The sequence below is a fragment of the Ancylobacter sp. G4_0304 genome (assembly GCF_047501495.1).
GTDB lineage: Bacteria > Pseudomonadota > Alphaproteobacteria > Rhizobiales > Xanthobacteraceae > Ancylobacter.
The window spans coordinates 1-55571 of the sequence record NZ_JAZDRM010000008.1 but is presented as its reverse complement, the minus strand read 5'-3'; the positions used below and the strand labels follow the sequence as shown (position 1 = coordinate 55571).

Here is a 55571-nt window from a genome sequence, read left to right as displayed (position 1 = left end):
GCTGAACGACGCCTTCACCCGCTTCAAGGACCTCGCCGACCGCAAGAAGGTGGTCTACGACGAGGACATCGAGGCGCTGGTCGATCAGGGCATCGCGGTGGCGCATGACCGCATGAAGCTGGTCTCGCTCTCGGTGATCGCCGGCAGCCACGGCCCGCAGCGCGCCACCATGAAGATGGAGGTCGACGGCCAGCTCTTCACCGTCGAGGAAGAGGGCAATGGCCCGGTGGATGCGGTGTTCAACTGCATCAAGGAGATCGTGCCCCACACCGCCAAGCTCGCGCTCTATCAGGTCCACGCCGTGACCGAGGGTACGGACGCGCAGGCGGAAGTGTCGGTACGTCTGGAGGATGGCGACAAGGCGGTGACCGGGCGCGGCTCCGATCCCGACACGCTGGTCGCCTCGGCGCAGGCCTACATCATCGCGCTCAACAAGCTGCAGGCCAAGAGCCAGAGCCTCAACGCGCAGTCTCAGCCAGCCGCCGAGTGAGCGGACTTGTCTGACCATCACGCGGCGCGGGGCCTCAGCTTCGCGCCGCCTTTCGATTCGCGTGGTGCCATAATGTTGGCGGGCTGATTGGCGAGGACTTCCGCTTAACGCGGGAGACCGGCAGCTTGAGACGCTTTGCTCCATGACGGCCGCCGCGGCGGCGCCGAACATTGCGCTGGTGGCGACGGATCGGCCGCCGACGCTCGTCGCGGTCGATCCCCGCGCGGCGGAGGCTCTTCGCCTTGCGTCCTCCGTCGCGCTTCATCTCCTGCTGGTGCTGGCCGTGATGCGGCTCGGCCTCGCGCCGGCGCTGCCGCCCGAGCCGGCTGCGGTGACGGTGGAGGTGCTCAGCGGGGAGGCCTTCGACGCGCTGCGCGCGCCCGCCCCGCCCGCCATGCCGCTGAACGGAGCCGGGGAGGGGCTCGGTTCGCCATCCTCCGCGCGGCCGGCGGCCGTGCCGCCGGTCACGACCCGGCCGGACGGCATGATCCATCCCTCGACCATGCTGTCGCAAAAGGCGCTCGCGGAGTCCGCGAACCGCCCGCTGCGCCGCCAGCTTGCCACGCTGGCCGACGAGGAACACATCGCCCAGCTCTGCGACCTTGAGGCGATGGAGCAGATCCATGCGTGGAAGCGCGAGGTCCAGCCCGACCGCCTGGTCGATTACGCGCTCTCCGATCCGCGACTGGAGGAGGCGACCTTTATCGCCCATGGCGCGGCGTTCCGGGCCGGCCATCAATGGTACGAACTGTCCTATCGCTGCGAGCTCGATGCTGCCCGCCGGCTGGTGACCGGCTTCTCCTTCAAGGTCGGCCCACCGATCGCGCGCGAGGAATGGAGCGCGCTCAACCTTCCCGCCGTGCATTGAGCCGCGTCAGGTCCGGCGCGGATCGATCCCGCATTCGGCCTCGACATGCACGAACAGCGCCTGTTCCAGCGCGTCGAGCACCGCGGCGCTGCCGAGCGCCACGCCGTCCAGCGCGACGATGGGGCGGAGGAAACGCAGGCTGTTGGTGGCGAACGCGGCCTGCGCGCCGGCCAGTGCCTCGCGGGTGAGCGGAACTTCCGCCACCTCCAGCCCGAGGGAAGGAGCGATCTGCATAACCAGCGCCCGCATGACGCCGGGCAGGCAGCCTTCCGACAGGGGCGGCGTCACCAGCCGGTCGTCCATGAGCGCGAAGACATTGGCGATGGTGGTGCAGGCGACGCGGCCCTGCGTGTTGAGGATCAGCGCATCGTCCACGCCGGCCCCTGCCGCCTCGCGGGCGGCAAGGATATGATCGAGATAGCCGAGGGTCTTGAGATTGGCCGTGGGCGAGAATTCGTTGCGCCGTCCCGTGGCGGTGACGACCCGCGCCGGCTGGCCCAGCAAGGCCGGGCTCCATGGAGCGGCCGTGACCAGCACCGTCGGCTCTCCTGCGCTCAGCGGCCAGAGCCCGCGCGCGGCGGTGCCCCGCGTCAGCGTGGTGCGCAGGATGGCGGGAGTGGCCGGCAGGGCGGCGTCGATCGCCGCGTCGATGCGCGCATGTTCGATGGCGATGCCGATGGTCTGCGCCGCCGCCAGCAACCGCGCGACGTGGCGCTCGCGGGCGATCATCACTCCGCCCAGCGCCAGCGCCGTGTCGAACACGCCGTCGCCGAGGGTGAAGCCGCGATCCTCGAAGCTGAGCGTGCTCACGCCGGGACGCGCGCGCGTTCGAGGAAGTTTTCGAGAATCGCATAGCCGTGCTCGGTGAGCACCGATTCCGGGTGGAACTGCACCCCGAAGGTCGGGTGTTCGCGATGGGCGAGCCCCATGACCTCCCCATCTTCGCTCCAGGCGGTGGCGTCCAGCGGGCCGTCATCGTCCAGTTCCACCGCCAGCGAATGGTAGCGCCCGGCGGAGAACGGCGAGGGCAGGCCGGCGAACACGTCGCGGCCTTCATGGCGCACCTGCGAGGCGCGCCCATGCATCGGCGTCTTCGCGCGCACCACGCGCCCGCCGAACGCCTGGGCGATGCATTGATGGCCGAGGCAGATCCCGAGAATCGGCAGCCGGCCGGAGAGCGCGCGTATCGCCTCCAGCGACACACCGGCCTCGTCGGGCGAGCACGGGCCGGGCGAGATCACCAGCGCCTCCGGGGCCATGGCCTCGATGGCGGAAACATCCAGCGCGTCGTTGCGCGCCACCTCGACCTGCCGGCCGAGTTCGCGGAAGTAGCGCGCCACGTTGAAGACGAAGCTGTCGTAATTGTCGATCAGCAGGATCATCGTCCGGTCCTCACGCTTTCTGCGGGACGAAGGCGCGGAACAGTCGCTCGGCCTTGGTGAGGCTCTCGGCATATTCCAGCGCGGGATCGGAGAGCACGGTGATGCCGCCGCCGACACCGAAGCGGGCTTCCTCCCGCTCCACCGTCACGGTGCGGATGGCGATGTTGAAATCCATGGCGCCGTCGAAGCCGATATAGCCGATGGAGCCGCAGTAAAGCCCGCGCGGCACGCCTTCCAGCTCGTGGATGATCTCCATGGCGCGAATCTTCGGCGCGCCGGTGATCGAGCCGCCGGGGAAGGAGGCCGCCATCAGGTCGAGCCCGTCGCGGCCCTCGTCAAGTTCGCCGGTCACCACCGAGACGAGGTGATGGACATTGGCATAGGTCTCCAGCCCGCACAGGCGCGGCACCTTCACCGTGCCGGGCGCGCAGACGCGCGAGAGGTCGTTGCGCAGCAGGTCGACGATCATGACGTTCTCGGCGCGGTCCTTCTCGCTGCCGGACAGCTCGCGGCCGCGGAAGGCGTCCAGCGTCGGCTCCACCGAGCGCGGCACCGTGCCCTTGATCGGCCGCGCCTCGACCTGCCGGTCCTCCAGCCGCACGAAGCGCTCCGGCGAAGAGGAGGCGACGATGCGGTCCTTGTTCACGATCAGCGCGGCGAAGGTGGCCGGATTGGCAACCCGTAGCCGTTCATAGAGCGCCAGCGGGTCGACCTTGCCGATCCGGGCGCGGAACTGCTGGGTGAAATTGGCCTGGAAGATGTCGCCGGCGCGGATGTAGTCGATCACCCGCGCGACGGCGGTCTTGTAGGCGGCGGCGTCAAAATTCGAGCTCCATCCGGTGACCGCCGGCGCGGTGCCGAGCGGAGGCGTCGGGGCGGCGAGGCGGGCCGTCGCGTCCTCCAGCCGCTCGCGCGCCCGTTCCAGCCGCTTTGCAGGCTCGCTCTCCGGCCAGCCGGTGGAAACGATGAAGGCGCGCCGGGCCGCATTGTCGAAAGCGACCACCAGATCGTAGAAGCCGAGGTCTATCTCGGCGCCTTCGCCCGGCTCGGGGGCGGGCGTGGGGAAACGATCGAACAGCCGGCCGGCCTCATAGGCCATATAGCCCGCCGCTCCGGCCTGAAACGGGACGCCGCCCGGCAGGCGCGGCTGGGCATAGAGCGCCAGCAGCCCGCGCAACGCCGCCGCCGGTGGCTCCGCCAGTGGCTTCCCGTTCCAGAAAGCTGCCCCGCCCTCGACGCGGAAACGCCCGAACGGTTCGGTCATCGCGAACGACCAGCGGCCGAGGAGCGGATGCACCATGGCGCTGTCGAGGAAGACGAGGCCGGGCACCCGCGCGCCCTCGCGCCGCGCCAGCCGGCGGGCGGCCTGCCACGGGTCCTGGAAAGCGATCTCGACGACGAGCGGCGGCGGTTCCTGAATCATGATCGGAATATGAGGTGAAGTTGCGCCGGTTCCTAGACCGCTTGCCCGTTCCCCGGCACCCGAATATCGCGCCGGGGGACGCTGTCACCATAGAACCAAAGAGACCTTGACGCTTGGGCACGCGGATGATGCCTTAGCAGGCCTCACGATGGCGCCCCGCGAATGGATGGCGCCTGTCCATAAAATATCGCGATCAATGTCTCGGGAGGGACGCATGAACAACTTCAAGGCCGCCGCCGCAGGTCTCGCGGCGCTGGCGTTCGCTGCCATGCCGACCGCGTTCGCGCAGGCTCAGGATTATCCCTCGCGGCCCGTCACCATGGTGGTGCCGTTCTCGGCCGGTGGGCCGACCGATACGGTGGCGCGCCTCGTCGCCGAATCCATGTCGCGCTCGCTGGGCCAGCAGGTCGTGGTGGAGAATGTCGGCGGCGCCGGCGGCACGCGCGGCGCGGGCCAGGTCGCCAAGGCGAGCCCCGACGGCTACACCATCCTGCTGCACCATATCGGCCAGGCGACCGCGGCCACGCTGTATCGCAAGCTGCCCTACAACGTGCTGACCGACTTCGAGGAGGTCGGCCTCGTCACCGACGTGCCGATGACCCTGATCGGCAAGTCCGGTCTGGAGCCAAAGGACGTGACCGAGCTTGTGGCCTTCGTGAAGGACAAGAAGGACGGGGTGATCTACGGCAATGCCGGCGTCGGCTCCGCTTCGCATCTGTGCGGCATGCTGTTCATGTCGGCGCTCGGCACGCAGATGACCACTGTTCCCTATCAGGGCACGGGCCCGGCGATGAACGACCTCGTCGGCGGCCAGATCGACCTGATGTGCGACCAGACCACCAACACCACTGGCCAGATCAAGGCCGGGAAGGTCAAGGCCTATGCCGTCACTACCCCCAATCGCCTCAAGTCGCTGCCCGACCTGCCCACCATGCAGGAAGGCGGCGTGAAGGACTTCGAGATCGCGGTGTGGCACGGCGTCTACGCCCCGAAGGGCACGCCCAAGGAGGTCGTGACCAAGCTCAACGCCGCGCTGGTGGCGGCGCTTCAGGACCCCAAGGTCATCGCCCGCTTCGCCGATCTCGGCACCGAACCGGTGGCCCTCGACCGCGCGACGCCCGAGGTCCACGAGAAGTTCCTCGCTGCTGAAGTCGCGAAATGGAAGCCCGTCATCGAGCAGGCCGGCGTGTTCGCCGACTGAGCGCGGACTGACACAGACCGCCCGTCCGCCGCCCGGCGGACGGGCGGTTCCACATTCGCATTCCCGGGGGGAACGCCGCGCATGACGCGTTACATAAAGAGCCCGAAGGACGTAACTGCCGGCATCGTACTCATCTTGCTGGCCGCTCTTTTCGCCTGGCTGGCCACGGACCTGCCGCTTGGGCGCGCCGTGCGCATGGGGCCGGGCTATTTCCCGATGATCCTGTGCGGCCTGCTGGCCTTTCTCGGGCTGATCGTCGTCATTTCCGGCCTCGGCGTGGCGAGTGAGGGCGGCGAGGAGGCTGGCTTCGGCTCGGTATCGTGGCGCGGCCTGTTCTTCGTCACGCTCGCGGTGGTGGTGTTCGGCCTCGGCATCCGCACGCTGGGCATCGGCCCCTCCATGGGGCTCGCGGTGTTCCTGTCCTCGCTGGCCAGCGCCAAGTTCAACCTGGTGCGAAGCCTGATGATGTCGGCCATCATGGTGGCATTCTCCTGGGCGGTGTTCATCAAGGGCCTCGGCCTGCCGCTTCCCATGCTCGGCCCTTGGCTGGGCGGTTACTGACGGCAGGAGCGCACCCATGGAAATCTTCGACAATCTCGCGCTCGGCTTCTCGGTCGCCCTCTCGTTCCAGAACATCTTCTACTGCTTCCTCGGCGTGCTGCTCGGCACGCTGATCGGCGTCCTGCCGGGTCTCGGCCCGGTGCCGACCATCGCGATGCTGCTGCCGATCACCTTCGGCCTTCCCCCGGTCGCGGCGCTGATCATGCTCGCGGGCATCTATTACGGCGCGCAATATGGCGGCTCGACCACGGCGATCCTGATCAACCTGCCGGGCGAATCCTCCTCGGTGGTGACGGCGATCGACGGCTATCAGATGGCAAAGCAGGGCCGCGCCGGCACGGCGCTCGCCACCGCGGCCATCGGCTCTTTCATCGCCGGCTCGGTCGCGACCTTCCTGCTGGCGGTATTCGCGCCGCCGCTCGCCGATCTCGCGCTGAAATTCGGGCCACCGGAATATTTCGCGCTGATGGTGCTCGGCCTCATCGCCTCGGTGGCGCTGGCCTCCGGCTCGGTGGTGAAGGCGCTGGCCATGGTGGTGCTGGGCATCCTGCTCGGGCTTTCGGGACAGGACGTCTACACCGGCACGCCGCGCTTCACCTTCGACATCGTGGAACTGGCGGACGGCATCGAGTTCGTGGCGCTGGCCATGGGCGTGTTCGGCCTCGGCGAAATCGTGCGCAACCTTGAGGACGAACATACCCGCACCGTGATGGTGCAGAAGGTGAAGGGGCTGCTGCTCTCGAAGGAGGACATCAAGAAGATCGCCGGTCCGATCCTGCGCGGCACCTTCCTCGGCTCGTTCCTCGGCATCCTGCCGGGCGGCGGCGCGATCCTGTCCTCCTTCGCCTCCTACTCGATCGAGAAGAAGATCTCGCGAGAGCCGCAGAAATTCGGCAAGGGCGCGATCGAGGGCGTGGCGGGGCCGGAGAGCGCCAACAATGCCGGCGCGCAGACCTCCTTCATCCCGATGCTCACCCTCGGCATTCCCTCGAATCCGGTGATGGCGCTGATGATCGGCGCGCTGATCATCCAGGGCATCGTGCCCGGCCCGAATGTGGTGAACGAACAGCCCAACCTGTTCTGGGGCATCGTCGCCTCGATGTGGATCGGCAATTTCATGCTGGTGGTGCTCAACCTGCCGATGATCGGCATCTGGGTGCGCCTCCTCACCGTGCCGTATCACATCCTGTTCCCGCTGATCGTCGGCTTCTGCTGCATCGGCGTGTACAGCGTGAACAACAATTCCATCGACGTGTTCACCATGGCCCTGTTCGGGCTGATCGGCTACGCGCTGGTCAAGCTCGACTGCGAGCCGGCGCCGCTGCTGCTCGGATTCATCATCGGGCCGATGCTGGAGGAATATCTGCGCAGGGCCATGCTGATCTCGCGTGGCGACCCCATGGTGTTCTTCACCCGGCCGATCTCCGCCACCATGCTCGCCCTTGCCGCGCTGGCGCTGATCGTCGTGCTGCTGCCCTCGGTGCGCAAGAAGCGCGAGGAAGCGTTCCAGGAATGATGTGAAGAAAATGACAGAGGGAGCGTGCGGGTATGGACACGCCCGAATCCCTCTGCTACACGACCGCCACTTGCCGAGGCGATGTTTCGCCAAGCAACCCGGTCGGGCGCATAGCTCAGTTGGTAGAGCAGCTGACTCTTAATCAGCGGGTCCTAGGTTCGAGCCCTAGTGCGCCCACCATTCCTTGGTGGTACTGACCGATACAGCCCCGCGGCACTTTCTGCTGCGGGTCTTTGTGTTTCCGGCACTGGCACATTCCACTGACGTCGCGTGCCGCAACTCTTGCGCTACCTGCGAAGGATACCTCGTCATCGACAATTCATCGATGCTTTGCGCCCATTGCCTGCGCTGCGGCCGCCGCTCCGTCGTCGGTCGCTCCAGCAGCGCGCTGCTCTCCGAGAGCGAGGGCGAGGGCGGCAAGCCGCGGCTGCGCTGCGACATGTGCGGCGGGCGCAATGTGAAGCTGTTCCAGGCGCAGGGCCCGGTGGAGATGCTTGCCTTTCTGTCCGGGCGGCTCTGATCTCGCAGTGAACGATTTCCCCGGTCGGGCGTTACCGGGTCGGGATCGTGACCTCGAGGAGAGCGGGACATGTCAATGCACGTACCTGGAAACGAACAGTCGGGAGACGCTTCCGCGTCCGGGCCCAAGCGCGCAACCGCGGCGCATAGTCCCGCGGCGGCGGCCGACGCGTTGACCGCCATCCCTGCGCTTCCCGCACCCGAAGAACCCGCGATCGGCGAGCGGCGCTATTCGTTCAACGCTCTGCTCACCATCGGTCTCGCCGGATTTCTGCTCGGACGCCTGTGCTCGCGCTAAACGGCGGCATTTTCCGACGACTTTAACCACGGGCGGGGCCGAACCCCGCCGGAAGGCACCCCATGCAAACCCTCACCGTCCGCCACGTCACCCAGTACAATTACGTCAACCCGGTCGAATTCCAGCCGCACCGGCTAATGCTGCGCCCGCGCGACAGCCATGATCTGCGCCTCGTCGCGGCGGAGATGGCGATCTGGCCGCCGTGCAAGACGCGCTGGCTGCACGACGTGTTTGGCAATTCCGTCGCCATCGTCGATTTCCTCGAACCGTCCAACGAGCTGCGCATCGAGAGCGTGCTGACGCTGGAGCGCTACGGGATGGGCACGCTGTCGTTCGAGCTGGAGGAGACGGCGGCCAGCTACCCATTCGTCTATTCCTCGGACGACCGCACGGACCTCGGACGCATGCTGGAGGGCCACTATCCTGACCCTACCGGCGAGCTTCAGGCCTGGGCCAAGCAGTTCGTCGCCGGCCGGCCGACCGACACGATGGCCCTGCTGACCGACATCAATAACGGCATCCATCAGGGCTTCGCCTATCAGGTGCGCCATGAGCAGGGCACGCAGCCCCCGCTGGAAACGCTGCGCCTCGGCACCGGCTCGTGCCGCGACTTCGCGCTGCTGCTGATCGAAGCGGCGCGTTCGCTCGGCTTCGGGGCGCGGTTCGTCACCGGCTATCTCTACGATCCGGCGCTGGACGGCGACGGGCCGCAGGCCATCGGCGCGGGCGCGACCCATGCCTGGGCCGACATCTACCTGCCGGGCGCCGGCTGGATCGAGTTCGATCCGACCAATGGCACCATCGCCGCCGATAATCTGATTCGCGTCGCGGTTACGCGGGACCCGAGCCAGGCCGTGCCGGTCGCGGGCGGCTTCACCGGGCTGGTCGGCGACTATCTGGGCATGACCGTGGACGTCTCGGTGCGCCAGCAGCCCCCCGAGGCGCTTGCAGCCTGACGTTCGGTTGACGGCACCGTCCGCCCATGGCTCGATGCTTCGCATGCGGAGGATCGAGCCATGACGGTCAGATCATGACGGTGGAGATCTGGGCGTGGCTGGCTCTCGCGGCCTACGCGCTTCACATCCTTGAGGAATTTTCGCTCGACTGGCGCGGCTGGGCACGGGAGGTGCTTGGCCTTCCGGTGGAGTGGGCGGATTTCTACATCACCAATGCCGCCGTCATCGTGCTGGGTCTGGTGCAGGCCCAGCTGAGCTATCTGCTGCCTGTGGTGCCGCTGAGTTTTGCGGCGCTGATGCTGATCAACGCCACCTTCTTCCACCTCGTGCCGATCTTCGCCGCGCAGGGACGGTTCTCGCCCGGCGCGATTACGGCCGTTCTGCTTTTCTATCCGGTTGGGATCGGCATGTACCGCGCGGCGGGCGCGCAGGGGCTGCTGAACGGCTGGACCATCGGCCTGTCGATCGCCGGCGGCGCGGGGCTGATGGCGTTCCCGATCCTGCTACTCAGGCTCAGGACGCTGCCCTATTTCCGGCAGTCGCCCTGAGTCCGGTTCGGTGACGGGCGGTCCTAGGCCGCCGCGCCTTCCAGTGTCGGATAGGTGGTGTAGCCCTGCTCGCCGCCGCCATAGAGCCGGTCGCGATCGAGTTCATTGAACGGGCCGCCGCGCTTCAGGCGCTCCACCAGGTCCGGGTTGGAGATGAACAGCTTGCCGAACGCCACGAGGTCGGCCTTGCCTTCCGCGATCACCTTGTCCGCCATGGCGCGGTCATAGCCGTTATTGACCATCCAGGTGCCGCTATAACGCTTGCGCAGTGCCTCGAAGTCGAAGTCCGGGGCGATGTCGCGCGGGCCGCCGGTGGCGCCCTCGATCATGTGGACATAGACTGGCTTGAGGTCTTCCAGCACGTCGAGCACATGGTTGAACAGCGCCTGCGGGTTGCTGTCCGAGAGGCCGTTGGCCGGCGTGACCGGGGAGAGGCGGATGCCGGTGCGCGCCGCGCCGATCTCGCCGATGATCGCGGCGGTCACTTCCTTGAGGAAGCGGGTGCGGTTCTCGATAGAGCCGCCATAGGCATCCGTGCGCTGGTTGGCGCCGTCGCGCAGGAACTGGTCGATCAGATAGCCATTGGCGCCGTGGATCTCGACGCCGTCGAAGCCGGCTTCCATGGCCTTGGCGGCCGCCTTGCGGAAATCGTCGACCACGCCGGCAATCTCGGAAAGCTCCAGCGCGCGGGGCTCGTCGACATCGTGGAAGCCGTTATTCACATAGGTCTTGGTCTGGGCCCGGATCGCCGACGGGGCGAGGGGGGCGGCGCCGCCCGGCTGGAGCGAGCGGTGCGAGACGCGCCCGACATGCCAGAGCTGGACGAAGATGCGCCCGCCAGCGGCACGAACCGCTTCGGTGACCGGCTTCCAGCCGGCGACCTGCGCGTCGGTATAGACGCCGGGCGTGTCCTGATAGCCCTGCGCGGTGTCGGAGACCTGCGTAGCCTCGGTGACGATCAGGCCGGCGCTGGCGCGCTGGCGGTAATATTTGACGGCGAGGGGATTGGGTACCAGTCCGGCGACGGCGCGGTTGCGCGTCAGCGGCGCCATGACGATGCGGTTCGAGAGAGTGAGGTCGCCGAGGCGATAGCTGTCGAACAGCGAGGGGGTCGTGGACATGTCTGAAATCCTGGAAGTTGCGTTGTGGGCTGACATAGGTGTCCCGCTCCATCCTGCTAGTGCATCGCGCGCGATATTGCTGACGGTTTCGCCCGGCGCATTGCGGGTATGCCCGATATGCATAGCTTACGGTATGGCAAGTGATCATAACGTTGCTTACTATATGTCGCGTTAGAGGATGCTGTTCGATGCCTTTTCCCGATGATGTTCTGACCCTGCTGCACGAAGTGGCGCATCTGATGCGGATCCGCTTCGATCAGCGTGCGCGGGCCTTCGACATGACGCGTGCGCAGTGGGTGCTGCTGATCAAGCTGGAGCGCCAGCCGGGAATGACCCAGAACGAGCTGGCCGCACTGGTGGAGGTGGAGCCCATAACCGTCGCTCGCCTCGTCGACAGGCTGCAGGCGCGCGGCTTTGTGGAGCGGCGCCATGACGCCAATGACCGGCGGGTCTGGCGGCTTCACCTGAAGCCCGAGGCCGATCCGATCCTCAAGGAAATCGCCGTGGTGCGGCGCGAGATGATGGCGGAGCTGCTGGGGGACAATCTTCCCCCCGAGACGGTCGCCGCCATGGAGGCCGCGCTGCGCCTGATGAAATCGAACCTTGTCGAGAGCGGCCGCCGCTGCCCCCTCGACGCGGCATCGTGAAGAGAACGACCATGCTCGACCGCACCAAGAACCCGCCCGACCTGCCGGATGCCTCTGCTGACGAGGGGTCGCGCCTTGCGCCGGAATTGCCCGCCGCCGTCGACAAGCCCGCGCCCCCTGTCTCGCGCCGTCGTCGCCTGCGGCTGCCGCTGATGCTCGGCGGCGTGGCGCTGGTCGCGCTCGGCGCCGGTTATGGCTGGCTGAGCGGCGGGCGCTATGTCTCGACCGACGACGCCTATATCCGCGCCGCCAAGCTGATGGTCTCGACCGACGTCTCTGGCCTCGTTTCCGAGGTCGCGGTCCATGAGGGTCAGACCGTCAAGGCCGGCGATGAGCTGTTCCGGATCGATCCGCGCCAGTACGAGATCGCGCTGCGCAACGCGCAGGCCAATCTCGACGAGGTGAAGCTCGATCTCGAAGGCCGCAAGCTCGACTACCAGCGCATGATGAGCGACATCGCCGCCGCCGAAGCTACGCTGAACAACGATCAGGCCACGATCGACCGCTACAACGTGCTGGTGAAGGACCCGGCCGCCCTATCGCGCGCCAGCTACGATCAGGCCCGGTTCACGCTCGATGCCGACAAGGCCAAGCTGGAATCGCTGAAGCAGCAAGCCGCGGTGCAGCTCGCCAAGCTCGGTGGCGACCCCGGTTTCGACGTCGAGACCCACCCGCTCTATCTCCAGTCCAAGGCCAGCCTCGACGAGGCGCGCCGGCAGCTCGACCACACCACGATCCGCGCGCCGTTCGCCGGCACGGTGACCGAGGTCGACAGCCTCCAGCCCGGTCAATATCTGGTCGCTCAGACGGCGGCGCTGACCAATCAGGGCGCGGTGGGGCTGATCTCCGACGACAAGGTGTGGATCGACGCCAATGTGAAGGAGACCGACCTCACCTATGTGAAGCCGGGCGACGAGGTGAGCGTCACCGTCGATGCCTATCCCAACCATGACTGGAAGGGCACGGTCGGCACCATCGCCCCGGCGAGCGGGGCCGAGTTCTCGATCCTCCCCGCGCAGAACGCCAGCGGCAACTGGGTGAAGGTGGTCCAGCGCGTGCCGGTGCGCGTGCTGGTCGAGCGTCGCGACAGCGATCCCCCGCTGCGCGCGGGCATGAGCGCGGTGGTCGATATCGACACCGGCCATTCGCGCAAGCTGACCGACATTCTCTGATCGCTTCCGGCCGCCCCATCGCCCCCCGCGGGCGGCCGGAGCGCGGCGGACGAGAGGTCTCCGACCCGAAACCGGACCCTCTCGTCCGCCGACCCCACCACGGCATGCGACCGCCGGCTCGGCCGCGGAGTGCTCCATGATGAACGCCACCACAGCTCCCGCCGCCATGGCGGCGCCGGATGCGACAAGTCCCGGCCTGACACGGACCCTCGTCACCGTCTGCGCCATGATGGCGACGCTGATGCAGGCGCTCGACGCCACCATCGCCAATGTCGCGCTGCCCTACATGCAGGGCTCGCTGTCGGCGACCGCCGACCAGATCACCTGGGTCCTGACCTCCTACATCGTTGCCGCCGCCATCATGACCGCGCCGGTGGGCTGGCTGTCGGCCCGCTTCGGGCGCAAGAGTGTGTTCATCGTCAGCCTGGTCGGGTTCACGGTGGCGTCCATGCTGTGCGGCGTCGCGCAGTCGCTGACCCAGATGGTGATCTTCCGCCTTGCGCAGGGCGTGTTCGGCGCGGCGCTGGTGCCGCTGTCGCAGGCTACGATGCTCGACCTCTATCCGGCAGAGCAGCGCGGGCAGGCGATGGCGGTCTGGGGCATGGGCGTGATGCTTGGCCCGATCCTCGGCCCGACGCTCGGCGGCTGGCTGACCGACGCCTATAATTGGCGCTTCGTGTTCTACGTGAACCTGCCCTTCGGCGTGCTGGCCACAGCGGGGCTGGTGCTGTTCCTGAAGGACAGCAAGCGCGACGACAAGCTTCGCTTCGACTGGATCGGCTTCGGCGTGCTGGCGCTTGGAATCGGCGCGCTCCAGATGATGCTGGACCGCGGCGAGCAGAAGGACTGGTTCTCCTCGACCGAGATCATCGCGGAAGGCGTGCTGGCCGGGCTCGGGCTCTATCTGTTCACCGTGCATATGATCACGGCGGAGAAGCCGTTCCTCAGCCCGCGCCTGTTCAAGGACCGCAATTTCGCGGCCGGGCTCGTGATTATGTTCGCCATCGGCATGGTGCTGCTGGCGACCTCGGCGCTGCTGGCGCCCTACCTGCAGAATCTCGGTGGCTACCCGGTGCAGACCGCCGGCCTGCTGATGGCGCCGCGCGGCTTCGGGACCATGATGGCGATGATGGTCGCCGGCCGCATCATCTCGAAGACGGAGCCGCGCCTCATCATGCTGCTCGGCCTCGGGCTGATCGCCTGGAGCCTGTGGGAGATGACTGGATGGACGCCGAATGTGAGCACATACGAACTGGTCTCGAACAGCATTGTGCAGGGCGCGGGACTGGGTTTCGTGTTCACCCCGCTGACCGTGACCGCCTTCGCCACGCTGGCACCGGAGCTGCGCACCGACGGCACTGCCCTGTTCAGTCTGGTGCGCAATGTCGGCAGCGCCATCGGTGTGTCGATCACCTCGTTCCTGCTGTCGCAGAATACCCAGATCATGCACGCCGCGCTCGCCGAGCACGTTACGCCGTTCAACCGCATGCTCCAGGCTGCCGGCGCTTATCAGTACTGGAACATTGCGAACCCGGCCACGTTGGGCGCGCTGAACGCCGAGATCACCCGGCAGTCGACCGTCATCGCCTATGTCGACGACTTCAAGTTCATGATGCTGATCACGCTGCCGACCGCGCTGCTGCTTTTGCTGATGAAGGCGCCGGCGAAGCAGAAGCCGGGCGAGGGGCATGTCGAGGTGCTGGACTGAGCCCGGCACCCGTCGCCGGACTTATTTCAGGCCCAGTCTCCTACTTCAGGCGACAGGTGAAGCTGGTGCCGTTGGCGGTGACGCCGGTGGCGACGTTTCCCTTGCGCGTCACAGCGTAATTGCCGCCACGGCTGAAGCCGTCGAGATGCACATAAGCCTTGGCGCCACCGTCATATTTGGCGGTGCGCAGGCCGGGCGCCTCGCATGTCCAGCTCGGTGCGGCGTGGGCGGCGGGGAGGGCGGAAAACAGGCACAACGCGACGCTCGGGACAATGATCGGTTGGCGCATGGGCTTGATCCTGCATGATCTGTCTCAGCGTAATATGGCACCGCTCGATGATGCAAGCGCCACGCGCGGGGCGGCTGCACATTCGCCGCGACATGCTCTAGAAGGGAGCAACTGCCGCAGGGGCCTTCATGATCGACATCGCCACGCGCGTTTACAACCACACCTGGAAGATCGATCCGATCGTGCGCTCCGTGCTCGACACGGATTTCTACAAGCTGCTGATGGCGCAGACGATCTATCGCCGTCACTTCCAGACGCGGGTCACCTTCGGCATCATCAACCGCTCCTCCCATGTGCGGATCGCCGATTTCGTCGATGAGGGAGAACTGCGCGAGCAGCTCGACCATGTGCGCGGCCTGTCGCTGACGCGCGGCGAGTCGACCTGGTTGCGCGGCAACATGTTCTACGGCAAGCGCCAGATGTTCTCGCCCGACTTCATCGCCTGGCTGGAGGGCTTCCGTTTCCCCGCCTATCACCTCGAAAAGCGTGACGGGCAGTATGAGCTGACCTTCGAGGGACCGTGGATCGAGACCACCATGTGGGAGGTCCCCGCGCTCGCCATCATCAACGAGCTGCGCTCGCGTGCCGTGCTGCGCACCATGGGGCGGTTCGAACTGCAGATCCTCTACGCCCGCGCCATGGCACGGGTCTGGGCCAAGGTGGAGCGACTGCGGGCGCTGGGCGGGGCGAGCGTCGCGGATTTCGGCACGCGCCGCCGCCACGGCTTTCTGTGGCAGGACTGGTGCGTGCAGGCGATGATGGAAGGGCTGGGCGAGCGCTTTCTGGGTACCTCGAACTGCCTGATCGCGCTGCGTCGCGAGGTGGAGGCCACCGGCACCAACGCCCATGAGCTGCCCATGGTCTATGCCGCGCTGGCGAAGAGCGACGAGGAACTCGCGCAATCGCCCTATCGCGTGCTCGCCGACTGGCAGCAGGACTATGAGGGCAATCTCCGCGTCATTTTGCCCGATACCTTCGGCACCACCGGCTTCCTCAGGCACGCCCCCGACTGGGTGGCGCGCTGGACCGGCATCCGAATTGACAGCAAGGAACCGATCGAAGGCGGCGAGGAGGCGATCGCCTGGTGGCGCGCGCGCGGGCAGGACCCGACCACCAAGCTTGCCATCTTCTCCGACGGGCTCGACATCGACGACGTGGAGCGCATCTACCGCCATTTCCATGGCCGCATGCGCATGGGTTTCGGCTGGGGGACATTGCTGACCAACGATTTCCGGGGCTTCGCGCCCGATGGCGCGCTCGACCCGATCTCCATCGTCTGCAAGGTGATTTCCGCCGACGGCCAGCCGACCGTGAAGCTCTCGGACAACCCGACCAAGGCCATGGGGCCGCCCGAGGCGATCCAGCGCTACAAGAAAATTTTCGATGTCGAGGAGCAGGAGCGCCGGGCCGTTCTGGTGTGAGGATTCTCGGCCAGAGGAAGGGTTTAGGTTGGAGGTAATTCAGTAAGCCTGCAATGGATGGCGCGAAAACCGGCGCAGAGTTGCCGCAATCGGTGGGCAAGGTGAAAAATAAGCCGTGTGTCTTTCTTGCATCAAAGCGTTGAGTGCCGGTAAGGTGCCGCAATATGACGTGATGCAGGGGATGCCCGCGCAGGGAAGCGGCCACTGTCGGCCGCCGCAGAGAGTTGGAAGTACCGGATGCGAAGTGCTGATCGCCGCGAGACCGAGGAAACTGGCAGGGGCATCGCAGCATGCCGCAGGTCGTTGGCCCGCTCCGGCACTGGCTCTTTCCCGGCAGTCTGCCGCACGGTGGGGCGCTTCCAGCTCCAGCCGCCGCATCATGTAGGGTGATCGGCGCCATGTCGATCTCATCTCAGGAGCCGCGTGGGTCTGGGCTCTCGACGTCGCTTGTCAGCGATTTCCGCGCCATCATGAACGCGCTGGAGCAGCAGCGCGCCGCCGACGCGGCCGCCGCCCCGGCGCGGATCGATCCGCCGGGCGCGGGCTATTTGCCCGTCGAGGAATCGGGCGAGCCGGAAGTAACGTCTCTTGCGCCTGCCGACCCGGCGCCGCCGCCGGTATCGGCCGAGGCGGGTCCGGCCGCCGCTGCGCCGGAACCCGCGCCCCCGTCGCCCGAATCGGCGCGTCCGATTCGTGTCGCGCCGCAGCGCCCGGTGCTGCCGGAACGCAGCGCTCCGCCCAAACCGCTCTCCGAAGTCCGCGGCATGATCGCCGCGCTCGGTCAGGTCGACGGCATGATCCCTGCGCGCGGGACGCCCGAACCGGCCTCGACCGCCCGGCCGCATCCGGCCGCCACGTCCGACATCGCCACTCCGCCGCGCCGCCGCGCCTTCGGCGCCGCCAATGCCGCTGGCGAGGGCGATTCCGCGCGCCGCCGCCGGGCCGCTTCCAAGGACGTCATCACCTGGCAGCGCCTCGGCGTGCTCGCCGTGTTCATCGGCGTGGTCGGCGGCGGTCTGTCGCTGCTGCAATCCGTCGTCGGCCGCGACGAGGCCACGGTGGCGCCGGAAGCCATCGGCAATGCCGCGATCGCCAGCGTCGCCCCGACTCAGGCCCTGCCGATGGCGATGCCCGCGCCGGAGCCCGTGGCCGTGGTCGCGGCGAAGCCGGCCGCTGAAAACGCGTCGAGCGCGATTGCCAGCGCGGTCGCCGCGCCTGCCGCCGGGGTCACGCCGGCCACGCCGGTTACCCTGCTGAGCGCCGATCCGCCGGGCACGGAACCCAGCGGCGGCTTCGCTCCCGCTCTGCCCGATTCCGTGAGCGCCTTCGCCGCGCCCGAGGCGCCGGCTCCCGAGGCGCATGTGACCCTGCCCAAGCAGGCGCCGCTGCCGCCGCCCGCGCCCACCAAGCAGGTCGCCGCGGTCGACCCGGAGGCTACTCTACCCGCCGATGCCCCGCCGCCCGCTCCCCGTGCGGCTGCAGCTCCGGAGGCCGCCGCCCCCGGTGCGCCGTTCGGCGGCGAGCCTGTGGGCTCGGCCACGATTCGCCGCCCGGTCACCATGCGTGCGGCGCCGAAAAAGGGCTCCGCGCCGATCGGAAATATTCCTGCCGGCCGCACTGTGGAACTCGTCGCCTGCACCAGCTGGTGCGAGGTAATCGCTGACGGCAAGCGCGGCTTCGTCTACAAGAGCTTTGTGGGCGCAGCCGCGGCGACGAGCGGCGCGTCTGACGCCGCGGCTGATGGCGAGCCTGAGGCGGAATCCGATACGCCTTGATCGCCGGCGCGGGCCAGGGCGGCGGTAACATCCTGAATCAATTATTGAAGGCCCGCCGGCTCGCGAATGGGGAGCGCCGCCTCGCCACGTCCGGGGGGCGCGTGTTAGACCCCGGCCGTTGAAAGTCGCGAAGGATCGGACAAATGGCGAAGAGCGCGAGCGAGCAGGCCCCGGCAGCAATCCGCGTCGGCGTGCTCGGCGTCGGCGTGATGGGGTACAACCATGCCCGCGTGCTGACCGACCTGCCGGGTGCGGAACTGGTCGCCATTGCCGATCCCGATGAGGTGCAGCGCAACAAGGCGGCCGGCATGCTCGGCTGTCCGGCGGTCGGCTCGCTGGACGAACTGGTGGCGCTCGGTGTCGAGGCGGTGGTGATCGCCGCACCGACCCATCTGCACCACGATGTCGCCATCGCCGCCATCAATGCCGGCCTGCATGTGCTGGTCGAAAAGCCGATCGCCCCGACGGTGGCGGAAGGCGAGGCTATCGTCGCAGCGGCCCGCGCGCGCGGCGTCGCGCTGATGGTCGGCCATGTCGAGCGCTTCAATCCGGCGGTCGAGGCGATCACCAAGGCGATCAAGGGCGAGGAAATCCTCTCGATCGGCATAACCCGCGTCGGCCCGTTTCCGCCGCGGATGTCGAATGTCGGCGTGGTGATCGATCTCGCCGTGCACGACATCGACCTGATCTGCCATTTCACCGGATCGTACATCACCGAGGTGCAGCCGCAGGTGAAGGCGGCGGTCGCCGAGCGCGAGGACATCGCGCTGCTGCAGTTCCGCACCGCCAATGGTGTGCTCGCGCACATCAACACCAACTGGCTGACGCCGTTCAAGGCGCGCACGGTGCATGTCGCGACCCGCAACAAATACGTCATCGGCGACCTGCTGACCCGGCAGGTGACCGAGTGCTTCGATTACCGTCCGGACGGCAGCTACAGCATGCGCCATTTGCCCGTGGCCTATGCCGAGCCGCTTCGCGTGGAACTGACCCACTTCCTGCAGGCGATCCGGGGCGAGAAGCCGCCGGCCGTCAGCGGCGAGGACGGTGTCATCAGCATCGCCACCGCCATTCGCTGCCTCGAAGGCCCGGAGGCTGCGCCGGCCGTCGCGCCCACCCTCGTCCGCGCCGCCGGCTGAGCCAAGGATAGACCATGAACTCCCATGTGAAGACCGAGAGCGCAGCGAACCTCGCGCCGATCCCGTTCATCGACGTCGCCTCGCAGCGCGCCCGGCTCGGCTCGCGCATCGACGACGCGGTGGCGCGGGTGCTCGACCATTGCCGCTTCGTGAACGGCCCCGAGGTTCAGGAACTTGAGGAGAAGCTCGCCGCCTTTGCCGGCGCCAAGCACGCCATTTCCTGTTCCAGCGGCACCGATGCGCTGGCGATGATCCTGATGGCCTGGGGCGTGAAGGCCGGTGATGCCGTGTTCTGCCCAGCCTTCACCTTCTGCGCCACCGCCGAGGTGGTGCCGTGGGTCGGCGCGACGCCGGTCTTCGTCGACGTGCTGCCCGACACCTTCAACATGGACCCGGCCAGCTTGGAGGCCGCCATCGAAGTGGCCAAGCGCAACGGGCTGACCCCGCGCGTCGTGGTTCCGGTCGACCTCTTCGGCCAGCCGGCGGACATGGACGCCATCGACGCCATCGCGGAGGCGCATGGGCTGAAAGTGCTGTGCGACACCGCGCAGGGCTTCGGCGCGACCTGGAACGGCCGGCGCACCGGCTCGTTCGGCGACGCCAGCGCCACCAGCTTCTTCCCGGCCAAGCCGCTCGGCTGCTTCGGCGACGGCGGCGCGGTGTTCACCAATGACGACGATCTGGTGCCGGTGCTGAAGAGCGTGCGCGAGCACGGGCAGGGCGTCGACAAGTACCAGAACGTGCGCATCGGCATGACCGGCCGGCTCGACACCATCCAGGCCGCCATCCTGCTGGAGAAGCTTTCGATCTTCGACGACGAGATCGCCGCCCGCCAGAAGGTCGCCGAGCGCTATAATGAGGCGCTGAAGGACGTGTGCATCGTCCCGGCGGTCGATCCGCGCGCGACCTCGACATGGGCGCAGTACACGATCCGTCTGCCCGAAGGCGTGCGCGACGGGCTCGGCGCCGCGCTGCAGAAGGACGGCGTGCCGACCGCTGTGTATTATCGCCTGTCGATGCACCAGCAGCCGGCCTACAAGCACTACCCCTCGGCCGGCAACGGCCTGCCGGTGTGTGAGCGCCTGTCCGGCGAAGTGATCAGCCTGCCGATGCACGCCTATATCGACGCGCCGACGCAGGACCGCGTGATCGCCGCGGTTCGCCGCGCGCTGGGGAAGTAGTAGCGCCGGGGGAAGCCTCTCGTCGGTAAGGCGACGAGAGGCGTCTGTTCGCGTATGACGGTATTGGCGCGGCACTCCCGCTGCTGTCGCTCGGAATCGACCTCGCCATGGCCGACTCCGTGAGGACGTCTCCTTATCCCGACCGGCTGGCGGGGAAGGGCGGGCTTGGCTAGGGTCCGGCACCCTGAAGGCTCGGCAGACGTCCCATGATTCGTTCCATCTTCTCGGTCGGCGGCTGGACGCTGCTCTCCCGCCTCACCGGCTTCGTGCGCGACATCGTCATGGCGGCGGTGCTGGGCGCGGGGCCGGTGGCCGATGCGTTCTACATCGCGTTCCGCCTGCCGAACCATTTCCGTGCCATCTTCGCGGAAGGCGCGTTCAACACCGCCTTCATCCCGGCCTATGCCCGGGTGAAGACGCAGGAGGGCGACGCACGCGCCCGGCTGTTCGCCGGCGAAATCCTGACCGGCGTGGTGATCGTCCAAGTTGCGCTGCTCGTCTTCGCGCTGGCGGCGACCGGCTGGGTAGTGGGCACGCTGGCGCCGGGGCTGTCGGAGGACGCCGAGCGCTATGAACTCACCCTCGGCTTCACCCGCATCACCTTTCCCTATCTCGGGCTGATCGCGCTGGTGACGCTGGTTGGCGGCGTGCTGAACGCCAATGAGCGGTTCTGGGCCGCCGCCTCGGCCTCGATCCTGCTCAACGTCGCCATGGTCGGCACGCTGAGCGTCGCCGGGCTGTTTCCCACCGCCGGCGACGCGGCGGCCTGGGGCGTGCTGATTTCCGGCTTTCTCCAGCTCGGCCTGCTGGTGTTCGATGCCGAGACCCATGGGCTGGGGCTGCGCTTCGCCCGCCCGCGCCTCGATCCCGAAATGCGCAGGTTCCTGGTCGCCCTCGGGCCGGCCATCATCGGTTCGGCCGGCGTGCAGCTCGCTTTGTTCGCCGACACCATCATCGCCTCCTTCCTGCCGCAAGGGGCGATCGCCGCGCTGTTCTATGCCGACCGTATCAACCAGTTGCCGATCGGCGTCATCGGCATCGCCGCCGGCATCGTGCTGCTGCCGGAAATGTCGCGGCGCATCGCGGCGGAGGACGAGGAGGGTGCACGCCACGCGCAGGCGCGGGCGATCGAACTGACCGTCCTGCTGGTGCTGCCCTTCCTCGCGGCGGTGCTGACGATCCCCGAGATCATCATGCGGGGGCTGTTCCTGCGCGGCGCCTTCACCGGGGAGGCGGCGGCCGCCGCGGGGGCGACGCTCGCGGCCTATGGCGTCGGCCTGCTGCCTTTCGTGGTGATGCGCGCGCTGATGGCGCCGTTCTATGCGCGCGGGGACACTCGCACGCCGGTGATGGCGACGCTGGCGGCCGCCGCGATCAACATCGCGCTCAAGCTCTGGCTGATGCACGATTTCGCGCAGGTCGGGCTGGCCTTCGCCACTTCGGTTGGCGGCTGGATCAGCGTCGGGCTGCTCATCGTGCTCGCCTATCGTCGCGGCTATGGGTGCGGCGATGCGGCGCTGCTCGGCATGCTGCCGCGCTTCCTGGTCATCGTCCTCATCCTCGCCGCCACGCTCTCTGGTGCCGCCTGGGCAGGAGAGGTAATGTTCGCCGGGCTTCCGGCCCTGAAAAATGAAGCGTTGCTGGCATTGTGCATTGCAGCAGGAGGCGTCGTGTATGTCGGGCTGTGTCTCGGCCTTATCGGCGCTAAGCGTATGAAGGCGCTGGTGCGCGGCCGCGCCTGAGGCCCAGCTGCGCCGATTATTGCTTACGCGGTGCAGCAAAACTGTGCTAGGTCGCAGCGATGGAGCGTGGTCCGGGCGGGTCGGGGCGCGCGCCGAGCTTCGGATGGGGCATCCAGGCTGATAGTAGATCTATCTCGGAGTCGGTTCATGTTTATCCCGTTGCCGCGCGCTGCTTTTCTCGTGTCCGTCGCCGCCGGCCTCACTCTCGCCGGTTGTTCGGAACCCCAGCAGGCGCAGCAGGCTCCCCCGCCGCCGAGCGTGACCGTGGCCAAGCCGACGACCCGCTCGATCACCGATTTTGACGAATATGTCGGCCGGTTCCAGGCCATCGACGATGTGCAGATTTATGCCCGCGTCTCCGGCTACCTGCAGACCATCGATTTCAAGGACGGCGAACTGGTGAAGCAGGGCCAGCTCCTGTTCACCATCGATCCGCGCCCGTTCCAGGTGGCGCTCGACCAGGCCAAGGCCAATCTGGCGCGCAGCCAGGCCGATCTCGACTTCGCGCAGTCCGACCTTGAGCGCGCGCAGACGCTGATTCAGGACAAGACTTCGACCGTCATCTCCAAGCAGACCTTCGACCAGCGCCTGCAGAGCGAGCGCTCGGCGCGCGCCAGCGTGGCTGCCGCGCAGGCCGCCGTCGATGCCGCCGCGCTCGACCTCGACTTTACCAAGCTGACGTCGCCGGTTGCCGGGCGGATCGGCGACCGCAAGGTATCGGTGGGCAATCTCGTCACCGGTGGCTCGGGCGGCACCAACACGAACACGCTGCTCGCCACCGTGGTCTCGCTGGACCCGATCTATTTCGAGTTCACCTATGACGAGGCATCCTTCCTGCGCTACCAGCAGATGGCCAAGGCGCTGGGGCAGACCGGCTCGATCCCGGTGCGGCTCGCCCTGATCAACGAGAAGGAATTCACCCACGAGGGCACGCTCGACTTCGTGGACAACCAGATCAGCCGCGAGACCGGTACGATCCGTGGCCGCGCGACCTTCAAGAATCCCAATTCCGCCTTCACCCCCGGCATGTTCGGGCGCATCGAGGTGCCTTCGTCGGCGCCGCATGATGCGCTGCTGGTGCCCGACGTCGCCATCGGCACCGAGCAGACCCGCAAGTTCGTCTATGTCATGCAGCCCGGCGACGCGCCCCAGGCACCGAAGATTACCTATGTCACGCTCGGCCGGCAGTTCGACGGCCAGCGCGTGATCACCTCCGGGCTCAAGCCGGACGATCTCGTGGTGGTCAACGGCCTGATGCGTATCCGGCCCGGCACTCAGGTCGTCGGCAAGCTGGAGCAGCCCGCCAACACTGCCGCTCCCGCAGCCCCCGCCGCGAACTGAACCGGGAGGCCGATTCCATGCGCTTCTCGCATTTCTTCATCGATCGTCCGATCTTCGCCGCGGTGATCTCCATCGTGGTGATGATCCTGGGCGGCGTCGCGTTCATCGCGCTACCCGTTGCGCAGTATCCCGATATCGCGCCGCCGGTGGTCAACGTCACCGGCCAATATCCCGGCGCGAGCGCCGAGACCGTGGCCGACACCGTGGTCGCGCCCATCGAGCAGCAGATCAACGGCGTGGAGGGGATGCTCTACATCTCCTCCAACTCCTCGGCGGACGGGCGTTTCTCCATCGCCGTGACCTTCGACATCGGCACCGATCTCGATATCGCGCAGGTGCAGGTGCAGAACCGCGTCGCGACCGCGACCCCTCGCCTGCCGCAGGAAGTGCAGCAGATCGGCGTGACGGTGGCGAAGTCCTCGCCCGACATCCTGATGGTGGTGAGCCTGTTCTCGCCGGATGACACGCGCGACTCGCTGTTCATCTCGAACTACGCCAACCTGCAGATCAAGGACCAGCTCCAGCGCGTGCCGGGCGTCGGCTCGATCACCGTGTTCGGCTCGCGCGACTACGCGATGCAGGTGTGGCTCGACCCGCAGAAGCTGGAGGCGCTGGGCCTCACTGCGACGGATGTGACCGCCGCGCTTCAGGCGCAGAATCTTCAGGTCGCGTCGGGCGTTCTGAACGCGCCGCCGGTGCCGAACCAACTCGCCTTCCAGGTCGCGGTGCGCACGCTGGGCCGTCTGTCGACGCCCGAGGAGTTCGGCAACATCGTCGTTCGCCAGACCAATGACGCCGTGGTGCGGCTGCGTGATGTCGCGCGCATCAACATCGAGGCGCAGGACAATTCCTCGATCTCCTATTTCGACAGCAAGCCCTCAGTCGCGCTCGGCATTTTCCAGCTGCCGGGCTCGAACGCGCTGGCGACGGGACAGGCGATCGAAGCGGAAATGGTGCGGATCGCCAAGAGCTTCCCGCCCGGCGTCACCTATTCGACCGCCTATAATCCGACCCAGTTCATCGCCGAATCCGTCCGGGCGGTGGAGCACACCATCTTCGAGGCGATCGTGCTGGTCGTGGTGGTGGTGGTGCTGTTCCTTCAGTCCTGGCGCGCGGCGATCATCCCGATCCTCGCCATTCCGGTCTCGCTGATCGGCACGTTCTTCATCATGAGCCTGTTCGGCTTCTCGCTGAACAACCTGTCGCTGTTCGGCCTGGTGCTGGCCATCGGCATCGTCGTCGACGACGCCATCGTCGTGGTGGAGAGCGTCGAGCACAACATCTCGACCGGCCTGAGCCCGCGCGACGCGGCCTACAAGACCATGGACGAGGTGGGCGGCGCGCTCGTGGCGATCTCGCTCGTGTTGGCCTCGGTGTTCATCCCCTCGGCCTTCATCACCGGCATTTCCGGCGAGTTCTACCGCCAGTTCGCGCTGACCATCGCGGGCTCGACGCTGATCTCCCTGCTGGTCTCGCTTACCCTGTCGCCGGCCATGTGCGCGCTGCTGCTGAAGCCGCATGAGAAGGATCATCGTCCGGCGTGGTACGCGCGCCCGTTCGTCGCCTTCTTCCGCATCTTCAACAAGGGCTTCGACGGCCTGTCGCGCGGCTATGGCTGGCTCACCGGCAAGCTTGTGCGCATCGCCGTCGTGGTGCTGCTGGTCTATGTCGCGATCCTGGCCGGCGGCTTCAAGCTGTTCACCATGACGCCGCAGGGCTTCATCCCGGCGCAGGACCGCGGCTACCTCATCGTCGCCGCGCAGCTGCCCGGCGGCGCCGCGCTTCAGCGCACCAATGAGGTGATGCAGCGCGCGGCGCAGCTTACGCTGAAGACGCCCGGCGTGGCGCATGTCGTGAACATCGTCGGCTTCTCCGGCGCGACCTTCACCAACGCGCCCAATGCCGGGGCGATGTTCGTCATCCTCGGGCCGGCGGAAGAGCGCGCCAAGCATCCCGGTCAGTCGGCCGCCGCGATCCAGGGGCAGCTCTTCGGCAAGCTCGCGTCGATCGAGGAAGCGTTCATGATCGTGGTCATGCCGCCGCCGGTGAACGGCATCGGCAATGCCGGCGGTTATCGCATGATGATCGAGGATCGCGGTGGGCGCGGCTATGAGGCGCTGCAGGGCGCGGTCTACGCTATGATGGGCCGGGCCAACCAGACGCCGGGTCTCAAGCAGGTCTACTCGCTGTTCGAGACTTCGACGCCGCAGCTCTTCCTCGACATCGACCGCACCAAGGCGCAGTTGCTCGGTGTGAACATGGCCGATGTGTTCGCCACGCTGCAGACCTATATCGGCTCGTCCTATGTGAACGACTTCAACCTGTTCGGCCGTACCTACCGCGTGCAGGCGCAGGCGGATGCACCGTTCCGGCTGACGCCCGAGGACCTGCTGCAATTGCGGGTGAAGAACGCGAGCGGCGAGACTGTGCCGCTCGGCTCCTTCACCACGGTGCGGGACATTTCCGGCCCCTATCGCGTGCCGCGCTACAATTTGTATCCCGCCGCCGAGCTCGACGGCGACACGATGCCGGGCGTCTCGCAGGGGCAGGCGATCCAGATGATGCAGCAGATCGCCGCCGAGACGCTGCCGGACGGCTTCTCCTTCGAGTGGACCGCGCTGGCCTATCAGCAGCTCCGGGCGGGCAACACCGCCGTCTTCGCCTTCGGGCTAGGCGTTGTGTTCGTATTCCTGGTGCTGGCGGCTCAGTATGAGAGCCTGACGCTGCCACTGGCGGTGGTGCTGATCGTGCCGATGTGCTTGATCGCCGCCATTGTCGGCATCCTGTACCGCGGGCAGGACAGCAACATCCTCAGTCAGGTCGGCTTCATCGTGCTGATCGGCCTCGCAGCGAAGAACGCGATCCTGATCGTGGAATTCGCCAAGCAGCTTGAGGATCGCGGCGAGGACCGCTTCGCTGCCGCGACCCAGGCCGCGCAGCTCCGCCTGCGCCCGATCATCATGACCTCACTGGCCTTCATCCTCGGCGTGGTGCCGCTGGTGATCGCCACTGGCGCCGGCGCCGAGCTGCGCCAGTCGCTGGGCACGGCGGTGTTCTCCGGCATGATCGGCGTGACGTTCTTCGGCCTGCTGTTCACGCCCACCTTCTATGTGGTGTGCCGCTGGCTGGCGAGCTTTGGCGAGCGTCGCCGCGCGCGGGCGGCCGAGCCGGCCCCGCACTGACGGGGGCGCGATCCCGAACATGGAAAAGGGCGCTGCATCCCCCGATGCGGCGCCCTTCGTCTCTTCCGGGGAGGGGGGGCGGCTCAGTCGAGCACGGCGGCCTTGAGCAGGCAGACCATGGTGGCGTGGGCGGTCTCGCTGCCCTTGTTGCGGATCACATGGCGTCGGTCGCAGCGGTAGCGCAGCGTCTCGCCGGCACGGGCGACCTCCACCACGTCGGCGCATTCCACCTCCAGTTCGCCCGACAGCACCGAGAGGCATTCGATCGAGCCGCGCTGGTGGCCGTCGGAAACCAGTTCGCCGCAGGGCTCGGCGACGAAATCGAACCATTGCAGCCATTCCACCGTCTTGATCCAGCCGGTGATGGTGAGCCGGCACTTGCCGTCCTCGGAGACGAGGATCGGCGTGTCGGCGCGGGTCAGATGCTCGACGAAGGGCTCGTCGTCGGTCGCCGCGAGGAATCGCTCGATCGAGACGTCCAGCGCTTGCGACAGCCGCCACACCGTGGCGAGCGTCGGGTTGGTCTCGTTGCGCTCGATCTGGCTGATGATCGACTTGGCGACGCCGGACTGCTCGGAGAGTTCCGACAGCGAAAGATTATAGGTCTTGCGCAGGCGCTGGATGGTGCGGCCGAGCTGGCCGGTAATGGCCTGCGCACCGGCTTCCATGCCGCCACGATCGAGAAAGCGCGTGCGGCCTGACATGCCGGCTCCTGCTCTGGTTGGGGAAGACGAGTTGTAGGTCGAGCCGGCCGGTGGAGGCAAGCGACGCACGGGTTGCATCGCGGCCGGTTGCGACAGCCTATGCACGCGCGGTCACGAATGTGCCAAGATGCGCGTCCGATATGCCGGCAACGGCGCACGCTCCCAACGATGGTGACCATCATGGCGACCTCCCTTTCCTCCGGCTCCGCTCCGGTGCTTCCGACCGTCGACGACATCGCCTCGGCCGCCGAGCGCCTCGCGGGAGTGGCGGTGCACACGCCGCTGGTGTCCTCGGCGCGGCTTGACGCGATGACCGGAGGGCGGGTGTTCCTGAAGCCCGAACCGCTGCAGCGCACCGGCTCGTTCAAGTTCCGCGGCGCCTATAACCGCATCTCGCGCATTGCCGAATCCGAGCGCGCCGGTGGCGTCGTCGCCTGCTCCTCCGGCAACCACGCGCAGGGCGTGGCGGCGGCGGCGACGCTGATGGGCATGCGCTCGGTCATCGTCATGCCGAAGGACGCCCCGGCGGTGAAGAAGGCGCGCACCATCGCCTTTGGCGGCGAGGTGGTCGAATATGACCGGGAGAGCGAGGACCGCGACGCCATCGCCGGCGACATCGCCCGCGAGCGCGGCGCGATCTACGTACCGCCCTATGACGATTTCCACATCATCGCCGGACAGGGCACGGTCGGCTATGAGATTGCACAGGATCTAGAGGCTCTCGACCTGAGGCCGGACGTTGTACTCGCCAACGCCTCGGGCGGCGGGCTGATTTCCGGTATCGCCCTCGCCGTCAAGGCGCGGTTTCCCGAGGCGCGGGTGATGACCGCCGAGCCGGCCGGCTTCGACGACCATGCACGCTCGTTCCGTTCCGGCGGGCGCGAGCGCAACAACCGCGTGTCCGGCTCGATCTGCGACGCGCTGATGGCGGCGACCCCTGGGGCGCTGACCTTCGAGATTTCGTCGCGCATCGTGGGCGAGGGGGTTTCCGCCACCGATGAGGAAGTCGAGCGCGCCGTGGCCTTCGCCTTCGAGGAGCTGAAGCTGGTGGTGGAGCCCGGCGGCGCGGTCGCGCTCGCGGCGGTGTTGGCGGGCCGGGTCGATCTGCGCGGCAAGGTGGCGGCGGTTGTGCTCTCGGGTGGCAATGTCGATGCGGCGGTGTTCAACCGCTGCCTCGCCGCCGGCAGGGCCTGAACGTCGGCGTCAGCACGCCGCGGCGAGCGTCGGCAGGCCGGCCTGCCGGGCGGTCTCGATATTGTCGAGAAACTGCTGGGTGCAGGCGCGCCAGCTATAGCCCAGCGCGAACTGACGGGCATCGGCGCGGTCGATGTGCAGCGCCGCCAGCGCCGCCGCGCGCAGGTCGTTGTCGAGCACCCCGACCGGACGATCCGCCGGGGCGGCGCCGATGACGTCGCGCGGGCCGGTGACCGGAAAGGCCGCGACCGGCACGCCGCTCGCCAGCGCTTCCAACAGCACGATGCCGAACGTGTCGGTGAGGCTGGGAAACACGAAGACGTCGGCGCTGGAATAGACCCGCGCCAAGTCCTCGCCCTGCTTCATGCCGAGGAAGCGCGCATCGGGGTGCTTTGCCTCCAGCTCGGCGCGGGCCGGGCCGTCGCCGACCACGACCTTGGTGCCGGGCAGGTCCAGCTCCAGAAAGGCGCTGATGTTCTTCTCGACCGCGACGCGGCCGACATAGAGGAACACCGGGCCGGGAAAATCGAGCGCGGGATCGGCGATCTCCTCCCGCGTGCGCGGGCGGAACAGCGTGGCATCGACGCCGCGCGACCACGGCATGATGTTGCGGAAGCCGCGCGCCGCCAACTCGTCGCGAAGCGTGGGGGTCGAGACCATGATGCCGGCGCCGGCATTGTGGAAGCGCCGCAGCCAAGCATAGGATAGGCGCTCGGGCACAGGTGCGCGGGCCGCGAGATATTCCGGGAAGCGCGTGTGGTAGCTCGTCGTGAAGGTAGCGCCGCGCGACAGGCAGACGCTGCGCGCGCGCAGGCCGATGGGCCCTTCGGTGGCGATGTGCACGAGGTCGGCGCCGATCTCGTCCATGCGTCGGGCCACCATGGAGCGCGTGGCGAGCGCCAGTCGCACCTCCGGGTAGGTCGGCATCGGGATGGTGCGGAAATCGCCCGGCGTCAGGAAGTCGATCTGCGCACCGAGTTCGCGCGCCTCGCGGGCGGTGTGCTGGAGCGAGCGGACGACGCCGTTGACCTGCGGTGTCCAGGCATCGGTCGCGATCAGGATTCGCATCAGGCGGCGGCCTTCGGGCGTTCCAGCAGCAGGGGCGCGCTGGTGCGGGCGCGGGTGAGGCGGGCCCAGTCGATGATCTCGAAGCGTCCATCCTCGTGCTCGACGATGGCGGTGCAGCTTTCCACCCAGTCGCCGCAATTGAGGTAGCGCACGCCAAAATTATCGTGCTGCGCGGCGTGGTGGATATGTCCGCAGATCACGCCGTCGACCTTGTGGCGGCGCGCCTCGGTGGCGACCGCTTCCTCGAACCGGCCGATGAAGTTCACCGCGTTCTTGACCTTGAGCTTGGCCCATTGGCTCAGAGACCAATAGGGAAAGCCGAGTTTGCGGCGGATCCAGTTGAGATGGGTGTTGAGCCCGAGCGCGGCGGTGTAGGCGCCGTCGCCGAGGAAGGCGAGCCAGCGCGCGTGCCGCACCACGACGTCGAACACGTCGCCATGGATGACGAGGAAGCGCTTGCCGTCGGCCGCTTCGTGGATCGCGGTTTCCACCACCTCGATGCCGCCGAAATGGCTGCCGTAATAATCGCGGAGGAATTCATCATGGTTCCCCGGCAGGTAGACGATACGCGTGCCCTTGCGCCCCTTGCGCAGCAGTTTCTGCACCACGTCGTTATGCGCCTGCGGCCAGTACCAGCCCGAGCGCAGGCGCCAGCCGTCCACGATGTCGCCGACCAGATAGAGCGTGTCGGCGTCGTGATAGCGCAGGAAATCCAGCAGCAGGTCCGCCTGGCAGCCCTTGGTGCCGAGATGGACGTCGGACAGGAACAGGCTGCGATAGCGGCGTGCGTCGGGCGCGTCGTTCATCTCGGAGGAGCTCCCCGCCATAGTCGCGAATGGCGTGTCCTCGAAGGGCACGCGTCCGAGTGGGTCCGATGATGGGTTCATGCGTCCCATAAGCCCGACTCGGATCACGCTTTTATGACACGTGCTGCACCGCACGCGTCTCAGAGGAACAGCATCACCAAGCTGGCGGCCACCAGCGCACCCATGGCGCGGTTGACGAGGCGCTGCTGGCGCGGCTCGGAGAAGGCGCGGGCGAGCATCACACCGAAGCCTGCCCACAGCGCTAGCGCCGGCAGAGTGACGATGCCGCACACCACCGCGATCACCACCACCTCGGTGACGAGATCGCCGCCAATGGTGGTGAAGGCCGGCACGATGCTGAGCGCGATGGTCCAGGCCTTGGGGTTCACCCACTGGAACAGCGCGGACTGCAACAGTGTAAACGGCTTCTCCAGCGCGGTCCCGCCCGCCGGGCCGCCGGCATTGGCGATTTTCCAGGCGAGGAACAGCAGATAGGCGGCGCCCGCGAGTTTCAACGCCCAATGCAGGAAGGGCAGGGCGGTGAAGACCGCGCCGAGGCCGAGGCCCACCGCGATCACCATCACCGTGAAGCCGACCGCGACACCCCAGATTTGCGGCAGGGTGCGCCGGAAGCCGAAAGCCGCGCCCGAGCCCGCCGAAATCATGTTGTTCGGCCCCGGCGTGATGGCCCCGGCGATGGCGAACAGGAACAGCGAGACGATCTGCACGGACACGGCACTCTCCGGGGGAATTTTGGTCAGCATTGCTGACATTATTGCCGGCACAGTTACAGCCCCGCCGGCAGGGCCGCAACCCGAAAGGATCGCGCGATTTCCATGCGTCTCCCTTGCCGAGCCCGGAAGCGCGGCGAATACTCCGCGCCAGAATCGCTCCCTCACATCCTTCCAGCCTTCGAGGACCAGACATGAAGCTCGTGCGTTTCGGCGCTCCCGGCAAGGAGAAGCCCGGCCTGATCGATGCGGATGGCATCGTGCGGGACCTCAGCGCCCTTGTGCCGGATATCGGTGGAGAAACGCTGTCGCCGGAGGGGCTTGCGAGGCTCGCCGCGCTGTCGCCCGCATCGCTGCCCGCCGCGCCCGCCGGCGCGCGTCTCGGCCCCTGCGTGGCGCGGCCCGGCCATTTCATCGCGGTCGGGCTGAACTATGCCGACCATGCCGAGGAGGCGGGCATGCCGATCCCGGCCGAGCCGGTGCTGTTCTCCAAGGCGCCGAACTGCATTGTCGGACCCGATGACGACATCATCCAGCCGAAGGGCTCAACGAAGCTCGACTGGGAGGTCGAGCTCGGCATCGTGATCGGCAAGACCGCGCGCTATGTCGAGGAGGCGGAGGCGCCAGCCCACATCGCCGGCTTCTGCCTCGCCAATGACGTCTCGGAGCGCGCCTTCCAGATCGAGCAGGGCGGGCAGTGGATCAAGGGCAAGAGCTGCGAGACCTTCGGCCCGCTCGGCCCGTGGCTGGTGACGCCGGACGAGATTCCGGACGTGCAAAACCTTGCCATGTGGTGCGACGTGAACGGCGAGAAGCGCCAGCGCGGCTCGACCCGCACCATGATCTTCAACGCGAATTTCCTGGTGGCCTATATCAGCCGCTTCATGGTGCTGGATGTCGGCGACGTGATCATCACCGGCACGCCGCCTGGTGTCGGGCTCGGCATGAAGCCGCCGGTCTATCTCAAGCCGGGCGACGTGGTGACGCTCGGCGTCGAGGGGCTAGGCGAGCAGCGCCAGACGGTCGTGGCGTTCCCCGGCTGACCTGTGCCGGAAGGAGAGGGCACCCGGCGCGGGTGCCCTCCGTGATACCTCAATGGGCGCAGAGCAGCGCGACCGGCGGGCGGGCAAGCAGCGAGGCGGTGACACCGCCCAGCACCAGCTCGGCAAGGCGCGAGCGGCTATAGGCGCCCATGACGATGAGGTCGGCACCGAACGCGGTGGCTTCCTCGACGATGGCAGTACTGGGGGAATTGCTCTCGACATGGCGGTGGGTCGCCTTGATGCCGTGGGTGCCGAGGAAATCGGCCAGTTTGGCGCCGGAAGCGTCCGGAACCCTGCCGTTCTCGCCGACGGTCAACACTTCCACCGCGTCCGCGCCCGCAAGAATCGGCAGGGCGAAGCGCACGGCATGTCCGGCTTCACGCGAGGGCTTCCACGCGATCAGCACCTTGCCCACGCGGGCAGGCACCGGCTTGCCCGTCGGCACCACCACGACCGGCGCATTGCAGGCGAGCGCCAGGTGTTCCGGCATCGTCGCGGCGAGGTCGTCGTCGACCGTGCCTTCCGGCGTCTCGCTGACCACGGTGAGATCGGCGAAATTGGTGGCCTCGCGCAGCTCCGGCGTCACCTCGCCCTCGACCACCACCCAGTCGCCAGTCACGCCGGCGGCGGCGATCGCGGCGTCGAACCTGGATTTCAGGCCGGCTTCCTTTTCCTTGGCCTCGCGCATGATCTCCTTGATGTAGATCGCGAGCGCGCGGCCGACGCGCGGAACGCCGGCCGGATAGAGCGTGTAGACCGCCTTGAGGGTGGCGCCGTTTTGGCGCGCGAGCCCGACAGCGAAGGCGAGGCGGTCGTTGAAGCCGCTATCGGGAGCGGCGTGAAGAAGAATGGTGCGGAGAGACATGGGCCTACTTTCCTGCGACGGACGGAGCGTTTCCAGCAACCTTGGGTAATGTCAGTGACGCTACGTCATTTTGGTCAGTCGACAATCGGGGAAAACACGACCCAAAGGTCTCCGCCGAGCCATTCAACCGCTTTTCGGTGTGCGGTGCATCACGAGCGCGCGATGGTGTCTTTGGTTGGCTTGTTATCGTTTAGAGCCTTACTAAGCTGGCCTTCCGCTGACGTCGGGTCAGCTTGTTCAGGGAGCCTGTTTCATGAAATTCCGCGTGCTCGCAGCCGTCGCTGCCGTTTCGCTGGCCAGCTATGCCACGGCGGTGGTGGCGCAGTCCGACGTCATCAAGCAGCGCGAGGGCCTGATGAAGGAGTGGGGGCAGGCGACCCGTCCGGTCGGCGCGATGCTCCAGGGCAAGGCCCCGTTCGAGCTCGCTCCGGTGCAGGCTGCGCTCGACGTTTATGTGAAGAATGCCGCGACGTTACCAACCCTGTTCCCCGAGGGCTCGCAGGCTGGTAGCGACGCGCTGCCGGCGGTGTGGGAGAAGAACGCTGAGTTCAAGGCGCTGTTCACCAAATTCGCGGCCGACGCCAAGGCGGCGCGCGCGGCGATCACCGATGAGGCGAGCTTCAAGGCGAACTTCCCGGCCGTGGTGCGCTCCTGCGGCGGCTGCCATGACACGTTCCGCGCCAAAAGCTGATCGCGCCATAAGCTGCGGCATCGAAAGCTGACGGGTTTTCCGACATGTCCTCCACTCCCGCGACCCAGGCGAGCGTTCTCGCCTGGGATCTGCCGACCCGCCTCTCCAAATGGATGCTGGCCGCCCTGGTCGGACTCGCCTTCGCGACCAAATATTACGGCGACGAGACGCTGGTCTGGCACATGCGAAACGGCCTCGCGATCCTCGTCGTGCTGGTCTTCCGCCTGCTCTGGGGGGTGGTCGGCGGCAGCACGGCGCGCTTCGCGGGCTTCCTGCGCGGGCCGGGGGCAGCGATGTCCTATATCGGGTCGCTGCTGCGCGGGAGGCCGCAGCATTATCTCGGTCACAATCCGGTCGGCGGCTGGATGGTGATGGCGCTGCTCGCCGTGGTGGGCGCGCAGGCGCTCACCGGCCTGTTCACCACCGATGACATCATGGTCGACGGGCCGATGGCGCTTGCCGTGGACCCGGATATCGTGTCGCGGGCCTCCGCCCTGCACGGCCAGATTTTCGAAATCCTGCTCTGGCTAGTCGGGCTGCATGTCGCGGCGAACCTCGCCTATTCGCTGTTCGGCAGTGATAATTTGATCCTCGCCATGCTGAGCGGGCGCAAGCGGCCCATGGCGTTCGTCGACCGCGCGCCGGCGACGCCGGGCTCTGTGTTGCTCGCGCTGGCGTGCCTTGCGGCCGCAGCGGGCGTCGTTTTCGGCGGCATCTGGCTCGCGGGCGGCGACCCGTTTCCATGAGCCGTCACGTTACGCGTCAGGACTCTTGCTGAGACTCGCCCATCGTGCTCCAAGGCGGCCATGAACGCGGCAAAAGGCATTGCGCTGCAGATCGGCGCAACCTTCCTCTTCACCATCATGGCAGCGCTGGTGCGCATCGTGTCGGGAACGGTCCCGACCGGCGAGGTGGTGTTCGCGCGCTCCTTCTTCGCGCTGTTCCCGCTGCTGGCGCTGCTCGCCTGGCGCCATGAGATCAGCGCGGCGGTGCGCACCGCCAATCCGGTGGGCCATATCGTGCGCGGGACCATCGGCGTCACCGCCATGGGGCTGAGCTTTGCCGCGCTGGCGCGTATTCCGCTCGCCGACGCCACCGCCATCGGTTTCACCGCGCCGCTGATCACGGTGGCACTTGCCGCGATGCTCCTGCACGAGAAGGTGATGCTTTATCGCTGGGCGGCGGTCGCCGTCGGGCTCGGCGGCGTGGTGATTATGCTGTGGCCGCACATGGGCGAGGGTTTCGACACGGTGGAGAGCGTGATCGGCGCAAGCTGCGCGCTGCTCGGTGCCTTCTTCACCGCCGGCGCCATGGTGCAGGTGCGCCGGCTGACCGCGACCGAAACCACTGCGGCGATCGTGTTCTATTTTCAGGCGCTGGCGGCGGTGGCGGGGCTGGCGACGGCGGCCTGGGGCTGGCGCCTGCCGAGCCTGTTCGAGGCGGGGCTGCTGGTCACCATCGGTGTGGTGGGCGGCATCGCGCAGATCCTGCTCACCGAGAGCTATCGCTATGCGCCGGCCTCCGTGGTCGCACCCTTCGCCTATTCGGCGATGCTGTGGTCGCTGCTGCTCGGCTTTTTCCTGTTCGCGGAAGTCCCGCCGCTTCTGGTGCTGCTCGGCGCGCTGATCGTGATCGGCGCCGGCCTCTATGTGCTGTGGCAGGATCGCCGGAAGGCCGAGGCGCTGGCACGGGCAATGGCCGATTCCACCACCCCTTCCGGCCCCTCGGTCTGACCGGTTCAGAATGCCTTGAAGGTGATGAGCGTGCGCGTGTCCTGGATGCCGGGCACGGAATGCACCTTCTGGTTCACGAAATGGCCGATATCCGTGCCTTCCGTGACATAGAACTTCACGAGAAGGTCGAACTCCCCGGCGGTGGAATAGATTTCCGAGGCGATTTCGGCATCGGCGATGGCGTTGGCCACCTCATAGGAGCGGCCGAGCTGGCATTTGATCTGCACGAAGAAGGGGACCATTTCGGAATTCCGGGCCGGTTCAGGTGCGCCAAAGGAACAGAAGCCGGGCGCGGGCGCAACCCCTCGGTGCCAGCCTCCGCCCGGGCGCCTTGCAAGGGCCGGCAGCTTCGCCTATGCGTCGGTCAACGATCGCGTTGGGGTGCCCGCAAGGGCTGAGAGGCCGGCGTCGGCGGCAGAGGCCGCAGGCGCGCAGCCAACCCACGAACCTGATCCGGGTCATGCCGGCGGAGGAAACGGATCGCGCGCCGCGGGGCCTTGCCGCGCCCGGTCCGCACCCGGCCTTCCCGGTCAAGGGAGAGCGCCTGATGAACGCCAAGACGTCTATCGCGGTGACCATTGCGGGCTCGGATTCCGGCGGCGGCGCCGGCATTCAGGCCGACCTCAAGACCTTTTCGGCGCTCGGGGTTTACGGCGCGAGCGTCATCACCGCGCTCACCGCGCAGAACACGCTCGGCGTCACCGGGATCCACGACGTGCCGCCGGCCTTCATCGGCGCGCAGATCGACGCCGTGTTCTCCGATCTCAAGGTCGACGCGGTGAAGATCGGCATGCTCTCGCGCCCCGAGGCGATCGAGGCGGTGGCGGCGGGACTGGACCGACACGGGCTCACGACGGTGGTGCTCGATCCGGTGATGGTCGCGGCGTCTGGCGCGCGGCTGCTGGTGCCCGAAGCGGTGGAATCGCTGCGATCCTCCCTGCTGCCGCGCGCGCTGGTGATCACGCCAAACCTGCCGGAAGCCGCCGCGCTGCTCGACGACGAGACCGCCACCACGCTGCCCGCGATGCGCCGGCAGGCGGAGCGCCTGATCGCCATGGGGCCGAACGCGGTGCTGATCAAGGGCGGGCACGGCGAGGGGCCGGAGAGCATCGACGTGCTGCTCGACGCGGAGGGCGTGCTGGAGCTTTCCGCCCCGCGTCTTGCCACCCGCAACACCCATGGCACCGGCTGCACCCTGTCCTCGGCCATTGCGGCGGGGCTCGCCAAGGGATTGCCGCTGCGGGCGGCGGTGGAGGCGGCCAAGGCGTATCTTTCCGCCGCCATCGGCGCCGCCGACCGGCTGGAGATCGGGAGCGGCCACGGGCCGGTGCATCACTTCCACGCCTGGTGGGGGTGAGGCGGGCGATGGCGCGCCTCGCAACGTACCCGGCTTCCTGATATCGAGGCGCGGTCTTTTTCTCCCGAGCCCCGCATCGTGCCCGTCCTCGCCCCGCGTCACGCCATTGCCGCCGTTTATGTCGGCCTGTTCTTCGGCATCGGCGTCTACATGCCGTTCTTCCCGGTGTGGCTGCAGGCGCGCGGTTTCGATGCTTCATGGATCGCCTTCGCGCTCGCCGTGCCGATGGCGGCGCGGCTGTTCACCATGCCGCTTGGCGGACTGATCGCGGACCGAAGCGGGCGGCCGCGCGCGACGCTCATGCTCTACGCGCTGGCGACCGCGCTGTGCTTTGCCGGCGTGGCGCTGGCGCCGAGCACGGCGACCATGCTGATCGCGCTGGCGCTCGCCACCTGCTTCTGGCAGCCGAGCCTGCCGGTGATCGACGCCTATGCGGTGTCGCGGCGCAAACTCGGGCAGCTGGATTACGGCCGGGTGCGGCTGTGGGGCTCGCTGTCCTTCATCGGCGGCAACATGGCCGGCGGCCTGCTGCTGGGGCTTCTGCCGGGCGACGCGGTGATCTGGTTCATCGTCGCCGGCGCGCTGGTCACGGCGGGGGCTTCCGCGCTGCTGGAGGAAGCGCCGCTGGCGCCGCGCGGCGCGCGCGCCGAGAAGGCCAGCGTGACCGCCATCCTCGCGATCGGCATCGCGGCGGCGGCGCTGGTGCAGGGCTCGCATGGCGTGCTGTACGCCTTCGCCTCGGTGCACTGGCGCGCTCTCGGCTATTCCGATGCCGTGATCGGTCTGCTGTGGGCGGTCGGCGTGCTCGCGGAAGTGCTGCTGTTCCGGGTCGGCACCCGCACCACCGCCCGCCTCGGGCCGGAGCGGCTCCTGATGCTTGGCGGCCTTGCCGGGGTGCTGCGCTTCGGCGCGATGGCGCTGGAACCGCCATTGCCGCTGCTGGCCGGCCTGCAGATGCTGCACGGGCTGACCTTCGGCTGCACCTATCTCGGCACGGTCGAACTGGTGGCGCGCCACGCGCCGGCCGGGCGGCAGGCGGGCACGCAGGCGCTGGCCTCCTGGGCGACGGCAATCGTGATGACCGGGACGATCCTGCTGTCCGGCCCGCTCTGGACCCTGTTTGGAGCGGGGGCGTTCTACACATCGGCGCTGATGGCGCTCGCGGGTGCGGGTCTCGCCTTTGCCGCCTGGATGCGACCTCAGCCCCAGAGCGCGGCCTCGGGCGGATAGACCAGGCTGCCTTCATAGACGAGGCCGGGCGCGCGGTCGTGCGCCAGCAGCAGCGGGCCGTCGAGGTCGACGAAGCGGGCCTGCCCGGCCAGCAGCAGCGCCGGCGCCATGGACAGCGAGGTCGCGACCATGCAGCCGACCATGAGGTCGAGCCCCGCGCCGCGCGCAGCCTCCGCCAGGGCCAGCGCCTCGGTGAGGCCGCCGGTCTTGTCGAGCTTGATGTTGATCGCGTCGTAGCGTCCGATGAGGCGGGGCAGGCCGGCGCGGTCATGCGCGCTCTCATCGGCGCAGATCGGGATCAGGTGAGGCACGCGCTCCAGCAGCGCATCGTCCCCTGCGGGCAGCGGCTGCTCCACCAGCCTCACGCCGGCTTGGGCGCAGGCTTCCATATTGTGCATGAGATTGCCGCCATTCCAGCCCTCATTGGCATCGATGATGAGAGCGGCCTCCGGCACGGCGGCGCGGATGGCGTCGAGCCGGGCGATATCCTCATCGCCGCCAAGCTTGAGCTTGAGCACCGGACGGGCCGCCTCGCGCGCGGCCCGCGCCATCGCCTGCGGCGTGTCGAGGCTGAGCGTGTAGGCGGTGACCACCGGCGAGGGCGCCGGCACGCCGGCGAGCGCATGGGCGCGCAGGCCCGCGCGCTTGGCCTCAAGGTCCCAGAACGCGCAGTCGAGCGCATTGCGCGCGGCGCCGGCCGGCATGCGTTGCTGAAGCGCGGTCCGCGTCAGCCCCTGCGCCACTGCGGCCGCCATGGCCCCGATCGCGGCCGCGACGCCCTCCACGCTCTCGCCATAGCGCGCATAGGGCACGCATTCGCCGCGCCCGACGATGCCATCCGCATGAATCTCGGCCACCACAACCACGGCCTCGGTTTTCGAGCCGCGGGCGATGGTGAAGCTACCGCGGATCGGAAAGCGTTCGACGCGGACATGAAGGCGGGGGGATGGGTTGTGCATGGCGACCGACCGAGATGCGCCGCGAATCGCTGCGGCGTCCGGTCACGATAAAGCCAGCCGGCGCGGCTGTCCGGCCGTCACAGGGAAAGCACACTCTGCGCGAGATGATATGGTTTACCCATCATGATACCATTATCAAAGCCAATGACCTCGACAGAGCGGAAGGCACAGGGTTAAGAAATTACAGACGATTTGGCGTTGGCCGGTCTCTGTCGCCTCCGCCCGGCGATCCTGTGCCGGGTGCAGCGCGCGGAAAGTTCGAAGGGAGCCGATTTTGGGGGCTGCTGAAGCACCGCTTCTCGCCACGGCGCGCCATGGCCGGGAACTGGTGTTCGTCGGCAACGGCCGATGGATTGCCGCGCAAAGCCTCGCCTTGGAGGAGGCGGTACGCCTCGGGCTGGCCGAGCTGGAAGCCGGCCCGGTCGAGGCGGCGCGCGTCGACCTGTCCGGCGTGCGCAGCTTCGATACGGTTGGCGCGGTGCTGGCTGACCGGCTGGTGCGCGCGCTCGAAGCGGCCGGCGTCCGGCCGCACGTCGTCGGGCTGGAGCGCCGCTTCGAGCCGCTGCTGGCCGAAATATCCCATGGCTGCCATCAGGTGCCGCCGGAGGTGCGCCACATCAACCCGGTGATCGGCGGCCTGCGCGTGGTCGGCCGCACCATGGTCGACGTTCTCGCGGACAGCCGGCTGTTCCTCAGCTTCATCGGCGCGGTGACGGCGTCGCTGCTGCGCGTGCTGGTGCGGCCGCTGACCTTCCGCTGGACCTCGATGGTGTTCCATCTGGAGCGCACGGGGCTCAGGGCGGTGCCGATCGTGGCGCTGATCACCTTCCTGATCGGCTGCATCATCGCCCAGCAGGGCATCTTCCATTTCCGCAAGTTCGGCGCGACCACCTATGTGGTCGACATGGTCGGCATCCTCACTTTGCGCGAGTTGGGCGTGCTGATCGTCTCGATCATGGTCGCCGGCCGATCGGGGAGCGCCTTCACCGCCGAGCTTGGCTCCATGCGCATGCGCGAGGAGGTCGACGCGCTGCGGGTGATGGGCTTCGATCCCAACGAGGTGCTGGTGCTGCCGCGCCTTGTGGCGCTCATCATCGCGGTGCCGCTGCTCACCTTCCTCGGCAGCATGTGCGCGCTGTTCGGCGGCGGGCTGGTGGCGTGGCTCTATGGCGGCATCTCGCCGGAAATCTTTCTGGCGCGGCTCAAGGAAGCCATCTCGATGAACACCTTCGAGGTCGGCATGATCAAGGCGCCGTTCATGGCGGCGATCATCGGCCTCATCGCCTGCATGGAGGGCATGCGGGTCGGCGGCAGCGCGGAATCGCTCGGCGCGCACACCACCGCATCGGTGGTGAAGGCGATCTTCCTGGTGATCGTGGTGGACGGCCTGTTCGCCATGTTCTTCGCCGCGATCGACATGTAGGGGCGCGGCGATGCAGGTGAACGACACATCCGCCCCCACCCGGTCTGCCGCCCGCATCGCGCCGGCGACGGAACCGATCATCAGCGTGCGCGACGTCGTGGTCGGCTTCGGCGACCGCATCATTCTCAATGGGCTCTCGCTCGACGTGATGAAGGGCGAGATCCTCGGCTTCGTTGGCGCTTCGGGCGGCGGCAAGTCGGTGTTGACGCGCACCATTCTCGGGCTGGTGCCCAAGCGTTCGGGCACGGTCGAGGTGTTCGGGCAGGACCTCGACACACTGAACTTTGCCGAGCGGCGGGCGTTGGAACAGCGCTGGGGCGTCCTGTTCCAGCAGGGGGCATTGTTCTCCTCGCTCACGGTGAAGCAGAATATCCAGTTCCCGATGCGCGAATATCTCCAGATGTCGCAGCAATTGATGGACGAAATCACCATCGCCAAGGTTGAGATGGTGGGTCTCCAGCCGGACGTCGTGTCCAAGTTCCCCTCGGAACTTTCCGGCGGCATGATCAAGCGCGTCGCGTTGGCGCGCGCCTTGGCGCTCGACCCGGAAATCCTCTTCCTCGACGAGCCGACTTCCGGCCTCGACCCCATCGGCGCCGGCGAATTCGACGACCTGATCGCCACGCTGCAGCAAACTTTGGGCCTGACCGTATTCATGGTAACGCACGATCTGGACAGTCTCCACACGGTCTGTGACCGCATCGCCGCGCTCGGCGAGGGCAAGGTGATCGCGGTCGGGCCGATCGAGACCATGATGGCGTCGCGCCATCCCTGGATCATGTCCTATTTTCACGGCAAGCGGGCACGGGCAGCCGGCTTCGGAACCGAAGGGCGTCGCTGAGACCGGATCATGGAAACACGCGCCAATTACACGATCATCGGCCTGTTCACGCTCATTGTGGTGGGTGCGGCCTTCGGCTTCGTCTGGTGGTTCACCGGGCAGGGCAGCCGCGGCCCTCGCACCGAATATCAGGTGATCTTCAGCGGCCCGGTGAAGGGCCTCCAGACCGGCTCCGGCGTCACCTTCAACGGCATTCCGGTCGGCGAGGTCATGAAGCTCTCGCTCGACAACACCGATCCGCGCAAGGTGATCGCCACCATCGCGGTGCAGCCCGGCACGCCGGTGAAGTCCGACACGACCGCCACGCTCGATTCGCAGGTGCTGACCGGACTTGCCTCGGTCGGGCTCGCCGGCGGCTCCAGCAATGCCGCTCCGCTTCCTGCGCCACCGGATGGACAGTTGCCGACCATCGACGCCGATGCGTCGGCGGTGCAGGACGTGATGCAGGGCGTGCGTCAGGTGATGGGCCGCGTCGACGACATTGCGCGCCGGATCGACATCCTGCTGAGCGACAATCAGGACAAGATCAACTCGATCATCGACAACGTCGACAAGTTCAGCGCCGCCCTCGGCAAGAACGCCGACAGCATCGACGGTCTCGTCAGCGATGTCAGCAGTGCGGCGCGGCGCATCGACCAGCTCGCCACCAATCTCGACAAGACCGTCGCGGCGGTTGATCCCGACAAGGTGCGCGCCACGGTGAACGATATCAACGCCTTCACCGGGCGGCTCGACGGCATGGCGACCAAGGTCGACACCATCCTCGACAATGTGAACGCCATGACCACCAGCGAGGAAGGCAAGGGCATGTTCGCGCAGATTTCCGGCGCCGCCGAGGAAGTGCGCAAGCTGGCCTTCAATCTCGACGCGCGCACCGCCGAGCTGTCGAAGAACCTGAACCAGTTTACCGGGCCGGGCCTGCGCCAGTACGAGGCGCTGGCGGCGGACGGGCGGCGCACGCTGGCCGAGATCGAGCGGGTGTTCCGCAATCTTGAGCGCAATCCCCGCCAGTTCATCTTTGGCGGCTCGTCCGTTCCCAGCTACAGTGGCCGGTGAACATGGGGCGTTTGAGGGAATCGGGCAGGGGCATTCGCGTGAATTTTGACAGGGCATGCCGCCGGTCGGCAGGCATCGGACTGACGATGGGCGCTGCGCTGCTTCTCGGTGGCTGCGCGTCGGTGCTCGGCAGCAAGCCGGTGCCGACTTTCGACTTGACCGCGCCGACCGATTTCCGCGCGCCGCGCGCGGGTCGGGGCCAACTGGTCGTCGCCGCGCCCACGGCGTTGCAGGTGCTCGACACCCAGCAGATCGTGGTTGAGCCGGCGGCGGGGCAGATCAACTATCTCGGCGGCGCGCAATGGGCCGACAGCCTGCCGGCCCTGTTCCAGGCGCGGCTGATCGAATCGTTCCAGAACGGCAGCCGTGGCTCATCGGTCGGGCGCGCGAGCGACGGCATCGTCGCGGAGTACGCGCTGCTGACCGACATCCGCGCTTTCGGGCTCCAGACCTTCCAGGGCAACGAGGCGGTGGTCGAGGTGTTCGCCAAGATCGTGCGCGCTTCCGATGGCCGCATCATCGGCTCGCAGCTGTTCACGGCGCGGGCGGCGGCGAGCGGCACGGCCGGCCCCGAGGTCACCCGCGCGCTGGATGAGGCCTCCGACCAGGTGTTGGTCGAACTGGTCGACTGGGCCTCACGCCGCTTCTGAGCGGTTCGCCGGCCGGGAGACGACATGGAAGGGCCCCTCGCGGGGCCCTTTTTCGTTCGGGTGCCGAGACGTCCTGCGGCCGGGTTTGCGCCACCGCGCGCGCCAACAAAAAGGGCCCCGTCGGGGGCCCTTTTCAGTTTCGCCCTGGAGGAGGGGCGCCCGGCTCGTCCCGCCGTCAGTCGAAGCGACCGGCGGCGTGGGCGAGCAGAGTGTAGACCTTGCCGGTGTCCGACGTCAGGTAGGTCCGGGTCATCTCCTGACCGCGATCGTCGCGCGCCACCTGTTCCAGCAGACGCTCGAACTCGACGATGTAGCGGTCCACCGTGTCACGGAATTCGAGGTCGCGCCGATACTTGCGGCGGATTTCCTCAAAGGTCTGCTGGCCCTGCATGGTGTAGAGCCGGCGGGTGAACACGTTGCGCTCGCCCTTCTTGTAGCGCTCCCACAGGTCGACGGCGGCCTCGTGGTCGATCATCCGGGCGATGTCGAGCGAGAGCGAGTCGAGCGACTCGATGGTGTGGTGCACCGGGCGCTCGGCCTGTCCGCCGCGCGCCTCATTGCCCCGCGCCGGAGCGCGGGACGAGGCGGGGGCGAAGGACTGGCCGTCGCCGTCGGAGGCGCGGGCGAGCAGGTCGGAGAGCCAGCCGCTCTGCTGGCCTTCGCCGCCGCGTGCGGACGGGTTCGCGGACGCGCCTTGGGGCGGACGACGGGCCGGTGCCTGCTGCGGCGCCGGCTGGGCGGCCGGACGACGCGCGGGCTCATAAGGCGACGGCGCAGGCTGGCGCGAGGCAACCGGCGCGCGCGCGGGCTGCTGCGCCGCGGGAGCGGCGGGACGGGCCGGCGCCACCATTGCGGCCGGACGGGCAGCGGCCGGCTGGACAGCGGGCTTGGCGACCGCCGGCTTGGCAGCGACGGGCTGCGGCGCCGGCTGAGGCCGGACCGGAGCGGCGGCCACCGGGGCCGGGGCGGGCGCGGCCGGCATCGCGGGAGCCGCAACGACGGGTGCCTGGGCCGGAGCCGCCGGAGCCGGAGCGGCCGGAGCCTTGGCCCGGGCGGGCTCGGCATCGAAGGCGCGGCCGTGGCGGGCCACGATCTCGTTGAGTTCGGCCAGCGCCTTGATCTGCTCGGCGACGGTGCGGCGCATCGCGGAAGCGCTGGCCTCGGTCTCCTCGGGCAGTTCCATCACGCCGCGCTTGAGCTCCTCGCGGGTGGTCTCCAGCACGCTGTGAATGTCGGCGGCGGAGGCGCGCAGCTCCTGCGTGGCGCTGGTGAAGCCCTGATTGGCCTGCTCCATGAGCGTCTTCACTTCGCTGACCGCCTGCTCGTAGGTGGCACGGAGCTGGGTGAGGGTGCGCTCGCGCTCGGCATCGGCGGCGGCGCGGATCTCTTCCTGCTGCTTGACCAGCGTGGAGGTGGAGCTCTGCGCGGTCTCGACGATGGCGCGGGAGATTTCTTCGGCGCGGCTCTCTGCCTTGCCGAAGGTCTCCTCAAGCCGGCTGGTGTACTGCGCGACGCGCCCGTCCAGCTCGGAGGTGCGGGCGTTGATCTGCTCGGCGAGGGCGAGAAGGGCTTCGTGGCGCCCACCCAGCGTCTCATCGAGATTTTCATGCGCCGAGCCGAGCGCGGTCGCGACCGATGTGATGATGCCGGCCTGCTCGTTGAAGCTCTGGCTGAGCGAGGCGACGTCCTGAAGCACCTCGGTCGAGACCGAGCGCAGGTTGCGGATCTGCTCGTCCATGCGGCTGGAGGCGAGGCGGCTGGCCTCCTCGACATTTTCCACGGTGGAGTGGAACGAGCCGAGGCGGTCGGTGATCGCGCTTTCGATCGCCGCGAGATTGGCCGAGGAGCCGGCGAGCACGTCCTGAAGCTGCACGTTGACGCTGCCGAGCCGCTCCAGCAGCGCGGAGACATCGTTGGTCAGCGCGTCGTTGGTGGCGGTGATTTCCGCGACGGCGGTACGTCCGCTCTGGGCGATGGCGTCCACCAGGCCCGAACCGCGCCCGTCGAGGGCGGCGGTGAACTCTTCGCCAAGGCGCTGGAGCTCGGAGGAGGCGTAATCCGTGGTCTGGCGGGCGGCATCAACGATGGAGGTGCCACGGCCTTCCAGCGTCGCAGCGAGGTGGTCGCCGAGGCGCTGGAGTTCGGAGGAGGCGTAATCCGTGGTCTGGCGAGCGGCATCGACGATGGAGGTGCCGCGGCCTTCCAGGGTCGCGGCGAGTTCGTCGCCGAGGCGCTGAAGCTCGGAGGAGGCATATTCCGCGGTCTGCCGCGCGGCGTCGACGATGGAACTGCCGCGACCCTCAAGGTTGGCGGCCAACTCCTCGCCGAGACGCTGCAGCTCGGAAGAGGCGTATGCCGTCGACTGGCGGGCGGCCTCCACGATGGTGTTGCCGCGCCCGTCGAGCGCCGCGGTCAGCTCGTCGCTGAGACGCTGCAGCTCGGAAGAGGCGTATTCCGTCGACTGGCGGGCGGCCTCCACGATGGTGTTGCCGCGCCCGTCGAGCGCCGCGGCCAGCTCGTCGCTGAGACGCTGAAGCTCGGTGGAGGCGTAATCCGTGGTCTGGCGGGCGGCGTCGATGATCGAGCTGCCGCGCCCGTCGAGCGTCGCGACGAAATTGTCGCTGACGCGCTGGAGTTCGGCAGAGGCAAACTCGGCGGTCTGGCGGGCGGCGTCGACCATGGAGCTGCCGCGCCCGTCGAGCGCCCCGACGAATTCCTCGCTAACGCGCTGGAGCTCGGTGGAGGTGAACTCCGCCGTCTGGCGGGCGGCGTCGACGATGGTCGAACCCCGCTCGTCCAGCGCACGCACGAAGGTCTCGGTGAGCTGGGCGAATTCGGCGGAGGTGACGCTGGACGTCTGGCGCACCGCATCGACCAGAGTCGAGCCGCGGCCGTCGAACTCGGAGATGAGCGCGTCGCTGGCGCGGGCGATCTCGTCGGCGACCTGGCTGCTGACCTGACGCACGGTTTCGACGAGGTTGGAGCCGCGCCCGTCGAATTCGGTCAGCAGATTGTCGCCGGCACGGGCGATCTCCCCGGTGACCTGGGTACTGATCTCGCGCAGGGCGGTGACAACGTCGCCGCTCTGGCCATTCAGATGGGTGAGCAGGTCGTCGCCGACGCGGGCGATCTCGGTCGCGGTCGCGGTCGAGGAGCGCTGGAACGCATCAAGAATGTCGGCGGTGCGGGCTTCGACCGTGCCGAGCACATCCTCGCTGAGGCGGTTGAGCTGCTCGGCGCGTCCGCCGGTCGCCGCTTCGAAGGCCGAGACGATGACTTCGGAGCGCTGCTCCAGCGTGTGCAGCAGGTCCTCGCTGGCGCGCATCACGTCCTCGATCGCCCCGTTGCGGGTGGTGTCGAGCGCGCGGACCAGATTGTCGCGATGGTCGTCAATGGCCGTCAGCAGGTCGCCGCTGGCGCGGGTGATCTCGGTGGTGATGCCGATGCTGCGGTCTTCCAGCGCGGTGAGCAGGCCATTGCCGCGCTCGTCCATGATCCGCGCGATTTCCTCGGTGCGCTGGTCGAACAGGGTCGAGACCTCGCCGGCGCGGTCGGCGAGCGTGCGGCTCACATTGTCGACCAGCGAGGTGAGGCTCTCCTCGATGCCGCCGGCCTCGTTGCGAAGCTGGCCGGCCACGGCGCCGATGCGCTGGCCCAGCAGGTCGGCCATGGCGGCGCCACGCACCTCCACCGAGGTCGCGACGCTTTCGATGCGGCCGACGACGGTCTCCTCGAAGCGGTTGACGCGGGTATCGAGGCTGGCGGCGATCTCGGCGGCGCGGTTGGCGAGCACGCGGTCGGCCTGCTCGATGCGCTGCGAGAGCTGGTCGGTCACGGCGCCGGCGCGGTCCTCGAAGAAGTTGGTGAGGACGTCGAGCGAGCGGTTCATCGCGTCATTGGCGTTGCGGGCGCCATCGGTGAGGGTGCGGGCCGCAAGATCCATGCGGTCGCTCATCGATTCGGTCACCGCCTGCGCGTGCTGGCTGAAGAAGCCGTCCAGCACGTCGAGCGATTTCTCCATCGCCTCGGTGGCGAGACGCGCGCCCTCGCTCATGGTCTGGGCGAACTCGGTGGTGCGGCCGGCGAGCGTCTCGTTCAGCCCCTCGACGCCGCGGTCGAGCACGCCTTCGATATTGGCGAGGCGCAAGTCGAGCGAGGAGGCGATCTGCTCGGTCTTGATCGTCACCTTGTCGTCGAAGCCGGAAAGCGAAAGGTCGATTCCGCGCGAGATGGTGTCGACCTGCTCGTTGATGCGCATGACGATACCGTTACCGTGCGTCTGGAGCACAGTGTCGAAATCGCGCAGGCCGTCGACGATCTGGCGGCCAAGCATGGCGGAATCCGCGCCGATACGATCGGCAAGTTCGCCGCCGCGCACCGACAGCGTTTCTTCCAGCGCCTTCAGGCGGCTGTTGAGCATTTCGCGGACGGCGTCGCCCTTGTTGCCGATCTCGGTGGACAGGCCCTCGGCAGTGTCGCGGAACTCCTCGGTGACGCGGGTGCCGCGCGTGGTGATGGTCTGCACCGCTTCTGCGCTGATCTGGGCGATCTGGTCGCTCAGGGCGTTGCCGCGATAGGCGAGGTCCTGCGACAGGCGCTCGGCGGATTCCGCGAGTGCATCGTGCACGTCGGCGCCGGCATGGGAGAGCTGGTGGACGACGCGCTGGCCGGTCTCGCCCAGCAGGCGCTCCAGCTCGCCGCCGCGCACCGCGATGGTCTCGTAGATGCGATTGCCGGTGTCGGCGATGCGGTCTGCGAGGTCGTCGCCGCGCACGGTGATGGTCTCGGCGACGCGCGAGCCGGTTTCCTCCAGCTTGCGCACCACGTCGCCGCCGCGCACCGACATGTCGAGAACCAGCGCTTCGCCGGTGCTTTTCAGGGTCTGGTTCACCTCGGTGGCCCGGACCGCGATCTCGTCGGCAAGGCGCGTGCCGGTGTTGACCAGCGCGTCGGTGATTTCGTCGGAACGGGCGGTGAGCGTCTCGGTGAGGTTGACCGTGGTGGCGGTGAGCTTCTCGCCCATCTCCTCGGTGCGCGTGGTGACGACGTTGGAGAGCTCGGACGCGGTCTCAAGCAGTCGGGCGCCGATCTCGTCGGTGCGCGCGGCCAGATTGGTTGTGAGGTCGGCGGTGACCCCGGACAGGCGGGTGGTGATCTCGTCGGTCTGGGTGGTCAGCGTCGTGATCAGGTGCTCGCTGGCATCGGAGAGGTTGGTGTTGACCTCGGAGCCGGTGGCCTGCAACCGGTCGATCAGATCGCCGCCCTTGTCGGTGAGGGCGTCGATGATGGTGTCGCCCACGCGGCCGAGCGCCAGCGTGATGTGCTCGCCCTTTTCGGAGAGCGTGCCGGTCACGCGGTCGGCGGCCTCCATCACCGTCGAGTTGATGCGCTCGCTCACCCCGTCCACCTCGTGGGAGAACGAGTAATGCGCGCTGGCGATCGCCTCGCGGATGTGGTCGGCGTGGCTGAGGATGCTCTCGCGCTCGTGCTGGAGGCGCTCCAGCAGGTTGCGCATGCGGGCCTCATTCTCCTCATAGGCCTGTTCGAGGACCGAGACCTCGCTGCGGACCATGGCCTCCAGCTCGCCGGCGCGGGCGATGGTGCGCTCCATGCCGTCGCCGATGGAGGCGACCTCGCGGCGCACCACCTGCCCGACATTCACCACGTCGTCGGTGGCGACCGGTGACGGCTCGGCAAGGCGCATGGCGACCTGCGCCATGGACTGCGCGACCATCCGCATTTCCTGCATGCGCCGGACCATGGAGCCGAGCACGAAGAACAGGGCGGGCGGCACGGTAAGGCCGGCGACCAGCGCCAGCAGCGAGGGCGAGCCGAGAAGAGCGCTGAATGAGCCCGGAGTCGCGGACAGATTGGTGTAGGTCAGCAGCGCGCCCGCGCCGACCCACGCCGCCGAGGCAGCCGCCGCGACGACATAGGGGGTGGAGGAAGGACGGCGCTGCAGCGCGCCCAGAAGCTGGCCGATGGTCTGGCGGTCGTCATTGGCGGCAGGATGGCTCGGCGCCGACGGGCGCTTGGCGGCCTTGCGGGAGCGCTTGGGCTCCTCCTCGACCGGCGCCGCGGCAGCCGGAGCCGGGGGCGCAACGGGAGCGGGAATGACGGGGGGGAGAGCGAAATCCTCGTCCTGCGGCGCGGCCGCAGCGGCGGCCGGCGCGTCGTCGAGTTGGTCGGCGACGGCGGCGAATTCGCGCTCGAAGTCGAAATCGACCTGGTCGGGCGAGGGCAGCTCGATCTCGGGCGCCGCGGCCACGGGTTCCGCCTCGCCGGGAAGGACGACTTCGGGGGCCTCGTCGATATGGCCGAACAGGTCGCTCTCGGTGAGGAAGGGCACGCCCTGGTCCGAGCCGAGTTCATCGTCGAAGTCCGAGCGCGTGCGCACCTCGATGCGCGGCGCCAGCGGCTCGCGCGCCGGGGGCAGGTCGAAATCGTCGCCGGGCTGGTGTGCCGCGTCGTCGTCCTGCGTGTTCAGGTCCAGGCTCAGGGCTTCCTCGATGGCCGACAGGGCGGCCTCCGCGGGATCCTGATAAACCTTCTTCGTGCTCGTCGACATCGGCCTTAGCCTCCGGTCCGTACGCTACTCCGACCGGCTGACGCCGTCGGGCCGGGGTTGTGAGGGACCCACCTGCCTGGCCTTGCCGGATAGGATCCGGCGCCGGGAAACTCCCCGAGGCGCAAAGCGAGACAATGTCAGTCCACCGCAGCTTTATCCTACGCTCTTGCGCTCAAAAAATGGAACTGGGGTTAACGGGCGTCTTGACGTTATCGTTAACGGGCTGTTCACCATGCCGGTTAACGAACGATTCGGCTCCGTAGCAAAGCTGACGGCGGGCGGGTTTCCGCCCCGATGAGGTGCTGGCATTCGCGGGCGGGGGTCGCTATCTAGAAGACCTCACCTTGTAGTCCTTCAAGTTTGTTCAAAATCCGGATGCCATGCCCAAGGTTACCTATATAGACGCCGCCGACGTCTCGCGGACGGTGGAAGCCCCCGTCGGTTCCACGGTGATGGAGGCGGCGATCCGCAACGGCGTGCCCGGCATCGATGCCGAATGCGGCGGCGCCTGCGCCTGCGCGACCTGCCATGTCTATGTCGACGAGGCGTGGGTGGCGGCGACCGGCGAGCCGGGGCCGATGGAGGAGGACATGCTCGACTTCGCCTCCGACGTGAAGCCGACGTCGCGCCTCTCCTGCCAGATCAAGCTTACCGACGCGCTGGACGGGCTGGTGGTGCGCACGCCCGAACATCAGGGCTGAGGCAGCGCCTGCCTATTCGCGTGCCTTGGGCTCCTCGTCCTTGGTCTTTTGCGGCAGCAGACCGGACGCGACGTCACTGAGCGCCGGGGCCGGCAGGGCGGCGAAGGGCAGGGGACGGGTCACCTCGATGGCGGCGAGGCCGAGCCGGGCGGTGAGCAGGCCGTTGACCACGCCTTCGCCGAGCCGCGCCGAGAGCTTCGCCGCGATGCCGTGGCCGACCACCTGCTGAATCAGCGAATCCCCCGCCGCCATGCCACCGGTGACCGCAAGATGGGCGATGACCTGCCGGAACAGCCGGATCATGCCGAGCGCGCCGGGCCGTCCACCATAAAGCAGGGCCAGCCGCCGGATCAGGCCGACGGCGGTGATCAGCACGAAGAACAGATCCACCGCGGCGCGCGGCGACACCGCCGTAACCACCGAGACGCGCTTGGCGGCGGACGACACTAGCGCGGTCGCTTCCGCATCGAGCGGGGCCATGAGATGGCGCTCGGCGAGGCGCACCAGATCGGCGCCGTCGATGATCTCTCCCAGATGTCCGGCCAATTCAGTGCGGGCGCGGAACAGACGCGGCGAGGTCTTGGCCAGCGCGATCAGTTCCTGCGTGACCGCCTCGGCGCGCGGCCGGTCGTCCTTTTCGATGGCATAGGCGGCATCCTCGCGCAGCTTGTTGAGCGTGCGCAGGCGCATCAGCCCGAAGATTTCGCGCCCGAGAATGACCAGGCTCGCCAGCACAAAAGCGCCAGCGAAGGCGAGGCCGGTATAGCCCAGCCAGTCGGCGCGGGCGAACAGGTCCTCGATCAGCTTTGAGACGGCGAGGCCGAGCCCCATGCTGACAAGGCCGCCGAGCCCGGTCCAGAACAGCGCACCCCAACGCGAGCTTTTGGGCGGCGGGACGGGCAGCGCGATTTCCTCGACCGTCTCGGGAAGCTGCGGAGCGGGGGTCACGACCACGGCGCCGCGCGGGGCGGGGCGGCCGTCTTCCGCCAGCACGACACCGGGATCGTCGAGACGGAACGCCTGCGGGCGTCGAGGGGTGCGCTCGTTCATGTGCTCACTTCAGCCGGTCACCGATCAGGAATTCCATGGCCCGATCGAGGCGGATATGGGGAATCGGCAAAGGCAGTCCGGCGGCATTGCGCTCCACCAGCGGCGGCCGGAAGCGCAGGAAGCGAAAATCGCCGCCATCGGCCTCCGACAGGCCCTTGAAGCCGAGCTTGGGATCGAACAGCGCCGCCGGGCTTTCCGGCAGATCACCGGGAAACACCGCAGCCTCGGCGAGGCCATCGAACTGGTCCGCGCCATATTGCCCGGCTTCCGGCACGCCGATGATCGCCGGCAGGCTGTTGCGGCCGCGCTTCACATCGGCCTCACGGGTCGCGCGAACGGCCGAAAGAGCCACGACGTCGATCTCGGCGCCCGCACCTTCCGCCCGCGCCAGTGCTCGCTCGACCAGGCGGCGCAGGATCGCCTCCAGCCGGTCATGGCTGCCATGGTGCAGATGATCGGCCTTGGTCGCGGCGAACAGCACGCGCCCGATGCGGTGGCGGAACAGAGCGGAAAGCCAGGAATTGCGGCCGGTGCGGAACGCCGCGAGGATACCGTCCAGCGCGGCTTCGAGGTCGGCCAGCGCCGCCGGGCCGGCATTGAGCGCGGTGAGCAGGTCGATCAGCACGATCTGCCGGTCGAGGCGGGCGAAATGATCGCGGAAGAACGGGCGGACCACCCGGTCCTTATAGGCCTCGTAGCGCCGCTCCATCATTGCGGCGAGCGAGTTGGGCGGGGCGGCATTGCCCTCATAGAGGTCGATCGGCGCGAAGGTGAGCGCCGGCGAACCGGCGAGATCCCCCGGCATCAGAAAGCGCCCGGGCGGCAAAAGGCTCATCGAGACCTGCTCGGCACGGCAGGCGGCGAGATAATCGGTGAACAGCGAGGCCAGCCGCCGGGCCTCGCCCTCATCGGCGGGCGCTTCCGGCTCGACATGGTTCATGGCGTCCAGGAACGGTGCCGCCAATGCGCGGCGGGCCGGGGCGCGGGCAAGGCGGAGGCTCTCGGCGGCGAAATCGGCATAGGAGCGCTCCAGCAGCGGCAGATCGAGCAGCCACTCGCCGGGATAGTCGACGATGTCGAGGGTGAGCGTGTTCTTGCCGCCGCGGGCGGGGGCATAGTCGATGGCGAGGCGCAACTCGCTGATGCGGCTGGTGGATTCCGGCCAGCGCCGCTCGTCGACCAGCGTCGCGAGATGCCCCTCATAGTCGAATCGCGGCACGGCGTCGTCCGGCTGCGGCTCCAGCCGCGCCCCGGCGATCCGTCCCTCATGCATGGCGCGGAACACCGGGAGCCGGCCGCCGCGAGTCAGCGCGTGGATCAACGCGGTGGTGAACACGGTCTTGCCCGAGCGCGACAGGCCGGTAATGCCCAATCGCAAGGTCGGGCTGGTCAGTTCCTCGGCGCGGTCCAGCAATGTCAGCGCGGTGAGGCGGGCCTCGTCGATCAGGCTGTCGTACCAGGACGGCAAGGGCTCAGTCCTCCGACAGGCCAAGCGAGCGCGGCGTGACGAAGCGCTCCAGCCGCCCGCTGCCGGGCTCGATATCGGCCCAGTTCGCAGCATCGAAATCGATCACGGCAAGCGCGCCGGTCGGGTACTTGCCCGGCATCAGCGCACGCTCGGTGCGCGACAGCAGGTGCGCCGCAAGCTCTTCCATGCCGGGATTATGGCCGACCAGCAGCAGCGGCGACACGTCGCCCTGCCGCCGGATCACCCCCAGCAGGCGCTCGGCGGGCGCTTCGTAGATCGCCTCCTCATAGGCCGCGGGCGGCTCGTTCTGCCAGGCCCCCAACACATGCGCCCAGGTTTCCAGCGTACGCCGCGCGGGGGACACCAAGACGCGGGACGGCGCCAGCCCTTCGCGCGCCATATAGGCGCCGAGAGCCGGGGCCGCACGGCGCCCGCGCGGCGCCAGCGGCCGGTCGCGGTCCGCCACACCGACAGGCCAGGCCGATTTCGCATGGCGCAGAAGCAGAAGACGAAGCATGGGTCGGGCGCTCGATCGTGGGAGGGCGGGCGGAACTGCCATCATCATATAGGGAGCCGCGCGGCAATTGTGCGAGCCCCGCGGCGGCGCATCGGCCCAAAGTGAAAAAGGCGGCGGAAACGAAGGCTTTACGACAACGTGACTTTTCGGCAACCACAGGCGGACGAACGTGATGTAATAGATGTCATGTCGTGCTCGATAGGGTTGGGTGAGATGCGGTCGTTCGGGTTTGGTCTTGTTGTTGTCGCGGGTGCCCTGGGGTTTGCCTCCATGGCACAGGCTGCCGATATGGCGGCGGTCGAGCCCATGGTGGTGAAGGCCGAGCCGACGCTTGATCGCCAGTGGACGCTGACGCTCGGCGCCTATCTCAAGGTGCAGCCCGAATTCATGGGCTCGGACGATTACGAGTTCGCCGCCTCCCCGATCTTCAGCATCACCCGCGCCGACCGCCTGAGCCGGTTCCAGAGCTATATGGACCGCCCCAGCATCGCGCTGTTCGACAATGGGGTGTTCGAGGCCGGTATCTCTGGCGCCATGGTGTGGAAGCGCGATTCCAGCGACTCCAACAAGCTGCTCGGCCTGTCCAGCATTGATTACGCCTATGAGGCCGGTGGTTACCTGCAGTGGTATCCGGCCGATTGGCTGCGCCTGCGCGGCGAAGTCGTGTACGGTTTCGGCGGCTATGAGGGCGTGGTGGCGAATTTCGCGGCCGACGCGATCTATTTCTCGGATTATTTCGGCGGCATGACGCTCTCCGCCGGCCCGCGCCTCACGCTGGCCAGCTCGGGCTTCGTGGACACCTATTTCGGCATCACGCCGGCAGAATCCGCCTTGGCCACCGCGCTCGGCAACAGCCTGACGCCCTATGAGGCCGGTGGCGGCGTCTATTCGGTGGGCTTCGGCGGTCAGATCGTGAAGCGCTTCACCCCGAACATCACCGGCAAGGTGTTCGCCGAATACGAGTACCTGACCGGCGATGCCGCCGACAGCCCACTGGTGGTGCAGAATGGCGACCGCAACCAGTTCCAGGCCGGCGTGGGCCTGTCCTACACCTTCTTCCTCGGCTTCGAGTGAGGCCGGGGCGGACCGCGAATCGCGCGGTCCACCGGGACGTTTCCACGATATTCAGGGTTTGATGGGCGCGCTCCCTCGGGGGCGCGCCTGTTTTTTGTCCTAGGCGATCGCGTCATCCTACCCGCGCGGGCCGGGTTCGCGCCGGGAATGGCCTGTGGGTCGGCGACGGTGCGGCGCCGAAATTTCCGGCTTCCCGTTCATTTTCCGCAGGTTGCGTTGGGCAACGCGATCGTTGCGGCGGCGCGCGCGTGGGTGCTCGCTTTTGCCGCGCAAGCTGCTGAAAAATCCGGCATTTCATGTCGTGTGGATGACAATCAGAACAGTTGTACGGGGCAAGGGATGAGAATATAAGCTCGGCGCGAGAGGGCACCCCCCGGAACACGAGGACGAAGGCCGATGTCGGTTGTAATCGACGAGGAGTATCGCCCCCGAGAGGACGAGCCTTTCATGAACGAGCGGCAGCGGGAGTATTTCCGCCAGAAGCTGCTCCAGTGGAAGGACGACATCCTGCGCGAGGCGAAAGAGACGCTTCAGCATCTTCAGGACGAGAACCAGAACCACCCCGATATCGCCGATCGGGCATCTTCCGAAACCGACCGCGCCATCGAGCTGCGAGCCCGCGACCGCCAGCGCAAGCTGATCGCCAAGATCGACGCGGCTCTGGACCGCATCGACGACGGTTCCTACGGCTATTGCGAGGAAACCGGCGACCCGATCTCGCTCAAGCGGCTCGAAGCCCGTCCGATTGCCACGCTGTCGATCGAGGCGCAGGAACGCCACGAGCGCCGCGAAAGGGTCTATCGGGACGACTAATTCTGGTGGAGTGGCCGGCTCGGCTCGGAGCCAGCGGATAGAAAAAGGCGGTCCTGCCGGTCTGGCAGGGCCGCCTTTTTTCGTGGGGTCGGCTCAGTTCCGGCGCGGGCGGCCGAGAATATTGGCCATTTCCAGCTCGAAGCTGTCCTCGGCCGTCACCGTGGGGATCGGGGCGGGTGAGGCGGCTCCGGCCGAAGCGGGCGTGGCATTAGGCGGCAGCACCTCGGGCGGGGCCTCCTTGGGTGACGTTTGGCCCGCGCCCGAGCTTTCCGGCGGCAGGATTTCCGGCACGGGGATTACCGGAGCGGCAGCTTCCGCCGTGAAGGGCCTTGGCGCGTCGATGACCGGGGGCTTCGTCGCCGGGGATGCAGCGCTCACTCGCTCCGGCGCGCCGGGCAACGGCCGGCGGAGCGTCTCTTCCAACTCCTCGACCATGCCGGCGAAGAACGGATCGAGCTTCACCGCGACGCGGGGCGCGCTGGCTTCCGGGGCAGGGTCGGAGCGGCGAGGAAGCTCGCGCTCCTGCATGGGCGGGCGCGGGGCCGGGGG

49 protein-coding genes, 1 tRNA gene, 1 pseudogene and 1 riboswitch (1 of these 52 running past the window's edge) are annotated in these 55571 nt (G+C 67.8%); of the genes and pseudogenes, 34 read left to right on the top strand and 17 right to left on the bottom strand.

Annotated elements, in window-relative coordinates; all coding sequences use genetic code 11:
* A protein-coding gene (locus VRZ77_RS06495; RefSeq protein WP_414591850.1) for a 2-isopropylmalate synthase crosses the window boundary here: on the top strand, nt 1-490 show its end. 1085 nt of this gene lie to the left of the window's left edge; 490 of the gene's 1575 nt are visible here — the last part of the coding sequence; its start codon lies off the left edge, out of view; it ends in the stop codon at nt 488-490.
* A 142-nt stretch (nt 491-632) separates the two neighbouring features.
* Nucleotides 633-1358, top strand: a complete 726-nt coding sequence (locus VRZ77_RS06490; protein WP_414591849.1) for a DUF930 domain-containing protein — start codon at nt 633-635, stop codon at nt 1356-1358.
* Nucleotides 1359-1364: 6 nt separating this feature from the next.
* On the opposite strand, the gene VRZ77_RS06485 is transcribed toward VRZ77_RS06490, so the two are convergent.
* From VRZ77_RS06485 to pabB, 3 genes are read right to left on the bottom strand one after another with little or no spacing between them, the layout of a single operon-like run.
* A complete protein-coding gene (locus tag VRZ77_RS06485; RefSeq protein WP_414591848.1) occupies nt 1365-2168 on the bottom strand; it encodes an aminotransferase class IV in 804 nt (267 codons plus the stop codon).
* The gene (locus VRZ77_RS06480) at nt 2165-2740 is read right to left on the bottom strand and encodes an anthranilate synthase component II (RefSeq protein ID WP_414591847.1); all 576 of its coding nucleotides are present in this window, start codon (nt 2738-2740) and stop codon (nt 2165-2167) included. Before VRZ77_RS06480 ends, VRZ77_RS06485 begins: the two co-directional genes overlap by 4 nt.
* A 10-nt stretch (nt 2741-2750) precedes the next feature.
* Nucleotides 2751-4163, bottom strand: a complete 1413-nt coding sequence (gene pabB / locus VRZ77_RS06475) for an aminodeoxychorismate synthase component I (RefSeq protein WP_414591846.1) — start codon at nt 4161-4163, stop codon at nt 2751-2753.
* A gap of 214 nt (nt 4164-4377) precedes the next feature.
* On the opposite strand from pabB, the gene VRZ77_RS06470 reads away from it, so the two are divergent.
* From VRZ77_RS06470 to VRZ77_RS06435, 8 genes are all read left to right on the top strand, one after another.
* The gene (locus tag VRZ77_RS06470) at nt 4378-5364 is read left to right on the top strand and encodes a tripartite tricarboxylate transporter substrate binding protein BugD (protein WP_414591845.1); all 987 of its coding nucleotides are present in this window, start codon (nt 4378-4380) and stop codon (nt 5362-5364) included.
* A gap of 81 nt (nt 5365-5445) precedes the next feature.
* A complete protein-coding gene (locus VRZ77_RS06465) occupies nt 5446-5925 on the top strand; it encodes a tripartite tricarboxylate transporter TctB family protein (RefSeq protein ID WP_414591844.1) in 480 nt (159 codons plus the stop codon).
* A 16-nt stretch (nt 5926-5941) separates the two neighbouring features.
* Complete coding sequence (locus VRZ77_RS06460) at nt 5942-7441, top strand: tripartite tricarboxylate transporter permease (RefSeq protein ID WP_414591843.1); 1500 nt, start codon at nt 5942-5944, stop codon at nt 7439-7441.
* Nucleotides 7442-7545: 104 nt separating this feature from the next.
* Nucleotides 7546-7621 (top strand) — tRNA-Lys (locus VRZ77_RS06455).
* A gap of 145 nt (nt 7622-7766) precedes the next feature.
* Entirely contained in the window at nt 7767-7961 is a 195-nt protein-coding gene (locus tag VRZ77_RS06450; RefSeq protein WP_414591842.1) for a hypothetical protein, read from the top strand.
* A gap of 69 nt (nt 7962-8030) precedes the next feature.
* A complete protein-coding gene (locus VRZ77_RS06445) occupies nt 8031-8258 on the top strand; it encodes a hypothetical protein (RefSeq protein WP_414591841.1) in 228 nt (75 codons plus the stop codon).
* 62 nt (nt 8259-8320) lie between these two features.
* Nucleotides 8321-9214 carry a transglutaminase family protein gene (locus VRZ77_RS06440; protein WP_414591840.1) on the top strand — a complete coding sequence of 298 codons (894 nt, stop codon included), beginning with the start codon at nt 8321-8323 and terminating at the stop codon, nt 9212-9214.
* A gap of 74 nt (nt 9215-9288) precedes the next feature.
* Nucleotides 9289-9762 (top strand): HXXEE domain-containing protein, encoded by a 474-nt coding sequence (locus tag VRZ77_RS06435; RefSeq protein WP_414591839.1) that lies wholly within the window; start codon nt 9289-9291, stop codon nt 9760-9762.
* Nucleotides 9763-9785: 23 nt separating this feature from the next.
* Here VRZ77_RS06435 and VRZ77_RS06430 read toward each other — a convergent pair whose 3' ends face one another.
* Nucleotides 9786-10883, bottom strand: coding sequence for an alkene reductase (locus tag VRZ77_RS06430; protein WP_414591838.1), 1098 nt, complete (start codon nt 10881-10883; stop codon nt 9786-9788).
* A 188-nt stretch (nt 10884-11071) separates the two neighbouring features.
* Here VRZ77_RS06430 and VRZ77_RS06425 point away from each other — a divergent pair, with 188 nt between their 5' ends.
* The 3 genes from VRZ77_RS06425 (at nt 11072) to VRZ77_RS06415 (ending at nt 14410) form a co-directional block, all read left to right on the top strand.
* Nucleotides 11072-11530, top strand: coding sequence for a MarR family winged helix-turn-helix transcriptional regulator (locus VRZ77_RS06425; protein ID WP_414591837.1), 459 nt, complete (start codon nt 11072-11074; stop codon nt 11528-11530).
* Between the two features lie 11 nt (nt 11531-11541).
* Nucleotides 11542-12702, top strand: coding sequence for an HlyD family secretion protein (locus tag VRZ77_RS06420; protein WP_414591836.1), 1161 nt, complete (start codon nt 11542-11544; stop codon nt 12700-12702).
* A gap of 136 nt (nt 12703-12838) precedes the next feature.
* Nucleotides 12839-14410, top strand: a complete 1572-nt coding sequence (locus VRZ77_RS06415; protein ID WP_414591835.1) for a DHA2 family efflux MFS transporter permease subunit — start codon at nt 12839-12841, stop codon at nt 14408-14410.
* Between the two features lie 40 nt (nt 14411-14450).
* Here the strand turns inward: VRZ77_RS06415 and VRZ77_RS06410 are convergent, their stop codons facing one another.
* Complete coding sequence (locus tag VRZ77_RS06410) at nt 14451-14699, bottom strand: hypothetical protein (protein WP_414591834.1); 249 nt, start codon at nt 14697-14699, stop codon at nt 14451-14453.
* A 128-nt stretch (nt 14700-14827) separates the two neighbouring features.
* Here VRZ77_RS06410 and pncB point away from each other — a divergent pair, with 128 nt between their 5' ends.
* From pncB to VRZ77_RS06375, 7 genes are all read left to right on the top strand, one after another.
* Nucleotides 14828-16120 (top strand): nicotinate phosphoribosyltransferase, encoded by a 1293-nt coding sequence (pncB, locus tag VRZ77_RS06405; protein ID WP_414591833.1) that lies wholly within the window; start codon nt 14828-14830, stop codon nt 16118-16120.
* Nucleotides 16121-16518: 398 nt separating this feature from the next.
* Nucleotides 16519-17895 (top strand): SH3 domain-containing protein, encoded by a 1377-nt coding sequence (locus VRZ77_RS06400; protein WP_414591832.1) that lies wholly within the window; start codon nt 16519-16521, stop codon nt 17893-17895.
* A 143-nt stretch (nt 17896-18038) separates the two neighbouring features.
* Complete coding sequence (locus tag VRZ77_RS06395; RefSeq protein ID WP_414591831.1) at nt 18039-19034, top strand: Gfo/Idh/MocA family oxidoreductase; 996 nt, start codon at nt 18039-18041, stop codon at nt 19032-19034.
* A gap of 14 nt (nt 19035-19048) precedes the next feature.
* Nucleotides 19049-20215 (top strand): DegT/DnrJ/EryC1/StrS family aminotransferase, encoded by a 1167-nt coding sequence (locus VRZ77_RS06390; RefSeq protein WP_414591830.1) that lies wholly within the window; start codon nt 19049-19051, stop codon nt 20213-20215.
* A 206-nt stretch (nt 20216-20421) separates the two neighbouring features.
* Nucleotides 20422-21957, top strand: a complete 1536-nt coding sequence (gene murJ / locus VRZ77_RS06385; RefSeq protein WP_414591829.1) for a murein biosynthesis integral membrane protein MurJ — start codon at nt 20422-20424, stop codon at nt 21955-21957.
* 147 nt (nt 21958-22104) lie between these two features.
* On the top strand, nt 22105-23298 hold the full coding sequence (locus VRZ77_RS06380) for an efflux RND transporter periplasmic adaptor subunit (RefSeq protein WP_414591828.1): 1194 nt from the start codon (nt 22105-22107) through the stop codon (nt 23296-23298).
* Nucleotides 23299-23315: 17 nt separating this feature from the next.
* Nucleotides 23316-26480, top strand: a complete 3165-nt coding sequence (locus VRZ77_RS06375; RefSeq protein ID WP_414591827.1) for an efflux RND transporter permease subunit — start codon at nt 23316-23318, stop codon at nt 26478-26480.
* Nucleotides 26481-26563: 83 nt separating this feature from the next.
* Here the strand turns inward: VRZ77_RS06375 and VRZ77_RS06370 are convergent, their stop codons facing one another.
* Nucleotides 26564-27184 (bottom strand): helix-turn-helix domain-containing protein, encoded by a 621-nt coding sequence (locus VRZ77_RS06370; RefSeq protein ID WP_414591826.1) that lies wholly within the window; start codon nt 27182-27184, stop codon nt 26564-26566.
* A 180-nt stretch (nt 27185-27364) separates the two neighbouring features.
* Here VRZ77_RS06370 and VRZ77_RS06365 point away from each other — a divergent pair, with 180 nt between their 5' ends.
* On the top strand, nt 27365-28378 hold the full coding sequence (locus tag VRZ77_RS06365) for a threonine ammonia-lyase (protein ID WP_414591825.1): 1014 nt from the start codon (nt 27365-27367) through the stop codon (nt 28376-28378).
* Nucleotides 28379-28387: 9 nt separating this feature from the next.
* Here VRZ77_RS06365 and VRZ77_RS06360 read toward each other — a convergent pair whose 3' ends face one another.
* The 3 genes from VRZ77_RS06360 to VRZ77_RS06350 form a co-directional block, all read right to left on the bottom strand.
* Entirely contained in the window at nt 28388-29446 is a 1059-nt protein-coding gene (locus tag VRZ77_RS06360) for a glycosyltransferase family 4 protein (RefSeq protein ID WP_414591824.1), read from the bottom strand.
* Nucleotides 29446-30252: a UDP-2,3-diacylglucosamine diphosphatase gene (locus tag VRZ77_RS06355; protein WP_414591823.1), complete on the bottom strand. Its 807-nt coding sequence runs from the start codon at nt 30250-30252 to the stop codon at nt 29446-29448. Before VRZ77_RS06355 ends, VRZ77_RS06360 begins: the two co-directional genes overlap by 1 nt.
* 140 nt (nt 30253-30392) lie before the next feature.
* Nucleotides 30393-30986 carry a LysE family translocator gene (locus VRZ77_RS06350; RefSeq protein ID WP_414591822.1) on the bottom strand — a complete coding sequence of 198 codons (594 nt, stop codon included), beginning with the start codon at nt 30984-30986 and terminating at the stop codon, nt 30393-30395.
* A 191-nt stretch (nt 30987-31177) separates the two neighbouring features.
* Between VRZ77_RS06350 and VRZ77_RS06345 the strand changes: the two genes are divergently transcribed.
* Nucleotides 31178-32026, top strand: a complete 849-nt coding sequence (locus VRZ77_RS06345; protein WP_414591821.1) for a fumarylacetoacetate hydrolase family protein — start codon at nt 31178-31180, stop codon at nt 32024-32026.
* A gap of 49 nt (nt 32027-32075) precedes the next feature.
* Here VRZ77_RS06345 and VRZ77_RS06340 read toward each other — a convergent pair whose 3' ends face one another.
* Nucleotides 32076-32891, bottom strand: a complete 816-nt coding sequence (locus VRZ77_RS06340) for a universal stress protein (protein ID WP_414591820.1) — start codon at nt 32889-32891, stop codon at nt 32076-32078.
* A gap of 253 nt (nt 32892-33144) precedes the next feature.
* Here VRZ77_RS06340 and VRZ77_RS06335 point away from each other — a divergent pair, with 253 nt between their 5' ends.
* The 3 genes from VRZ77_RS06335 to VRZ77_RS06325 are packed head-to-tail and all read left to right on the top strand — an operon-like array spanning nt 33145 to nt 35315.
* Nucleotides 33145-33582 carry a c-type cytochrome gene (locus tag VRZ77_RS06335; RefSeq protein WP_414591819.1) on the top strand — a complete coding sequence of 146 codons (438 nt, stop codon included), beginning with the start codon at nt 33145-33147 and terminating at the stop codon, nt 33580-33582.
* A gap of 44 nt (nt 33583-33626) precedes the next feature.
* Nucleotides 33627-34328, top strand: coding sequence for a cytochrome b/b6 domain-containing protein (locus VRZ77_RS06330; RefSeq protein ID WP_414591818.1), 702 nt, complete (start codon nt 33627-33629; stop codon nt 34326-34328).
* A 60-nt stretch (nt 34329-34388) separates the two neighbouring features.
* Nucleotides 34389-35315, top strand: a complete 927-nt coding sequence (locus VRZ77_RS06325; RefSeq protein ID WP_414591817.1) for a DMT family transporter — start codon at nt 34389-34391, stop codon at nt 35313-35315.
* Between the two features lie 5 nt (nt 35316-35320).
* Here VRZ77_RS06325 and VRZ77_RS06320 read toward each other — a convergent pair whose 3' ends face one another.
* Entirely contained in the window at nt 35321-35557 is a 237-nt protein-coding gene (locus VRZ77_RS06320) for an Lrp/AsnC ligand binding domain-containing protein (RefSeq protein WP_414591816.1), read from the bottom strand.
* Between the two features lie 132 nt (nt 35558-35689).
* A riboswitch (TPP riboswitch) is annotated at nt 35690-35793 on the top strand.
* Between the two features lie 69 nt (nt 35794-35862).
* On the opposite strand from VRZ77_RS06320, the gene thiD reads away from it, so the two are divergent.
* The gene (gene thiD / locus VRZ77_RS06315; RefSeq protein ID WP_414591815.1) at nt 35863-36672 is read left to right on the top strand and encodes a bifunctional hydroxymethylpyrimidine kinase/phosphomethylpyrimidine kinase; all 810 of its coding nucleotides are present in this window, start codon (nt 35863-35865) and stop codon (nt 36670-36672) included.
* Between the two features lie 78 nt (nt 36673-36750).
* Nucleotides 36751-37902: an MFS transporter gene (locus VRZ77_RS06310; protein WP_414591814.1), complete on the top strand. Its 1152-nt coding sequence runs from the start codon at nt 36751-36753 to the stop codon at nt 37900-37902.
* On the opposite strand, the gene dgcA is transcribed toward VRZ77_RS06310, so the two are convergent.
* Complete coding sequence (gene dgcA / locus VRZ77_RS06305; protein ID WP_414591813.1) at nt 37872-38861, bottom strand: N-acetyl-D-Glu racemase DgcA; 990 nt, start codon at nt 38859-38861, stop codon at nt 37872-37874. The genes VRZ77_RS06310 and dgcA overlap by 31 nt on opposite strands.
* A 274-nt stretch (nt 38862-39135) precedes the next feature.
* Here dgcA and VRZ77_RS06300 point away from each other — a divergent pair, with 274 nt between their 5' ends.
* The 4 genes from VRZ77_RS06300 to VRZ77_RS06285 all read left to right on the top strand — a co-directional run bounded on the left by VRZ77_RS06300 (nt 39136) and on the right by VRZ77_RS06285 (nt 42831).
* Complete coding sequence (locus VRZ77_RS06300; RefSeq protein WP_414591812.1) at nt 39136-40284, top strand: MlaE family ABC transporter permease; 1149 nt, start codon at nt 39136-39138, stop codon at nt 40282-40284.
* A gap of 16 nt (nt 40285-40300) precedes the next feature.
* Complete coding sequence (locus VRZ77_RS06295; protein ID WP_414591811.1) at nt 40301-41125, top strand: ABC transporter ATP-binding protein; 825 nt, start codon at nt 40301-40303, stop codon at nt 41123-41125.
* A 9-nt stretch (nt 41126-41134) separates the two neighbouring features.
* Nucleotides 41135-42181, top strand: a complete 1047-nt coding sequence (locus tag VRZ77_RS06290) for an MlaD family protein (protein WP_414591810.1) — start codon at nt 41135-41137, stop codon at nt 42179-42181.
* An 86-nt stretch (nt 42182-42267) separates the two neighbouring features.
* Entirely contained in the window at nt 42268-42831 is a 564-nt protein-coding gene (locus tag VRZ77_RS06285) for an ABC-type transport auxiliary lipoprotein family protein (protein ID WP_414591809.1), read from the top strand.
* Between the two features lie 175 nt (nt 42832-43006).
* Here the strand turns inward: VRZ77_RS06285 and VRZ77_RS06280 are convergent, their stop codons facing one another.
* Entirely contained in the window at nt 43007-49399 is a 6393-nt protein-coding gene (locus tag VRZ77_RS06280) for an apolipoprotein acyltransferase (RefSeq protein WP_414591808.1), read from the bottom strand.
* A gap of 380 nt (nt 49400-49779) precedes the next feature.
* Here VRZ77_RS06280 and VRZ77_RS06275 point away from each other — a divergent pair, with 380 nt between their 5' ends.
* The gene (locus tag VRZ77_RS06275; RefSeq protein ID WP_414591807.1) at nt 49780-50100 is read left to right on the top strand and encodes a 2Fe-2S iron-sulfur cluster-binding protein; all 321 of its coding nucleotides are present in this window, start codon (nt 49780-49782) and stop codon (nt 50098-50100) included.
* Between the two features lie 12 nt (nt 50101-50112).
* Here VRZ77_RS06275 and VRZ77_RS06270 read toward each other — a convergent pair whose 3' ends face one another.
* The 3 genes from VRZ77_RS06270 to VRZ77_RS06260 are packed head-to-tail and all read right to left on the bottom strand — an operon-like array spanning nt 50113 to nt 53135.
* Entirely contained in the window at nt 50113-51150 is a 1038-nt protein-coding gene (locus VRZ77_RS06270; protein ID WP_414591806.1) for a YcjF family protein, read from the bottom strand.
* A 4-nt stretch (nt 51151-51154) separates the two neighbouring features.
* A complete protein-coding gene (locus VRZ77_RS06265; RefSeq protein WP_414591805.1) occupies nt 51155-52618 on the bottom strand; it encodes a YcjX family protein in 1464 nt (487 codons plus the stop codon).
* A 4-nt stretch (nt 52619-52622) separates the two neighbouring features.
* Nucleotides 52623-53135 carry a SixA phosphatase family protein gene (locus VRZ77_RS06260; protein WP_414591804.1) on the bottom strand — a complete coding sequence of 171 codons (513 nt, stop codon included), beginning with the start codon at nt 53133-53135 and terminating at the stop codon, nt 52623-52625.
* A 270-nt stretch (nt 53136-53405) separates the two neighbouring features.
* On the opposite strand from VRZ77_RS06260, the gene VRZ77_RS06255 reads away from it, so the two are divergent.
* Nucleotides 53406-54209 carry a MipA/OmpV family protein gene (locus VRZ77_RS06255; RefSeq protein ID WP_414591803.1) on the top strand — a complete coding sequence of 268 codons (804 nt, stop codon included), beginning with the start codon at nt 53406-53408 and terminating at the stop codon, nt 54207-54209.
* A gap of 396 nt (nt 54210-54605) precedes the next feature.
* The gene (gene dksA, locus VRZ77_RS06250; protein WP_414591802.1) at nt 54606-55022 is read left to right on the top strand and encodes an RNA polymerase-binding protein DksA; all 417 of its coding nucleotides are present in this window, start codon (nt 54606-54608) and stop codon (nt 55020-55022) included.
* 93 nt (nt 55023-55115) lie between these two features.
* Here dksA and VRZ77_RS06245 read toward each other — a convergent pair.
* A pseudogene (locus tag VRZ77_RS06245) lies at nt 55116-55571 on the bottom strand (hypothetical protein); the annotation flags it as partial.

What these genes read in the sequence shown, in the direction of transcription:
- VRZ77_RS06490 (WP_414591849.1), top strand. Translation starts at nt 633, where the DNA reads ATGACGGCCGCCGCGGCGGCGCCGAACATTGCGCTGGTGGCGACGGAT.
- VRZ77_RS06480 (WP_414591847.1), bottom strand. Translation starts at nt 2,740, where the DNA reads ATGATCCTGCTGATCGACAATTACGACAGCTTCGTCTTCAACGTGGCG.
- pabB (WP_414591846.1), bottom strand. Translation starts at nt 4,163, where the DNA reads ATGATTCAGGAACCGCCGCCGCTCGTCGTCGAGATCGCTTTCCAGGAC.
- VRZ77_RS06470 (WP_414591845.1), top strand. Translation starts at nt 4,378, where the DNA reads ATGAACAACTTCAAGGCCGCCGCCGCAGGTCTCGCGGCGCTGGCGTTC.
- VRZ77_RS06465 (WP_414591844.1), top strand. Translation starts at nt 5,446, where the DNA reads ATGACGCGTTACATAAAGAGCCCGAAGGACGTAACTGCCGGCATCGTA.
- VRZ77_RS06460 (WP_414591843.1), top strand. Translation starts at nt 5,942, where the DNA reads ATGGAAATCTTCGACAATCTCGCGCTCGGCTTCTCGGTCGCCCTCTCG.
- VRZ77_RS06450 (WP_414591842.1), top strand. Translation starts at nt 7,767, where the DNA reads ATGCTTTGCGCCCATTGCCTGCGCTGCGGCCGCCGCTCCGTCGTCGGT.
- VRZ77_RS06445 (WP_414591841.1), top strand. Translation starts at nt 8,031, where the DNA reads ATGTCAATGCACGTACCTGGAAACGAACAGTCGGGAGACGCTTCCGCG.
- VRZ77_RS06440 (WP_414591840.1), top strand. Translation starts at nt 8,321, where the DNA reads ATGCAAACCCTCACCGTCCGCCACGTCACCCAGTACAATTACGTCAAC.
- VRZ77_RS06435 (WP_414591839.1), top strand. Translation starts at nt 9,289, where the DNA reads ATGACGGTGGAGATCTGGGCGTGGCTGGCTCTCGCGGCCTACGCGCTT.
- VRZ77_RS06430 (WP_414591838.1), bottom strand. Translation starts at nt 10,883, where the DNA reads ATGTCCACGACCCCCTCGCTGTTCGACAGCTATCGCCTCGGCGACCTC.
- VRZ77_RS06425 (WP_414591837.1), top strand. Translation starts at nt 11,072, where the DNA reads ATGCCTTTTCCCGATGATGTTCTGACCCTGCTGCACGAAGTGGCGCAT.
- VRZ77_RS06420 (WP_414591836.1), top strand. Translation starts at nt 11,542, where the DNA reads ATGCTCGACCGCACCAAGAACCCGCCCGACCTGCCGGATGCCTCTGCT.
- VRZ77_RS06415 (WP_414591835.1), top strand. Translation starts at nt 12,839, where the DNA reads ATGATGAACGCCACCACAGCTCCCGCCGCCATGGCGGCGCCGGATGCG.
- VRZ77_RS06410 (WP_414591834.1), bottom strand. Translation starts at nt 14,699, where the DNA reads ATGCGCCAACCGATCATTGTCCCGAGCGTCGCGTTGTGCCTGTTTTCC.
- pncB (WP_414591833.1), top strand. Translation starts at nt 14,828, where the DNA reads ATGATCGACATCGCCACGCGCGTTTACAACCACACCTGGAAGATCGAT.
- VRZ77_RS06400 (WP_414591832.1), top strand. Translation starts at nt 16,519, where the DNA reads ATGTCGATCTCATCTCAGGAGCCGCGTGGGTCTGGGCTCTCGACGTCG.
- VRZ77_RS06395 (WP_414591831.1), top strand. Translation starts at nt 18,039, where the DNA reads ATGGCGAAGAGCGCGAGCGAGCAGGCCCCGGCAGCAATCCGCGTCGGC.
- VRZ77_RS06390 (WP_414591830.1), top strand. Translation starts at nt 19,049, where the DNA reads ATGAACTCCCATGTGAAGACCGAGAGCGCAGCGAACCTCGCGCCGATC.
- murJ (WP_414591829.1), top strand. Translation starts at nt 20,422, where the DNA reads ATGATTCGTTCCATCTTCTCGGTCGGCGGCTGGACGCTGCTCTCCCGC.
- VRZ77_RS06380 (WP_414591828.1), top strand. Translation starts at nt 22,105, where the DNA reads ATGTTTATCCCGTTGCCGCGCGCTGCTTTTCTCGTGTCCGTCGCCGCC.
- VRZ77_RS06375 (WP_414591827.1), top strand. Translation starts at nt 23,316, where the DNA reads ATGCGCTTCTCGCATTTCTTCATCGATCGTCCGATCTTCGCCGCGGTG.
- VRZ77_RS06370 (WP_414591826.1), bottom strand. Translation starts at nt 27,184, where the DNA reads ATGTCAGGCCGCACGCGCTTTCTCGATCGTGGCGGCATGGAAGCCGGT.
- VRZ77_RS06365 (WP_414591825.1), top strand. Translation starts at nt 27,365, where the DNA reads ATGGCGACCTCCCTTTCCTCCGGCTCCGCTCCGGTGCTTCCGACCGTC.
- VRZ77_RS06360 (WP_414591824.1), bottom strand. Translation starts at nt 29,446, where the DNA reads ATGCGAATCCTGATCGCGACCGATGCCTGGACACCGCAGGTCAACGGC.
- VRZ77_RS06355 (WP_414591823.1), bottom strand. Translation starts at nt 30,252, where the DNA reads ATGAACGACGCGCCCGACGCACGCCGCTATCGCAGCCTGTTCCTGTCC.
- VRZ77_RS06345 (WP_414591821.1), top strand. Translation starts at nt 31,178, where the DNA reads ATGAAGCTCGTGCGTTTCGGCGCTCCCGGCAAGGAGAAGCCCGGCCTG.
- VRZ77_RS06340 (WP_414591820.1), bottom strand. Translation starts at nt 32,891, where the DNA reads ATGTCTCTCCGCACCATTCTTCTTCACGCCGCTCCCGATAGCGGCTTC.
- VRZ77_RS06335 (WP_414591819.1), top strand. Translation starts at nt 33,145, where the DNA reads ATGAAATTCCGCGTGCTCGCAGCCGTCGCTGCCGTTTCGCTGGCCAGC.
- VRZ77_RS06330 (WP_414591818.1), top strand. Translation starts at nt 33,627, where the DNA reads ATGTCCTCCACTCCCGCGACCCAGGCGAGCGTTCTCGCCTGGGATCTG.
- VRZ77_RS06325 (WP_414591817.1), top strand. Translation starts at nt 34,389, where the DNA reads ATGAACGCGGCAAAAGGCATTGCGCTGCAGATCGGCGCAACCTTCCTC.
- VRZ77_RS06320 (WP_414591816.1), bottom strand. Translation starts at nt 35,557, where the DNA reads ATGGTCCCCTTCTTCGTGCAGATCAAATGCCAGCTCGGCCGCTCCTAT.
- thiD (WP_414591815.1), top strand. Translation starts at nt 35,863, where the DNA reads ATGAACGCCAAGACGTCTATCGCGGTGACCATTGCGGGCTCGGATTCC.
- dgcA (WP_414591813.1), bottom strand. Translation starts at nt 38,861, where the DNA reads ATGCACAACCCATCCCCCCGCCTTCATGTCCGCGTCGAACGCTTTCCG.
- VRZ77_RS06290 (WP_414591810.1), top strand. Translation starts at nt 41,135, where the DNA reads ATGGAAACACGCGCCAATTACACGATCATCGGCCTGTTCACGCTCATT.
- VRZ77_RS06285 (WP_414591809.1), top strand. Translation starts at nt 42,268, where the DNA reads ATGGGCGCTGCGCTGCTTCTCGGTGGCTGCGCGTCGGTGCTCGGCAGC.
- VRZ77_RS06280 (WP_414591808.1), bottom strand. Translation starts at nt 49,399, where the DNA reads ATGTCGACGAGCACGAAGAAGGTTTATCAGGATCCCGCGGAGGCCGCC.
- VRZ77_RS06275 (WP_414591807.1), top strand. Translation starts at nt 49,780, where the DNA reads ATGCCCAAGGTTACCTATATAGACGCCGCCGACGTCTCGCGGACGGTG.
- VRZ77_RS06270 (WP_414591806.1), bottom strand. Translation starts at nt 51,150, where the DNA reads ATGAACGAGCGCACCCCTCGACGCCCGCAGGCGTTCCGTCTCGACGAT.
- VRZ77_RS06260 (WP_414591804.1), bottom strand. Translation starts at nt 53,135, where the DNA reads ATGCTTCGTCTTCTGCTTCTGCGCCATGCGAAATCGGCCTGGCCTGTC.
- VRZ77_RS06255 (WP_414591803.1), top strand. Translation starts at nt 53,406, where the DNA reads ATGGCACAGGCTGCCGATATGGCGGCGGTCGAGCCCATGGTGGTGAAG.
- dksA (WP_414591802.1), top strand. Translation starts at nt 54,606, where the DNA reads ATGTCGGTTGTAATCGACGAGGAGTATCGCCCCCGAGAGGACGAGCCT.